Origin of the sequence: Pseudomonas sp. B21-028 (assembly GCF_024749045.1) — a bacterium.
Lineage (GTDB): Bacteria > Pseudomonadota > Gammaproteobacteria > Pseudomonadales > Pseudomonadaceae > Aquipseudomonas.
This window is the reverse complement of the sequence record NZ_CP087184.1, coordinates 57,672-112,458: the sequence shown is the minus strand read 5'-3', so window position 1 is coordinate 112,458 and position 54,787 is coordinate 57,672. Positions and strand designations below refer to the sequence as shown.

General features: G+C 60.5%; 59 protein-coding genes (2 of these 59 only partly in view). 32 read left to right on the top strand and 27 right to left on the bottom strand.

The features are described from left to right. Nucleotides 1–833, top strand: the 3' end of a protein-coding gene (locus LOY35_RS00545; protein WP_258629604.1) for a M3 family metallopeptidase. The gene continues 1,165 nt to the left of window position 1, outside the view; only the last 833 of its 1,998 coding nucleotides appear in the window; the start codon falls outside the window, past its left edge; it ends in the stop codon at nt 831–833. Here LOY35_RS00545 and LOY35_RS00540 read toward each other — a convergent pair. Continuing rightward, nucleotides 814–1,494, bottom strand: a complete 681-nt coding sequence (locus LOY35_RS00540) for a tyrosine-protein phosphatase (RefSeq protein WP_258629602.1) — start codon at nt 1,492–1,494, stop codon at nt 814–816. The genes LOY35_RS00545 and LOY35_RS00540 overlap by 20 nt on opposite strands. 196 nt (nt 1,495–1,690) lie before the next feature. On the opposite strand from LOY35_RS00540, the gene LOY35_RS00535 reads away from it, so the two are divergent. From LOY35_RS00535 to LOY35_RS00520, 4 genes are all read left to right on the top strand, one after another. Then, nucleotides 1,691–2,749 carry a PA0069 family radical SAM protein gene (locus LOY35_RS00535; RefSeq protein WP_258629601.1) on the top strand — a complete coding sequence of 353 codons (1,059 nt, stop codon included), beginning with the start codon at nt 1,691–1,693 and terminating at the stop codon, nt 2,747–2,749. A 195-nt stretch (nt 2,750–2,944) separates the two neighbouring features. Continuing rightward, nucleotides 2,945–3,676, top strand: coding sequence for a carbonic anhydrase (locus LOY35_RS00530; RefSeq protein ID WP_258629600.1), 732 nt, complete (start codon nt 2,945–2,947; stop codon nt 3,674–3,676). A gap of 94 nt (nt 3,677–3,770) precedes the next feature. Continuing rightward, nucleotides 3,771–5,300, top strand: coding sequence for a SulP family inorganic anion transporter (locus tag LOY35_RS00525; protein ID WP_258629598.1), 1,530 nt, complete (start codon nt 3,771–3,773; stop codon nt 5,298–5,300). A 229-nt stretch (nt 5,301–5,529) separates the two neighbouring features. Next, nucleotides 5,530–6,069 (top strand): hypothetical protein, encoded by a 540-nt coding sequence (locus LOY35_RS00520; RefSeq protein ID WP_258629596.1) that lies wholly within the window; start codon nt 5,530–5,532, stop codon nt 6,067–6,069. Nucleotides 6,070–6,211: 142 nt separating this feature from the next. Here LOY35_RS00520 and LOY35_RS00515 read toward each other — a convergent pair whose 3' ends face one another. After that, entirely contained in the window at nt 6,212–6,862 is a 651-nt protein-coding gene (locus LOY35_RS00515) for a hypothetical protein (protein WP_258629594.1), read from the bottom strand. Nucleotides 6,863–7,235: 373 nt separating this feature from the next. Between LOY35_RS00515 and coxB the strand changes: the two genes are divergently transcribed. From coxB to LOY35_RS00495, 4 genes are all read left to right on the top strand, one after another. Then, nucleotides 7,236–8,363: a cytochrome c oxidase subunit II gene (gene coxB, locus LOY35_RS00510; protein ID WP_258629592.1), complete on the top strand. Its 1,128-nt coding sequence runs from the start codon at nt 7,236–7,238 to the stop codon at nt 8,361–8,363. A gap of 82 nt (nt 8,364–8,445) precedes the next feature. Then, nucleotides 8,446–10,038 (top strand): cytochrome c oxidase subunit I, encoded by a 1,593-nt coding sequence (ctaD, locus tag LOY35_RS00505; protein WP_258629591.1) that lies wholly within the window; start codon nt 8,446–8,448, stop codon nt 10,036–10,038. A 117-nt stretch (nt 10,039–10,155) separates the two neighbouring features. Beyond that, nucleotides 10,156–10,707 (top strand): cytochrome c oxidase assembly protein, encoded by a 552-nt coding sequence (locus LOY35_RS00500; protein ID WP_047704029.1) that lies wholly within the window; start codon nt 10,156–10,158, stop codon nt 10,705–10,707. A gap of 24 nt (nt 10,708–10,731) precedes the next feature. After that, nucleotides 10,732–11,619 (top strand): cytochrome c oxidase subunit 3, encoded by an 888-nt coding sequence (locus tag LOY35_RS00495; RefSeq protein ID WP_041020146.1) that lies wholly within the window; start codon nt 10,732–10,734, stop codon nt 11,617–11,619. A gap of 21 nt (nt 11,620–11,640) precedes the next feature. Here the strand turns inward: LOY35_RS00495 and LOY35_RS00490 are convergent, their stop codons facing one another. Continuing rightward, the gene (locus tag LOY35_RS00490; RefSeq protein ID WP_024778455.1) at nt 11,641–11,844 is read right to left on the bottom strand and encodes a twin transmembrane helix small protein; all 204 of its coding nucleotides are present in this window, start codon (nt 11,842–11,844) and stop codon (nt 11,641–11,643) included. A gap of 70 nt (nt 11,845–11,914) precedes the next feature. On the opposite strand from LOY35_RS00490, the gene LOY35_RS00485 reads away from it, so the two are divergent. The 7 genes from LOY35_RS00485 to LOY35_RS00455 all read left to right on the top strand — a co-directional run bounded on the left by LOY35_RS00485 (nt 11,915) and on the right by LOY35_RS00455 (nt 17,371). Further along, complete coding sequence (locus LOY35_RS00485; RefSeq protein WP_258629587.1) at nt 11,915–12,652, top strand: SURF1 family protein; 738 nt, start codon at nt 11,915–11,917, stop codon at nt 12,650–12,652. Continuing rightward, on the top strand, nt 12,618–13,211 hold the full coding sequence (locus tag LOY35_RS00480) for a hypothetical protein (RefSeq protein ID WP_258629585.1): 594 nt from the start codon (nt 12,618–12,620) through the stop codon (nt 13,209–13,211). The genes LOY35_RS00485 and LOY35_RS00480 overlap by 35 nt, the downstream gene beginning before the upstream one ends. A 10-nt stretch (nt 13,212–13,221) precedes the next feature. Continuing rightward, nucleotides 13,222–14,301 (top strand): heme A synthase, encoded by a 1,080-nt coding sequence (locus tag LOY35_RS00475; RefSeq protein ID WP_258629584.1) that lies wholly within the window; start codon nt 13,222–13,224, stop codon nt 14,299–14,301. After that, on the top strand, nt 14,289–15,188 hold the full coding sequence (gene cyoE / locus LOY35_RS00470) for a heme o synthase (RefSeq protein ID WP_258629583.1): 900 nt from the start codon (nt 14,289–14,291) through the stop codon (nt 15,186–15,188). The genes LOY35_RS00475 and cyoE overlap by 13 nt, the downstream gene beginning before the upstream one ends. Next, entirely contained in the window at nt 15,185–15,820 is a 636-nt protein-coding gene (locus tag LOY35_RS00465; protein ID WP_258629581.1) for an SCO family protein, read from the top strand. Before cyoE ends, LOY35_RS00465 begins: the two co-directional genes overlap by 4 nt. 627 nt (nt 15,821–16,447) lie before the next feature. Then, complete coding sequence (locus tag LOY35_RS00460) at nt 16,448–16,810, top strand: DUF6124 family protein (RefSeq protein WP_258629580.1); 363 nt, start codon at nt 16,448–16,450, stop codon at nt 16,808–16,810. A gap of 354 nt (nt 16,811–17,164) precedes the next feature. Then, nucleotides 17,165–17,371: a hypothetical protein gene (locus LOY35_RS00455; RefSeq protein WP_258629579.1), complete on the top strand. Its 207-nt coding sequence runs from the start codon at nt 17,165–17,167 to the stop codon at nt 17,369–17,371. A gap of 96 nt (nt 17,372–17,467) precedes the next feature. On the opposite strand, the gene LOY35_RS00450 is transcribed toward LOY35_RS00455, so the two are convergent. Further along, entirely contained in the window at nt 17,468–18,052 is a 585-nt protein-coding gene (locus tag LOY35_RS00450) for a hypothetical protein (protein WP_258629578.1), read from the bottom strand. A gap of 125 nt (nt 18,053–18,177) precedes the next feature. Then, complete coding sequence (locus tag LOY35_RS00445) at nt 18,178–18,792, bottom strand: alpha/beta fold hydrolase (RefSeq protein WP_258629577.1); 615 nt, start codon at nt 18,790–18,792, stop codon at nt 18,178–18,180. Between the two features lie 147 nt (nt 18,793–18,939). Here LOY35_RS00445 and LOY35_RS00440 point away from each other — a divergent pair, with 147 nt between their 5' ends. From LOY35_RS00440 to LOY35_RS00430, 3 genes are all read left to right on the top strand, one after another. After that, nucleotides 18,940–19,269, top strand: a complete 330-nt coding sequence (locus LOY35_RS00440; protein WP_258629575.1) for a hypothetical protein — start codon at nt 18,940–18,942, stop codon at nt 19,267–19,269. Between the two features lie 322 nt (nt 19,270–19,591). Next, nucleotides 19,592–20,740, top strand: a complete 1,149-nt coding sequence (locus LOY35_RS00435) for an ImmA/IrrE family metallo-endopeptidase (protein WP_258629574.1) — start codon at nt 19,592–19,594, stop codon at nt 20,738–20,740. Nucleotides 20,741–20,840: 100 nt separating this feature from the next. After that, complete coding sequence (locus LOY35_RS00430; RefSeq protein WP_258629571.1) at nt 20,841–21,206, top strand: DUF4411 family protein; 366 nt, start codon at nt 20,841–20,843, stop codon at nt 21,204–21,206. A 63-nt stretch (nt 21,207–21,269) separates the two neighbouring features. On the opposite strand, the gene LOY35_RS00425 is transcribed toward LOY35_RS00430, so the two are convergent. Further along, a complete protein-coding gene (locus LOY35_RS00425) occupies nt 21,270–21,512 on the bottom strand; it encodes a hypothetical protein (protein ID WP_258629570.1) in 243 nt (80 codons plus the stop codon). A 12-nt stretch (nt 21,513–21,524) separates the two neighbouring features. Beyond that, the gene (locus LOY35_RS00420; protein ID WP_258629568.1) at nt 21,525–22,004 is read right to left on the bottom strand and encodes a hypothetical protein; all 480 of its coding nucleotides are present in this window, start codon (nt 22,002–22,004) and stop codon (nt 21,525–21,527) included. A 272-nt stretch (nt 22,005–22,276) separates the two neighbouring features. On the opposite strand from LOY35_RS00420, the gene LOY35_RS00415 reads away from it, so the two are divergent. Both LOY35_RS00415 and LOY35_RS00410 read left to right on the top strand, forming a co-directional pair. Then, entirely contained in the window at nt 22,277–23,242 is a 966-nt protein-coding gene (locus LOY35_RS00415) for an endonuclease/exonuclease/phosphatase family protein (protein WP_258629567.1), read from the top strand. Nucleotides 23,243–23,558: 316 nt separating this feature from the next. Next, nucleotides 23,559–24,002, top strand: a complete 444-nt coding sequence (locus LOY35_RS00410; RefSeq protein ID WP_258633774.1) for an Lrp/AsnC family transcriptional regulator — start codon at nt 23,559–23,561, stop codon at nt 24,000–24,002. Here the strand turns inward: LOY35_RS00410 and LOY35_RS00405 are convergent. From LOY35_RS00405 to LOY35_RS00360, 10 genes are all read right to left on the bottom strand, one after another. Then, nucleotides 23,968–24,639: a phenylalanine--tRNA ligase beta subunit-related protein gene (locus LOY35_RS00405; protein ID WP_258629566.1), complete on the bottom strand. Its 672-nt coding sequence runs from the start codon at nt 24,637–24,639 to the stop codon at nt 23,968–23,970. The two genes, LOY35_RS00410 and LOY35_RS00405, sit on opposite strands and share 35 nt — an antisense overlap. After that, nucleotides 24,632–25,876 carry an ATP-grasp domain-containing protein gene (locus LOY35_RS00400; RefSeq protein WP_258629565.1) on the bottom strand — a complete coding sequence of 415 codons (1,245 nt, stop codon included), beginning with the start codon at nt 25,874–25,876 and terminating at the stop codon, nt 24,632–24,634. Before LOY35_RS00400 ends, LOY35_RS00405 begins: the two co-directional genes overlap by 8 nt. A gap of 11 nt (nt 25,877–25,887) precedes the next feature. Then, nucleotides 25,888–27,060: a hypothetical protein gene (locus LOY35_RS00395; protein ID WP_258629563.1), complete on the bottom strand. Its 1,173-nt coding sequence runs from the start codon at nt 27,058–27,060 to the stop codon at nt 25,888–25,890. Next, nucleotides 27,057–27,398: a Rieske 2Fe-2S domain-containing protein gene (locus LOY35_RS00390; protein ID WP_258629562.1), complete on the bottom strand. Its 342-nt coding sequence runs from the start codon at nt 27,396–27,398 to the stop codon at nt 27,057–27,059. The genes LOY35_RS00395 and LOY35_RS00390 overlap by 4 nt, the downstream gene beginning before the upstream one ends. A 4-nt stretch (nt 27,399–27,402) precedes the next feature. Then, on the bottom strand, nt 27,403–28,767 hold the full coding sequence (locus tag LOY35_RS00385) for an iron-containing redox enzyme family protein (protein WP_258629561.1): 1,365 nt from the start codon (nt 28,765–28,767) through the stop codon (nt 27,403–27,405). 697 nt (nt 28,768–29,464) lie between these two features. Beyond that, complete coding sequence (locus LOY35_RS00380) at nt 29,465–30,274, bottom strand: alpha/beta fold hydrolase (RefSeq protein WP_408981176.1); 810 nt, start codon at nt 30,272–30,274, stop codon at nt 29,465–29,467. 68 nt (nt 30,275–30,342) lie between these two features. Continuing rightward, nucleotides 30,343–31,200 carry an alpha/beta fold hydrolase gene (locus LOY35_RS00375; RefSeq protein WP_258629559.1) on the bottom strand — a complete coding sequence of 286 codons (858 nt, stop codon included), beginning with the start codon at nt 31,198–31,200 and terminating at the stop codon, nt 30,343–30,345. Nucleotides 31,201–31,299: 99 nt separating this feature from the next. Continuing rightward, nucleotides 31,300–31,947 (bottom strand): ferric reductase-like transmembrane domain-containing protein, encoded by a 648-nt coding sequence (locus tag LOY35_RS00370; protein ID WP_258629558.1) that lies wholly within the window; start codon nt 31,945–31,947, stop codon nt 31,300–31,302. Nucleotides 31,948–32,149: 202 nt separating this feature from the next. Then, on the bottom strand, nt 32,150–33,463 hold the full coding sequence (locus LOY35_RS00365; protein ID WP_258629556.1) for an ATP-binding protein: 1,314 nt from the start codon (nt 33,461–33,463) through the stop codon (nt 32,150–32,152). After that, a complete protein-coding gene (locus tag LOY35_RS00360) occupies nt 33,460–34,200 on the bottom strand; it encodes a response regulator (protein WP_041023914.1) in 741 nt (246 codons plus the stop codon). The genes LOY35_RS00365 and LOY35_RS00360 overlap by 4 nt, the downstream gene beginning before the upstream one ends. Nucleotides 34,201–34,486: 286 nt before the next feature. On the opposite strand from LOY35_RS00360, the gene LOY35_RS00355 reads away from it, so the two are divergent. Both LOY35_RS00355 and LOY35_RS00350 read left to right on the top strand, forming a co-directional pair. After that, nucleotides 34,487–34,753, top strand: a complete 267-nt coding sequence (locus LOY35_RS00355; protein WP_258629555.1) for a DUF2790 domain-containing protein — start codon at nt 34,487–34,489, stop codon at nt 34,751–34,753. A gap of 50 nt (nt 34,754–34,803) precedes the next feature. Then, entirely contained in the window at nt 34,804–34,965 is a 162-nt protein-coding gene (locus tag LOY35_RS00350) for a hypothetical protein (protein WP_154673559.1), read from the top strand. A gap of 17 nt (nt 34,966–34,982) precedes the next feature. On the opposite strand, the gene LOY35_RS00345 is transcribed toward LOY35_RS00350, so the two are convergent. From LOY35_RS00345 to def, 5 genes are all read right to left on the bottom strand, one after another. Continuing rightward, nucleotides 34,983–35,294: a tetratricopeptide repeat protein gene (locus tag LOY35_RS00345; protein ID WP_055135677.1), complete on the bottom strand. Its 312-nt coding sequence runs from the start codon at nt 35,292–35,294 to the stop codon at nt 34,983–34,985. A gap of 191 nt (nt 35,295–35,485) precedes the next feature. Next, nucleotides 35,486–36,859, bottom strand: a complete 1,374-nt coding sequence (trkA, locus tag LOY35_RS00340) for a Trk system potassium transporter TrkA (protein WP_258629552.1) — start codon at nt 36,857–36,859, stop codon at nt 35,486–35,488. Nucleotides 36,860–36,883: 24 nt separating this feature from the next. Continuing rightward, the gene (rsmB, locus tag LOY35_RS00335; protein ID WP_258629551.1) at nt 36,884–38,194 is read right to left on the bottom strand and encodes a 16S rRNA (cytosine(967)-C(5))-methyltransferase RsmB; all 1,311 of its coding nucleotides are present in this window, start codon (nt 38,192–38,194) and stop codon (nt 36,884–36,886) included. Further along, on the bottom strand, nt 38,191–39,150 hold the full coding sequence (gene fmt, locus LOY35_RS00330; RefSeq protein ID WP_258629549.1) for a methionyl-tRNA formyltransferase: 960 nt from the start codon (nt 39,148–39,150) through the stop codon (nt 38,191–38,193). The genes rsmB and fmt overlap by 4 nt, the downstream gene beginning before the upstream one ends. A 70-nt stretch (nt 39,151–39,220) precedes the next feature. Next, complete coding sequence (gene def / locus LOY35_RS00325; protein WP_258629548.1) at nt 39,221–39,727, bottom strand: peptide deformylase; 507 nt, start codon at nt 39,725–39,727, stop codon at nt 39,221–39,223. A gap of 155 nt (nt 39,728–39,882) precedes the next feature. On the opposite strand from def, the gene LOY35_RS00320 reads away from it, so the two are divergent. The 3 genes from LOY35_RS00320 (at nt 39,883) to LOY35_RS00310 (ending at nt 42,709) form a co-directional block, all read left to right on the top strand. Further along, on the top strand, nt 39,883–40,908 hold the full coding sequence (locus LOY35_RS00320; protein ID WP_258629546.1) for a LysM peptidoglycan-binding domain-containing protein: 1,026 nt from the start codon (nt 39,883–39,885) through the stop codon (nt 40,906–40,908). Nucleotides 40,909–40,989: 81 nt separating this feature from the next. Further along, complete coding sequence (dprA, locus tag LOY35_RS00315) at nt 40,990–42,090, top strand: DNA-processing protein DprA (protein ID WP_258629544.1); 1,101 nt, start codon at nt 40,990–40,992, stop codon at nt 42,088–42,090. A 61-nt stretch (nt 42,091–42,151) separates the two neighbouring features. Next, nucleotides 42,152–42,709 carry an L-threonylcarbamoyladenylate synthase gene (locus tag LOY35_RS00310; RefSeq protein WP_258629542.1) on the top strand — a complete coding sequence of 186 codons (558 nt, stop codon included), beginning with the start codon at nt 42,152–42,154 and terminating at the stop codon, nt 42,707–42,709. Nucleotides 42,710–43,005: 296 nt separating this feature from the next. Here the strand turns inward: LOY35_RS00310 and LOY35_RS00305 are convergent, their stop codons facing one another. Then, nucleotides 43,006–43,983, bottom strand: coding sequence for an NADPH:quinone reductase (locus tag LOY35_RS00305; RefSeq protein WP_258629541.1), 978 nt, complete (start codon nt 43,981–43,983; stop codon nt 43,006–43,008). 164 nt (nt 43,984–44,147) lie between these two features. Between LOY35_RS00305 and hemF the strand changes: the two genes are divergently transcribed. Further along, complete coding sequence (hemF, locus tag LOY35_RS00300; RefSeq protein ID WP_258629540.1) at nt 44,148–45,062, top strand: oxygen-dependent coproporphyrinogen oxidase; 915 nt, start codon at nt 44,148–44,150, stop codon at nt 45,060–45,062. Between the two features lie 10 nt (nt 45,063–45,072). Next, nucleotides 45,073–45,894 carry a shikimate dehydrogenase gene (aroE, locus tag LOY35_RS00295; protein WP_258629539.1) on the top strand — a complete coding sequence of 274 codons (822 nt, stop codon included), beginning with the start codon at nt 45,073–45,075 and terminating at the stop codon, nt 45,892–45,894. A 162-nt stretch (nt 45,895–46,056) separates the two neighbouring features. Here the strand turns inward: aroE and LOY35_RS00290 are convergent, their stop codons facing one another. From LOY35_RS00290 to betC, 3 genes are all read right to left on the bottom strand, one after another. Then, the gene (locus LOY35_RS00290) at nt 46,057–47,625 is read right to left on the bottom strand and encodes a SulP family inorganic anion transporter (RefSeq protein WP_258629538.1); all 1,569 of its coding nucleotides are present in this window, start codon (nt 47,623–47,625) and stop codon (nt 46,057–46,059) included. Between the two features lie 136 nt (nt 47,626–47,761). Beyond that, nucleotides 47,762–48,682 (bottom strand): choline ABC transporter substrate-binding protein, encoded by a 921-nt coding sequence (gene choX / locus LOY35_RS00285; RefSeq protein WP_258629537.1) that lies wholly within the window; start codon nt 48,680–48,682, stop codon nt 47,762–47,764. 19 nt (nt 48,683–48,701) lie between these two features. Beyond that, nucleotides 48,702–50,216, bottom strand: a complete 1,515-nt coding sequence (gene betC, locus LOY35_RS00280; protein WP_258629536.1) for a choline-sulfatase — start codon at nt 50,214–50,216, stop codon at nt 48,702–48,704. Nucleotides 50,217–50,330: 114 nt separating this feature from the next. Between betC and LOY35_RS00275 the strand changes: the two genes are divergently transcribed. Beyond that, the gene (locus LOY35_RS00275) at nt 50,331–51,281 is read left to right on the top strand and encodes a choline sulfate utilization transcriptional regulator (protein ID WP_258629535.1); all 951 of its coding nucleotides are present in this window, start codon (nt 50,331–50,333) and stop codon (nt 51,279–51,281) included. A gap of 169 nt (nt 51,282–51,450) precedes the next feature. Here LOY35_RS00275 and LOY35_RS00270 read toward each other — a convergent pair whose 3' ends face one another. Further along, on the bottom strand, nt 51,451–52,110 hold the full coding sequence (locus tag LOY35_RS00270) for an NAD(P)-dependent oxidoreductase (RefSeq protein WP_258629533.1): 660 nt from the start codon (nt 52,108–52,110) through the stop codon (nt 51,451–51,453). A 74-nt stretch (nt 52,111–52,184) separates the two neighbouring features. On the opposite strand from LOY35_RS00270, the gene LOY35_RS00265 reads away from it, so the two are divergent. The 3 genes from LOY35_RS00265 to LOY35_RS00255 all read left to right on the top strand — a co-directional run. Next, nucleotides 52,185–52,511: a DOPA 4,5-dioxygenase family protein gene (locus LOY35_RS00265; protein ID WP_258629531.1), complete on the top strand. Its 327-nt coding sequence runs from the start codon at nt 52,185–52,187 to the stop codon at nt 52,509–52,511. Between the two features lie 414 nt (nt 52,512–52,925). Beyond that, complete coding sequence (locus LOY35_RS00260) at nt 52,926–54,233, top strand: CitMHS family transporter (protein ID WP_258629530.1); 1,308 nt, start codon at nt 52,926–52,928, stop codon at nt 54,231–54,233. Nucleotides 54,234–54,309: 76 nt separating this feature from the next. Continuing rightward, nucleotides 54,310–54,787, top strand: partial view of a TerC family protein gene (locus tag LOY35_RS00255; RefSeq protein ID WP_024778426.1) — the 5' portion only. Its footprint extends 290 nt past the window's final position; the window shows 478 of its 768 coding nt (coding positions 1–478); it begins with the start codon at nt 54,310–54,312; the stop codon falls past the right edge of the window.

Sequence of the window (54,787 nt, the reverse complement as noted above, 5' to 3'; positions counted from 1 at the left end):
TGTTCGAAGTCAGCGAGCGGGGCGCGGTCATTGGCTACATTTATTTCGATCCGTTTTCGGATGAAAACCGAGACGGCTTTCCCAATACCACCACCCTGCGAAACCGCCATACCACCGCCGAGGGACGCCCTCGGCATCCCATCGCAACGCTGCATGCCTGGCTGCCACGCAGCGAGGGTCCAGACCCGGTCCTGCTCGATCACCTGCAACTGCGAATCCTTTTCCATGAATTCGGCCATTGCCTGCAGCATGTCCTGACCCGCGCCGACTATCGCGACCTGTCGGGCATCAATAGCCTGTCTCGCGATGCCGCCGAGTTTGCCGGGATACTGCTCGAGCAATGGTGCTTCTCCAGGGAATGCCTGGTGCGGATCTCGAAGCACTACCAGACCGGAGAAAAGATGCCTGACGAGGTCGTCGCTCAACTGTTGGCCTTTGCCCGTACCCAGACCAGTTGGGAAACCGCGACGCTGTTGCGCAGCGCGATATTCGACATGGAGTTACACCGCACCCACGGCGACGGGCGGACCGTCCAGCAGGTATTCGACCAGGCCAGCACACAGGTGGGGCACCTGCCAGTGTCGACGAACGCGCGCTGGCCCAATGGCCTGGACTACCTGGTGACCGGCTATGGGGCGACGCTCTACGCCTACGTCTGGTCGAAGGAGTTGGCCGTGACGGTGTTCCAGCGATTCAAACGCGATGGGGTGTTCAACCCGGCAACCGGTCGTGCGTTGCGTGAAACCGTTTTTGCGCCGGGGGATTCACGACCGTTGTCCGTCTCCATCGCCACCTTCTCAGGCACGCCACCGATCAGCGCTCGGGCGGGGTGAGCTGCGGCTCAAGGTGATGGGCTGTCGTGGTCGAATTGACCCAGCTCTTCAAGGAGCAAAGGGCGAACACGCTGGTGCTGCATTCGCCGTTCGCCAGTGCAAGACGGAGTTTTTCCACATCGGTCTGCATCATGTAACGAATCCCATCCTTGAAGTGATGGCTGTCACCGAAGCCGCCTTCGGTCATTTCGTTCAGCGCGTCCTCTTTGCTCCAGCCCTGCACCACCACCCTGTACATCGCCGCCACCAGCCCGGTGCGATCCGAACCGTGCTTACAGTGCATGAGCACGGGGCCCTTGGCTTCGGCGGCCTGGACGGCACGCAAGGCCCGAAGGATGTCGCTGTCGTCGACATGATTGGTGCGATAGGGCAACCGTACCTGCTCGATGCCGGGGGTGGAGAGCCAGCGCGCATCCGATTCCGGCAGGAAGGTGATGACCGTGCCGATCCTGAGCTTCGTCAGCAGGGGCAAGGCTCCACCATCCGGCAGGGAGCTGCGGTAAAGAGTGGGTGACATCTGGTAGAGGTTGTAATCCTTTTCCACCGGCTGTGCCCACTCAGCGGGCCTCGTCTGTACGACATCAGCAGCCTGGGCGCAGGACCCGGCCAGCCCCATCAGCAAGGCCAGGCAACACAGTGAACGGGAGCGAAGCTTGAGCATGCACGGATGACCGGAAATAAGGGAATTCGAGGTGGAGCAGTCTCGGCCCGTCCCGGTAAAAAACCTGTAACAAGGACGTCAAAGTGTTGTGAATTGTGATCCGCAAATGGCCGCCTCCTGCTCAGGCGCTGAATGGCACTGGTCCAATCCAAAAGCAGGCGATACTGTATACACATACAGCCCCGGAGTATTCCCCATGTCAGTCCCCCTTCCGCCTCGCGGCCGTGGCACCGCTGCCAACCCGCACAACCGCTTCGCCCCAAGTCGTTCGGTGGTCGAAGATGACGGCTGGTACCAGGAAGTACCCCTGACCCAAGGCACCGAAGTGAGCTTCGAAACGGCGAAGACCATCATTACCCGCAACACCTCGCCGGATATTCCTTTCGATCGCTCGATCAATCCTTACCGGGGCTGTGAACACGGCTGTATCTACTGCTATGCAAGGCCCAGCCATGCGTATTGGGACATGTCGCCGGGGCTGGATTTCGAAACCAGGCTGATTGCCAAGAGCAACGCCGCCGACGTGCTGGAGGAGCAACTTTCCAAGCGCGGCTATCAATGCGCGCCGATCAACCTGGGCTCCAACACCGACCCTTACCAACCCATCGAACGCGAACAGCGCATCACCCGTCGGATCCTGGAGGTGCTGCTGCGCTATCGCCATCCGGTGACCATCGTGACCAAGGGCTCGCTGATCCTGCGGGACCTGGACTTGCTCACCGAACTGGCCCGGCAGCGACTGGTGGCGGTGATGATCAGCCTCACCACCCTGGACGATGAGCTCAAGCGTATTCTCGAACCCCGCGCGGCGGCGCCCAAGGCGCGGCTGCGAGCGATCAGGGTGATGCGCGAGGCAGGCATTCCCGTGGGGGTGTTGTGCGCGCCGATGATTCCGATGATCAACGACAGCGAAATCGAAAGCCTGCTGAACGAAGCCCACGCCGCCGGCGCCCAAAGTGCCTCCTACATCATGCTGCGCCTGCCGCTGGAAGTCGCGCCGCTGTTCGAGGAATGGTTGCAGGCCCACTACCCGCAGCGCGCCGCCCATGTGCTGAGTCTGGTCCGCCAGAGCCGTGGCGGCGAGCTGTACGACAGCCAGTTTGGCAAGCGCATGCGCGGCGAAGGCCCCTTTGCCGACCTGCTCGCCCAACGCTTCGCCAAGGCGATCAAGCGCTTGGGGCTCGACCGGCGCGAAGGCTACAATCTCGACTGCGAGGCCTTCTGTCCGCCAGGCCGACAGATGTCGTTGATTTGACTGAAGTTGACCCTGCAGCACAGGCCAGACAGGATCATACCTGCACTTTAGGTCATGCCTGTAATCGTTGTCCTAGAGCCTCCGATTCAGTTTGAGTTAAGTTTCGACCGATACCTTGTTCATCGAGTGACTGACAGGTCGAACCCTTCGATCTGGACGTTTTTTGACCAGCCACTGGCGTTATGAGGATGAATCATGAGTGACAAGGATAAACAGCCGTTGGCTGCGTCGGCTTCAGCCCAACCCGAGGCGGAAAGCGCCGATGCAGCGCTGCAGCATATTGTTGACGGTTTTCTGCATTTCCATCACGAAGTCTTCCCGCAGCAGGAAGAACTCTTCAAGAAACTCGCCACCGCCCAATCGCCCCGGGCGATGTTCATCACCTGCGCCGATTCGCGCATCGTGCCCGAGCTGATCACCCACAGCTCTCCAGGCGACCTGTTCGTGACCCGCAACGTCGGCAACGTCGTTCCGCCTTATGGACAAATGAACGGCGGCGTCTCCACCGCCATCGAATACGCCGTGCTGGCCCTTGGGGTGCAGCACATCATCGTGTGCGGCCATTCCGACTGCGGCGCCATGCGCGCGGTGCTCAATCCCGAGACCCTGGAAAGAATGCCCACGGTCAAAGCCTGGCTGCGCCACGCCGAAGTGGCCAAGACCATGGTCCACGACAACTGCCCGTGCGGCGACGAAAAACAGACCATGCCCATCCTCACCGAAGAAAACGTGATCGCGCAGTTGCAGCATCTGCAAACGCACCCTTCGGTGGCCTCGCGCATGGCCAGCGGCCAGTTGTTCATCCATGGCTGGGTGTACAACATCGAGACCAGCGAGATCAAAGCCTTCGATGCGGAACAGGGTCGTTTCCTGCCGCTCGATGGCAGCCACCCGATCCCGGTCGCGACGCCCAAAGCGCGCTTCTAATCGCTCCTCAATAAATTTTTGCGTGGTCAAGCCCCTGTCTGCTCTTCGAGCGGCCGGGCCTTGCCATGCCTGAAAAATCTTCGGGAGAGTCACCATGCGTGCTGCTCAATTGAAAGCTGTTCTGCCACGGGAGCTGCTGGCTTCGGTGGTTGTGTTTCTGGTGGCGCTGCCCTTGTGCATGGGCATTGCCATTGCGTCCGGCCTACCGCCCGCCAAGGGTCTGATCACCGGTATCGTCGGTGGCCTGATCGTGGGCTTTTTCGCCGGTTCGAAGTTGCAAGTCAGCGGGCCGGCCGCCGGGTTGGCGGTGCTGGTTTTCGAGCTGGTGCGCCAACATGGCGTGGGCATGCTCGGACCGATCCTGCTGCTGGCCGGGTTCCTGCAATTGTTGGCCGGGCGCTTTCGCCTGGGCTGCTGGTTCCGGGTAACCGCACCGGCCGTGGTTTACGGCATGCTGGCGGGTATCGGTGTGCTGATCGTGCTGTCCCAGGTCCACGTGATGCTCGACGCGGCGCCCAAGCCGTCAGGGCTGGATAACCTGACGGCGTTCCCCGGCGCAGTCGCCCAAGCGTTGCCGTCGTTCGGCTGGCAGGCCGGCCTGCTGGGTCTGTCGACGATTGCGGTGATGTGGCTGTGGGAAAAGTTTCGCCCGCATGGCCTGCGCTTCATACCCGGCGCCTTGCTCGGCGTGGGCTTGGCCACCGTTGCCAGCCTCGTGCTGGCTTTGCAGGTCAAGCGTGTCGAGGTGCCGGACAACCTCGCCGAAGCCATCGATTGGCTGCGCCCGGCGGACCTGTTGAACCTGGCCGACCCCACGCTGCTGATCGCGGCATTCGCGGTGGCCTTTATCGCCAGCGCTGAAACCCTGCTGTCAGCGGCCGCCGTGGATCGCATGCACAGCGGCGAACGTGCGGACTTCGACCGGGAACTGTCCGCCCAAGGTATTGGTAACATGCTCTGCGGCCTGCTCGGTGCCTTGCCGATGACCGGGGTGATCGTGCGCAGCTCGGCCAACGTCCAGGCCGGGGCCACCACGCGAATGTCGACGATTTTCCATGGCCTGTGGTTGCTACTCTTTGTCCTGCTGCTCTCCAGCGTGCTGCAAAGCATTCCGGTGGCGAGCCTGGCGGGGGTGCTGGTCTATACCGGTTTCAAACTGGTGGACCTCAAGGCGTTTCGTAGCCTGAGCCGCTATGGCCGGATGCCGATGTTCACCTATGCCGCGACGGCGCTGGCGATCATCTTCACCGACCTGCTGACCGGCGTGCTGATCGGCTTCGGCCTGACCCTGGCGAAACTGGCCTGGAAAGCCTCGCGACTGAAAATCAGCCTGGTCGATCTCCCTCAGGAAGGTGAGATGGAGCTGCGGCTGGTCGGTGCGGCCACCTTCCTCAAGGTACCGGCGCTGACCCAGGTGCTGGGAACCATCCCCCAGGGCGTGACGGTGCATGTACCGCTCAACAACCTGAGCTACATCGACCATTCGTGCCTGGAGTTGTTGGAAGAATGGGGACGGGCGAACGCCAGCAAGGGATCGAAGCTGCTGATCGAATCCCGCGGGCTCAAGCGCCGGTTGGAAGGACGGTTGCGGACAACGGCTGGGGTTGGCGCAGCCTCTGCCTGATATCCCCGATTGATGTGGGAGCGAGCCTGCTCGCGAAGGCGGTGTATCAGACAACATTTTTGTCAGCTGATAGGCCGCTATCGCGAGCAGGCTCGCTCCCACAGGTTTTGTGCTGGCATTTGAAGCGGGTGTACGCACGTACACCTGTCAGCTATGACAGTAGACGCATTCGTTGAGCGAGCTTTAGTTTGTAGAGGAAGTATCTTTCCTATCTCCCATGGAGCATTCCATGAACTATGCACTGGTATACGAGTTCAACGACTCTAATGAAGATGGCGTGTCCGAAGCCTTAATCTCTCGCTATAACAATGGCTACAGGCCTGGGCTCAAGCCCGATGTCGTCGTCACGGCCTATGCCGATTCCAATGGCAGATATGAAACCGCTGAAGGTGTGGATGATGTCGAGGGCGACGACGATATCGACGCCGATGACGCGTCCTACTACACCCTTGCCGCCGACCTGGCCAACGCCATGGTCACGTTGAGTCGCATGGACGAGAGGCGGCTGTACAAGTGCATCATGGTTTCGTTTGGCAGCAATAGCCAAAACGCTGCACTGCCTGACGTCGATATTGGCCTCTACAACAAAGATTCCGACATGACCGCCCCCGATTCAGTCGTGACGGTCACCGGCTACAACAAAGGACTTTACCGAGAGGTCATCAACGCCACCGACGCCGACAGCGATGGCGACACTGACCTGGACGATCACTTGATCTATCGAAAGATCGCGAATTCCTTTGCCTCGATGAGAGATTTCAAGGCTTGAAAGCGGAGGGGCATCCTGACGAACAAATGTGGGAGCGAGCCTGCTCGCGATGGCGGTGTATCAGACAACATTTTAGTCAGCTGATAGACCGCTATCGCGAGCAGGCTCGCTCCCACAGGAGTTTGGTGAGTTCAGCTCTGGATCAAGCCGCCGGCTGATCCAGCTCCAACCCCACGCCCAGGCGCCGCGACATGCACGGCCAGCGCTTCCAGGCCGCACCGGTGTGCGGGCTGCTGAGTTTCTCGCGGTAGGTTTCTACCGACTCCAGGGCAAACGTCTCGTCGTTGAGCATCTCGTCAAAGGCGTGATGCACCACTTCATCGAGCTGATTGGCAAAGGCTTCGCCGATCAACTGGTGGGCAATCAGATTGGCGACCGTCATGTCCAGGGGGATCAATGGCTGGCCGAAATGCTTGATGTACAGGTCGTTGACCTCTTCGACGAATCGATGCGCCAGGTAAGCCTCGTCCAGCAAGCTGTCGAGCCCGACATGACCGGCCATGATCGTCGGCGGCTGGAGGAAATACTGTTCGGCGATTTTCAGCACCGGTTTGATCTGCGGCTCGATGCCCGCCTCCTTGGCGACTTCGTTGGCTGCATCCAGCAGGTCGGGGACTTCATCGATGTAGGCGGCGACAAACCGCGCCAGGACGTCGTTGGCGTTCGTCTCTGGCAATTGGATAGCCCGGTGCAGGTGTGGTAACTGGCCTTCCAACTGACGGGCCAACTGACCAGTCTCGGCCTCGTGTTGTTGGGCTTTTTGGATCTGCTCGCGCAATGCGGCGGTGTTCATGACAACTCCAGGAAAACAAAGGCAATGAAATAGGGAAGACATAACTTAGCTGGCGAATAAACACGCCTAAGACCTATTTGTCATAACTGCTTCTTCCTTGATGCGTCGCTGTTATATCGGTTTGCCATCATCTGGTTTCGCATCCTTCTCCATTCGCGGCCTCCAGCGCAAGTCCCGTCTGTTTCAAACGATTTACGTCATCGCGTTGCGAGGTTGCAGTGGCTGTCTATACTCGGTTCTGAATGGAGTTAGCTGATGAACCCGATGTACGGCAGCAAGGCATGGCGGTTCGAGTTCGTAGTCTGATGTAGCCGCTCTCCTTGCCGCAGGCTTTACGCCTACGGGATAACAAGAACGATAAGGGGAACCCGCAATGACGCGACATCCACATGTTTGGATGGGCCTCCTGTTGTGTTCGATTTTCAGCCAGGCGCAAGCTGCCTGGACTGTGAATATGGCGCCTGGAGCGACACAGATCAGCAATGCAGTATTCGACCTGCACATGACCATTTTCTGGATTTGTGTAGTGATCGGCCTCATCGTCTTCGGCGCCATGTTCTGGTCGATGATGATGCACCGCCGCTCGACCGGCCAGAACGCGGCCCACTTCCACGAAAACACCCGCGTCGAGATCCTCTGGACCATCGTGCCCCTCCTGATCCTGGTGGCCATGGCGATTCCCGCCACCGCGACCCTGATCAAGATGTACGACTCCAGCGAGTCGGACATCGATATCCAGATCACCGGCTACCAATGGAAGTGGCACTACAAATACCTGGGCCAGGACGTCGAGTTCTTCAGCAACCTGGCCACACCCGCCGAACAGATCCATAACCAGAGCGCCAAGGGCGAACACTACCTGCTGGAAGTCGACAAGCCGCTGGTGCTGCCGGTCGACGCCAAGGTGCGCTTCCTGGTGACCTCCGCCGACGTGATCCACTCCTGGTGGGTACCGGCCTTCGCGGTCAAGCGCGACGCCATTCCCGGTTTCGTCAACGAAGCCTGGACCCGGGTGGACAAGCCCGGCCTGTATCGCGGCCAGTGCGCCGAGCTGTGTGGCAAGGACCACGGCTTCATGCCGATCGTGGTCGAGGTCAAGAGCAAGCCCGACTACGAGAAATGGCTGGGCGAACGCAAGGCCGAAGCCGCGCAGCTCAAAGAGTTGACCAGCAAGGAATGGACCCTGGAAGAACTCAAGGAACGTGGCGACAAGATCTACCACACCACCTGCGTGGCCTGTCACCAGGCCGAAGGCCAGGGCCTGCCGCCGATGTTCCCGGCACTCAAGGGCTCGAAGATCGCCACCGGGCCGAAGGCCGATCACCTGAGCATTGTCTTCCACGGCAAACCGGGGACCGCAATGGCCGCGTTCGGCAAGCAATTGTCGGAAGTCGATATCGCCGCCGTCGTGACCTATGAACGTAACGCCTGGGGCAACAACAAGGGCGACATGGTCACGCCGAAAGAAGTGCTGGAACTCAAACAGGCGGAAAGCAAATGAGCCGGCCTGACGTGTGTTCCCGCAACCGGTCGGGGCTCATCGCCCCGCGCCGTCCAGCCCATTCGTTCGAAGGAGACAGGACATGAGTGCTGTGATCGATGACCACGGTCATGCCGGCGCCGACCACGCCCACGGCCCCGCCAAGGGCCTGATGCGCTGGGTACTGACCACCAACCACAAGGATATCGGCACGCTGTACCTGTGGTTCGCCTTCTCCATGTTCCTGTTGGGCGGCTCGTTCGCCATGGTGATCCGCGCCGAGCTGTTCCAGCCCGGCCTGCAGATCGTGGAACCGGCGTTTTTCAACCAGATGACCACCATGCACGGCCTGGTGATGGTCTTCGGCGCGGTGATGCCGGCCTTCGTCGGCCTCGCCAACTGGATGATCCCGTTGATGATCGGCGCGCCGGACATGGCCCTGCCGCGCATGAACAACTTCAGCTTCTGGCTGTTGCCGGCGGCGTTCCTGATGCTCGTGTCGACGTTGTTCACCGCAGGAGGCGGGCCGAACTTCGGCTGGACCTTCTACGCGCCGCTGTCCACCACCTATGCGCCGGAAAGCGTGACGTTCTTCATCTTCGCCATCCACCTGATGGGGATCAGCTCGATCATGGGCGCGATCAACGTGATCGCCACCATTCTCAACCTGCGCGCCCCCGGCATGACGCTGATGAAAATGCCGCTGTTCGTCTGGACCTGGCTGATCACCGCGTTCCTGCTGATCGCGGTGATGCCGGTGCTGGCCGGTTGCGTGACGATGATGCTGATGGACATCCACTTCGGCACCAGCTTCTTCAGTGCCGCCGGCGGCGGTGACCCGGTGCTGTTCCAGCACGTGTTCTGGTTCTTTGGTCACCCCGAGGTGTACATCATGATCCTGCCGGCCTTCGGTGCCGTCAGCTCGATCATCCCGGCGTTCTCGCGCAAGCCGCTGTTCGGCTACACCTCGATGGTCTACGCCACGGCAGCCATTGCGTTCCTGTCGTTCATCGTCTGGGCGCACCACATGTTCGTGGTGGGCATCCCGCTGGTGGGCGAGCTGTTCTTCATGTACGCCACCCTGCTGATCGCCGTGCCCACCGGGGTGAAGGTGTTCAACTGGGCCAGCACCATGTGGCAGGGCTCGCTGACCTTCGAGACACCGATGCTGTTTGCCGTGGCGTTCGTGATCCTGTTCTCCATCGGCGGCTTCTCCGGGCTGATGCTGGCCATCGCCCCGGCGGACTTCCAGTACCAGGACACCTACTTCGTGGTCGCGCACTTCCACTACGTGCTGGTGCCCGGCGCGATCTTCGGGATCTTCGCCTCGGCCTACTACTGGCTGCCGAAATGGACCGGCCACATGTATGACGAAACCCTCGGCAAGCTGCACTTCTGGCTGTCGTTCATCGGGATGAACATGGCGTTCTTCCCGATGCACTTCGTCGGCCTGGCGGGCATGCCCCGGCGGATTCCGGACTACAACCTGCAATTCGCCGACTTCAACATGGTTTCCTCCATCGGCGCGTTCATGTTCGGCACCACGCAGATCTTCTTCCTGTTCATTGTGATCAAGACCATCCGCGGCGGCCCGCCAGCACCGGCCAAGCCGTGGGATGGGGCCGAAGGGTTGGAGTGGAGCGTGCCTTCGCCGGCGCCGTATCACACCTTTACTACGCCGCCGGAAGTGAAATGAACACGGCTGCCCTTGTGGGAGCGAGCCTGCTCGCGATAGGCGCGACTCGGTGTGCCAGATGCACCGCTATCGCGAGCAGGCTCGCTCCCACAGGGGTTGGTGGGGAGGTTGGGAACCATGGCTGATTCCATCTCGATGAAGAAACTGGTCACCCGCCTGATGATCGTGGTGGTGGCGATGTTCGTCTTCGGCTTTGCCCTGGTGCCGATCTACGACGTGATGTGCAAGGCGTTCGGCATCAATGGCAAGACCGCGGGGCAGTACGAGGGCGAGCAGGTGGCCGATGCGTCGCGGCAGGTTCGCGTGCAGTTCCTGTCGACCAATGCGGTGGACATGCCTTGGGACTTCTACCCCAAGGGCGATCAATTGGTGGTGCAACCGGGAGCGGTGAACGAGATGGTCTTCGTGGCCCATAACCCCACCGACCGGCCGATGAGCGCCCAGGCCGTTCCGAGCATCGCGCCGAGCACCGCGGCGGCGTATTTCCACAAGACCGAGTGTTTTTGTTTTACCCAGCAAGTGCTGCAACCCGGTGAACGGATCGAAATGCCCATGCGCTTCATCGTCGACCGGGACATGCCCAAGGATGTGAAGCACCTGACGCTGTCCTACACGCTGTTCGATATCACCGCTCGTCATCCACCGGTGGCTCAAAACACTGAACGATAGCGTGCCCGATAAGGAGAACAATAAATGGCAACTCACGAACACTATTACGTTCCGGCCCAGAGCAAATGGCCGATCATCGCCACGGTGGGGATGTTCGTCACGGTGTATGGCCTGGCGACCTGGTTCAACGACCTGAAGGCCGCTCGACCGGAATCCCACGGTCCGCTGATCTTCTTTGTCGGCGGCCTGCTGGTGGCCTACATGCTGTTCGGCTGGTTCGGCGCGGTGGTCAAGGAAAGCCGCGCCGGGCTGTACAGCCCGCAGCTCGACCGCTCGTTTCGCTGGGGCATGAGCTGGTTCATCTTTTCCGAGGTAATGTTCTTCATCGCCTTCTTCGGTGCGCTGTTCTACGTACGCCACGTGTCGGGACCGGCCCTGGGCGGCGAAGGCACCAAAGGCGTGGCCCATATGCTCTGGCCGAACTTCCAGTTCACCTGGCCCCTGCTGAACAATCCCGACCCGAAACTGTTCCCTGCGCCCAAGGAAGTCATCAGCCCCTGGGGCCTGCCGCTGCTCAACACCGTGTTGCTGGTCAGCTCCAGCGTCACGGTGACCATCGCCCACCATGCCTTGAAAAAAGGCCACCGTGGCGCGCTGAAGCTCTGGCTGGCGATCACCGTGCTACTGGGTTGCGCGTTCCTGGGCTTTCAGGCCGAAGAATACATGCACGCCTACAAGGAACTGGGCCTGACCCTGGGCTCCGGTGTCTACGGCGCGACGTTCTTCATGCTTACCGGTTTCCACGGCGCGCACGTCACCATCGGCACGATCATTTTGTTCGTCATGCTGATGCGGATCATGCGTGGGCACTTCGACAACGAGCATCAGTTCGGCTTCGAGGCGGCGAGCTGGTACTGGCACTTCGTCGATGTGGTGTGGATCGGGTTGTTCATCTTCGTCTACGTGCTCTAGCGCTCTTTATCAGGGCGTTCTTTACCAAGGCGCGTGGGACACCAACTGGCCGCTGAAAAAACCCCAGGCAATCAAGCCGACGGTGACAGCGGCCAGGCTGACCCGAATCGCCAGGGCGATCATCAGGCGATTGGAATCGCTTTCGTCCTTGACCAGAAAAAACAGGCCGCTGAACAGGCTGACAACCGTGGCGATCAGCATCAGGACGATGGCTGCTTTTAGCATCAGGGACACTCCGGGGGGACGCGATGCACGTGAGTATAGCTTTCCCGTTCGACGACTTTCGGACGGCACCATGAAAGGCTTCCGGCCGGGCCTCGTGCCGTCGCTGGTGGTGGCCATTCTGGTACCGGTCATGGTGTGCCTGGGCCTCTGGCAATTGAGCCGGGGCGAACAGAAACGCGTGCTCATGGCGAACTACGCCGAGCGTCGCGTGGCGCCGCCGATGGACAGCGCCGAGCTGCAACAGACGGCGGATCCGGCCTTCCGACCGGTGCTGCTAAATGGTCAGTTCGACGCCGAGCACAGCATCCTGCTGGATAACCGCCAGCACGACGGCAAGGTCGGCGTCGAGTTGCTGCAACCCTTTCTCGATCATCGGACCGGGCTGTGGTTGCTGGTCAATCGCGGCTGGCTGCCGTGGCCGGACCGCCGCACCCCGCCGGTCTTCGACACCCCCGAACAGCCCCTGAGCCTGCAGGCCTGGGTCTACGTTGCACCGGGCACCACGTTCCAGCTCCGCGCCGACCCCACCAGCGCACCGTGGCCTCGACTGGTCACCGCCATCGAGCCGGCCAAGCTCTGGGCCGAGCTGGATCGCAACGGTTTCGCCTACGAATTGCGTCAACAAAGCGGCCCTGGCGCCTACCGCACCGATTGGCCGGTGGTGAGCATGGGGCCGGAAAAACACCTCGGTTATGCCGTTCAGTGGTTCGCCATGGCGGCGGCACTGTTCGGCCTTTTCCTTTATCTCGGATGGCATAACGCAGGGAGACACCATGGGAACCGCCATGAATCCAACCAACACGTCTGAGGCACCCTCCGCGCGCGACCGTCGCAAGGGACGCCTGCAACTGCTGCTGATCGTGCTCGGCGTAATCGGCCCGATGATCCTCGCCACCGGCATGTACAAATTCCAGTTCTGGGTGCCGGACAGCCGCAGCTACCACGGCGAACTGATCGGCACCGGCCAGACCCGCGCCGAGATCGGCGTACAGGCCGACGAGCAACGCTGGCAGATTCTCGTCACGGCACCGAAGGAATGCTCGGTGGACTGCCGGCAACTGGTGTACCTGGCCCGGCAGGTGCAGATCGGCCTCGGTCGCGACGCTTCCCGCGCCAGCCATGCCCTGGCCATCGCCCAACCGCTGGACGCCGAGTACGACGCTCAACTGCAGCGCGAATACCCACAACTGCAACGCTACCCGCTGGACCTGCCGGTCTATCAGAAAGATGTCCAGAACACCGACGGCGCCCAGCTGTGGATCATTGATCCCCACAGCAACCTGGTGCTGCGCTACGACGCGCGGGTCAAGGGCAAGGACCTGCTCAACGACCTGCGGCACCTGCTGAAACTGTCGAACATCGGATGAGGGCATCGACATGGCCAAACCAGGATTTCGCCTTGCGCTGTTTGCCACCCTGCTGGCACTGATCGTCGTATTGCTGGGCGCCTACACCCGCCTGACCCACGCCGGCCTCGGCTGCCCGGACTGGCCCGGTTGCTACGGATTCATCAGCGTGCCCAAGAGCGAAGCCCAATTGGCCCATGCCGAACTGCACTTTCCCGATACCCCGGTGGAAGCCCACAAGGGCTGGAACGAGATGGTCCATCGCTACTTCGCCGGGACCCTGGGCTTGATGATTGTGGTACTGGCAGCCCGGGCCTGGATGAACCGCCGTCATCCCGGCCTGCCGCTGAAGTTGCCGCTGTTCCTGTTGGCCGTGGTCTTCGCCCAGGCAGCGTTCGGCATGTGGACGGTGACGCTCAAGCTCTGGCCGCAAGTGGTCACCGGGCATTTGCTGGGCGGGTTCGCCACATTAAGCCTGCTGTTCCTGCTCACCTTGCGATTGTCCGGGGTGCTGCCGGCGCTGACCGTGCCCAAGCGCCTGCAACACTGGGCCACGGCCGGGCTGCTGTTGGTGATCGGACAGATCGCTCTCGGTGGCTGGGTCAGTTCCAATTACGCTGCGGTGGCCTGTATCGACTTCCCCACCTGTCACGGCCAATGGCTGCCAGCGGCGGACTTCGCCAATGGCTTCCACCTGACTCAACACATCGGCCCGAACTACTTGGGCGGCCAACTCGACAGCGACGCCCGCACCGCCATTCACCTGACCCACCGGATCGGCGCGTTGCTGGTGACGGTGGTGCTGCTGGGCCTGGCCTGGCAATTGAAAACGGTGGGCATGACCCGCTTGGCCGGCCTGGTGCTGGCTGCATTGGCGGCGCAGATCACCCTGGGCATCAGCAACGTGGTGTTCCATTTGCCGCTGCCGGTGGCCGTCGCCCACAACGCCGGGGGCGCGGCGCTGCTGCTGACCCTGGTGCTGGTCAATTATCACGCCCGTACCAGCCTGGTCCGGGTCAAGCATCAAGTCCCGCTGCGCTGGCGGTTCAACCCGCATAAACACGGCGCCAGCCCCATCACAATAAAAGGAGAGATGCCATGGCAACCCTGACCGGTGCACGCCACAGCCAGGCGATCTGGCGCGACTATCTGGAGCTGACCAAGCCGAAAGTGGTGGTGCTGATGCTGATCACCTCGCTGGTCGGCATGTTCCTCGCCACCCGCGCCGGCGTGCCGTGGACAGTGCTGATATTCGGCAACCTGGGGATCGCCCTGTGTGCCGGTGGCGCGGCGGCGGTCAACCACGTGGTGGACCGGCGCATCGACGCCGTGATGGCCCGCACCCACAAACGGCCCTTGGCCGAAGGCCGGGTCTCACCGGCCGCCGCCCTGACCTTCGCCCTGGCTCTGGCGGTAATCGGCCAGGCGCTGCTGCTGGCCTTCACCAACCCGCTGACGGCCTGGCTGACCTTGGCCTCCTTGCTGGGTTATGCGGTGGTCTACACCGGTTTCCTCAAGCGTGCGACGCCGCAGAACATCGTCATCGGCGGCCTGGCCGGCGCCGCGCCGCCGCTGCTGGGTTGGGTCGCCGCCACCGGCCACGTCAGCGCCGAACCGCTGTTGCTGGTGCTGATCATCTTCGCTTGGACCCCGCCGCACTTCTGGGCCCTGGCGATCCATCGCAAGGAGGAATACGCCAAGGCCGACATCCCGATGCTGCCGGTGACCCATGGTGAGCACTACACCAAAATCCACATCCTGCTCTACACCCTGGTGCTGCTGGCGGTGAGCCTGATGCCGTTCGTGATCCAGATGAGCGGGCTGCTCTACCTGGTGTGTGCCCTCGTGCTGGGCGCGCGGTTCCTGCAATGGGCCGTGGTGTTGTACCGTGGCAGTCGGCCGCACGCGGCGATCAACACGTTCAAGTACTCTATCTACTACTTGTTCCTGCTGTTCATCGCCCTGCTTGTAGATCATTACTTACTGTTGAGCCTATGACCCGAACCCAGAAAACCGTCTTCGCCCTCGTGGCCGTGATCGCGTTGATCCTCGGCCTTACCGTCAACAAAGTGCTGTCCGGCAAAGGTGAAGGCGACCCGACGGCACTGATCGACGCCGGCATCATCCTGCGGCCCCAGGCCCGCACCCTGCCGGACGTGAAAATGACCGACCAGGACGGCCAGCCCGTGGCCGTGGACGGCTTGAAAGGCAAATGGAGCCTGCTGTTCTTCGGCTACACCTTCTGCCCTGACATCTGCCCGACCACCCTCGCCCAACTGCGCCAGATCAAAAGCGAGTTGCCGAAAGAGGCTGTGGATAAGTTGCAGATCGTACTGGTCAGCGTCGACCCGAACCGCGACACACCCAAGCAACTCAAGCAATACCTGGGCTACTTCGACCCACAGTTCATAGGCCTCACCGCCGCATCCATCGAAGACCTGCAAAAACTCGCCAACGCCGTGAGCATCCCGTTCATCCCGGCGGACACCAGCAAACCCAACTACACCGTCGACCACAGCGGCAACCTCGCCGTCATCGGCCCGGACGGCCACCAACGTGGGTTCATCCGCGCGCCGTTGAATAATCAGAAGCTGGTGGCGCAGTTGCCGGAGATGCTGAAACGCAAATAGCCCCTCCAGGGGCACGCCGCTCAGCTAAGCCATGCCGATTCCTTGTGGCGAGGGGATTTATCCCCGCTGGGCTGCGCGCAGCCCCCCAAAAGACTAAATGCGATCTACATGACACAACGCAGTGGCTGGGTTCAGGGCGAAGGACCTCCTACCACCGCTCCCACACCAGGTGGTGGTGAACACACAGTACCTGCAACAACCCCCAATCCCTGTGGGAGCGAGCCTGCTCGCGATGAAATCGACGCGGTTCCAGACCCAAACAAGTCTCCCGCATCGCCGGTAAACCCCGCGCCTACAGCCCCCACCTACCCCCCTCCGCCAAGCCACGCATCCTTGCGCCTTTGCCTACAACTACGCCAGAATCCGCCCGCTTGTGCGCCTTGTTCCGGGGTTCTATTGTTTCCTTGCCACTGCCCATCAGTGGTCGGGTTTAGTAGCCCGGTAATAGCAACGGTTGCATGAGTCTCATCAGTCAGGCATCGCCTGCACTCGATGGTGGCTGTGCGCATGGCGCCCTCGGGCGCGCCGGTTTCCGTTGCCTCTGCCGGTCTACTAACTTGCGCACAGCTGCCTCCATTCGTTTAGTAGCGAGATGGTTGCGGCCTACTAATCAGAGGTAACGCAACGATGTTCAAAATAACCCCGAATCCGCCAGAAGCAGATTCCACTTCCCCCTACGTCGACGGCATCAACGCCAAGAAGCTCGACGAAGCTGCCACGCGTGCGCTGGATTTTTATCTGAAACCGAAACCGACGAAGGCGGAAGAGGAACCCAAACCAGGGCAGATATTTACGGTTGTGAAAGACCTTGATGATGAATGCTTGCTTGCCAACCTCACGGAAACTCTGGCTTCGGCTGATGCCATGGTTAGTGACCTCGCATTCGAACTGGACGGCTCACGGCGTCATGTGGCGCTGGGGATTCAGCAGTTGATTGAGTTGAGTTCGTTGCTGGCGAATCGGGTGTTGGATAACGTCGACCCACGCTAACCGCAACGCCCCTGTGGCGAAGGGACAAGCTCCTTCGCCACCGTACGGCAGTGCCTTGTTCGTACCTAACTTCTTGCATATAAAGAGTCCATCACATCAACCACCTTCGTATGACATTAAGTTATCGACGTTCCCCTTTAGCACTGCTGTTTATTACCGTCAGCCGGTGACGAAGGAAGGTTTTGAACAGTCCCGACCGCTCATCGGCACTGTCATCTCTGACAGGTAGACATAAGCTTGTATTTAACCTTGAATAAGATTCATGACATAGGGAGTTCTTGTCATGCTCGCCTTTTCATGGATGGAGAGTTGTACTTAAAGGATACTCACAACCAAACTCACGAGGGGCTCAAAATGGCCACCGATATGAGAGTGATAATTAAAGATCCGTATGACGAAATTATTGACGATGCCGCCTTCATTCCTTGGATGCTTCCAAGCCCTGGTGATGGTTTCCAAGGAAATTGGGAGAACAAAGTATATAGGGTCAAAGAAAGAACGTACATGTACAACGAATCAGGTGTCGGCTCTTATATTATTATTCAGCTTGAAAATAAGTAGCCGCGTGCTGATTAAGCTCAAAACAAAGACAGAGAGAAGAGGGGGGGCAGATTTATTTCAGGAATAAATCCGCGCCCTCTTCTCTCTGTGCAACTATCAAAAATTTTCAAGACTAACCTTAATACCAGCCTGTTGAGCCAGCGCTATGACTTCCTCCACCCTTTCAGCCGCAACAATAAAACCATCGTAATTATCACTCCCGGAGTCCAAGTGAAGATAACGCTTGCCGGACAGAGCCAGCCATTGATCGAACTCCGTGAGTACCTCTGGCATTGTTGAGGTGCCGTTGGGTGTGTACACGTAGGGTTCTTTCAATCCACTTGCGCTAACCAGATAGGGAGCCAGGTGCTCAAAGGAATCGAAGCCCTTCCAGTCCACGCTCATCAGCGCGAGTTGTTGAAGTTTTTGCCCTTTGGAATCATCCAGAAGTCCCTCCGTGAGGGCGCTGCCGGCATCGTCTCCCATCGCGTATCGACGCATGACGCGCCTGACCAGTCTGGCGCTTTCTTTCTCCGGGATCATGGCTACCAGCGCTTGGGTGAAAGATCGGAGTGCTGCTTCCTCTTCTGGATCCGAAGGGTCAGATCGCAGTTCTTTCATGATCGCCGATGCGCTGAGGTCGGTCTCCTCGGGTGGAGGCATGGTAAAGCGTCCACCAAACAATCGATCCAAAATGCCCATACCGCTCCTTGGAAACTGGGAAGTATTTTTACTCTGTTGGCAGGTTGCTGCCTTCTTTTGGCTTGTTTTGCAGTGGAGTCTATTCGCTTCGGGGGGTGCTTGTAATAGCAACAACGAATATCCGCTCACCCACAGGCCAGGTGCCTCTCGACCAACCTCGCCACCCCATCTGCATGCGTGACACCCAAGCTGTGATCAGCACCAGGGAAAACGTGTAGCTCCGCACGGGGCAAAAGCTTGGCTAGGCGCTGGCCGACACGAACGGGGCTGATCGGATCCGCATCGCCCCAGAGGAGCAACACTGGCATACGCAACTCAGCCAACCGCAGCGTGAGGTCGGTGCGGTCGTCGAGAAACCACCTCGGCAGCGTCGGGTTGGTGGCAGCAAAGTCCGGGCGCCAGTTCTGTGCGTCCAGATCAGACATATCCACCCCGCCAGAGGTGACGGTCAGTATCAGGTGAGTGACCAGCTCGGGGCGTTCAAGCGCTGCAAGCACAGCGACGATACCGCCCATGGATTGCGCAACCAGCGCTGTGGGTCGGTCGATCTCGGCCAGGACGCGAGTCGCCAGATCTTCCATACCGGTTGTGCCAGGTGCGGGAGGCGTGTTTCCAAAGCCGGGCCAGCCGATATGAACCTGCTGCGCCGGATGGGTCAGGCGCTCGGCAACCGGATGCCAAAACTGGGTGTTACCAGAGGCACCGGGGAGGAATAGGAGTTTGGTGGGGGATGCGGGCACGGATTCGGTCCTTGAAGGTGAGATTGAAAGAGTCGGTGATCCATCAGCAGGGGAACCACTCGCAGCCCCATAGCGGACATCCGAACAGCTAGGCCGTATGATTTGTTTCACTGCCGATAAGAACAGACATTGCAGTCGAGAGAAAAGATGAGCGGCGAATTTAGCTACGTCTGGTTATTGCCACTGCTTGAAAAGCCTTTCGACGTGGCGGCGCTCGATTTGCCTGACGCGGTAAGGACCTTGAGGAAAAAATACACGCTACCTAGCGAGATAGCGTTGCAACCATTGGTGGTCACAGCACTGGCTTCACATTCGGAGCACTGGGCAGGACTGGCGCTCCGATGGTTGGAAGAGGGCTTTCCCCTGGATTTGGAACTGAGCCAACTCTTGGCTCATTGCGCCGAGAATCGGGGGCTGCCTCAATCTTATCGTCACAGAGCACGTAAGCTTGCCTGCCTAGCGGGAAATGGCAGCTGAGCTAGAAAGCAGAGACGGCCTTTTAATAGCATTCGCATGCTTGCTCCTGCTTCCCCACCTTCTGTGGGCCAAGCCAGGATCTGACCACCGCACCTCCAAGCCACATACCCTTGCGCCTTTGCCTACAACCGCACCAGAATCCGCCGGCTTTTCAGCCCTGCCCTTGAGCTCTATCGTTCCCTCACCACTGGCCGAGCCGGTATCGATGACACTCCGGCATGCTAGCTCCCCGGGAAAGTCATAGGCCCGACCGCATCAAGCTTTCGGCAGCTAGCTTTGGTGGCTCATGTTCACCGGTACACACCGTCTATATACTCAAATCATGGAACGTATCCAATCAATCAATCTCGCGCGGATAGACTGGTGTTGTACCGATCACGGTATGACGCGGGACGAGCTCGCCCGTGAGATCGATATAGCACCTGCCAGCTTTGAAAAAGTGATGGCCGGCGAGACGGGACTGACCTTCAACCAGTTGCGTAAGCTGGCGGCCTTTTTCGGGCGAGGCACCTTATTTTTCATGGAGCCAGGGCCGGTCAATGAGGCAAAGGTGCACTCGCCGCAGTTCCGCACCTTGAGCAATCAGAAACCGGAGCTTTCGCACCGCCTGAAGTTGCTGGTTGAGCGAGTGGAGCACCATCGCACTGTGTACCTTGCACTACGTGAGGAGCTTGATCCGACGGAGGTCGTGCGTTTCTCGCCGCCCGACCTGGCAGGCCTGAGCATCCCCGATGCGGCCAGCCGTGTGCGTGAGTGGCTAGGCCTGGCGAGCCGCAACAATTTTGACAGTTATCGTAAGGCCATCGAAGCGCGCGGCCTGTTGGTCTTCCGCAGCAATGGCTACAACGGTAAATGGCAGATTGCCAAAGAAAACCCGATTCTCGGTTTTTCGCTCTACGATTCTGAATGCCCGGTAATCGTCGTCAAAAAGCAAGATGCAGATACCCGCCAAAGCTTCACGTTGATGCATGAGTTGGGGCACCTACTTATCCATCGTGCAAGCTCGATTGACGATGAAGAGGATTTGTATTCGACGGAGGATGAAGAGCAAGAAGCGAACGCCTTCGCCGGCCATCTATTGGTCCCAGATCGGTTTCTGTTGAGCATTCATGATAATGAGCGCCCTGTTGAGGCGGCCGAGTTTGATGGCTGGCTGGAACCACAACGCAGGGCGTGGGGTGTGAGCGGCGAGATGATTCTACGGCGTCTGATGGATGCCGGACGTTTGCCAAGCGAAGCCTATGCCGCATACCGGCGGTGGAGCACGCAACGAGTAATGCCTGAAAAAGAGGGTGGCAGCCGAGAGCACCGCAATCGCGAACCCCGGCACATTTTTGGCGATGGTTACGTGCGCACAGTGCTGGAGGCCATGAACGCTCGTCGTATTACTCTCGCCAAGGCAAGCAGCTATCTAGACAACCTTAAGATCTCGGACCTGCACAAGCTGGAACGCTTCTATGCAGGTGTTTGATGCCTCATCCATGCTTTACGCATGGGATAACTACCCTATCGCGCAGTTTCCGGGTCTTTGGGCATGGATGGCGGATCGAGTGATGTGAGGGGTGATTCGGATGTCCGAGGTTGCCGCCGAAGAGGTTGGGCACAAAGCACCGGAGTGCGTGACTTGGCTGAAGGATGCAGGTCTGCAAAAGATGCCCGTGATCGAGGCGATCCTGTTGGAAGCCTTTCGTATCAAAGGATTGCTCGAGATCGAAGAGGACAAATACGGTGCTGGGGTCGATGAAAACGATTTATACATCATTGCCACCGCGAAGCTACATGGCTGCGAGTTAGTCACGGATGAGGCGTTTCAGCCTTCTGCGAACAAGCAAAAGCGCAATTGGAAGATTCCTGCTGTTTGCAACATGGAAAGCGTGCAAACCCCTTGGATCAACTTCCTCGACTACATCAAGCGATCACAAGCGGTTTTCGGGTGATGACTTCAGTGATTGGGAATGGGCGCTTTATTATGATTTTTACTGATATCCATCTTCTTTCCTTCAGCAATCCTCTTCAAACCGCCGCCGCTTCATGAACAATCCCATCCCAATCGCCACGGCAAAAACCGCCCACAACCCCAGATCAAACCCCAACAAGCGGCTCTGGCCTGCCACAACGGAACCAACCCCACCCGTCGCCACCAACGCCACTCCCAGCCACTTGCGCAGCAGATACGGCTTGAGAAACCGATCGAGCAGAAAGGACACCACCAAGGCAATGACCACCTGAGTAATTACGGACATATAGGTCTCCAGTCAGGTCTTGATGATTAACGTCGAGAGGGTGCGTTGCGGGCCGATACCGCCGTTGACCTGTGCCTCGATGCTGACCAGTACGTCGCCCGCATGGTAGGTGGGTAGGATTCCATTGACATACGTGCGCACACCGGCTCCTACGGGTACAACCATGTAAGAGGGGGCCACGACCTTGGTGGCGGCAGCAAAGGCACTGGCAGCAAGGTTGGCGATCGTGGTGCGTTGGGCATTGAGAACATCGCCCTGTTGCCGGGTCAACGGCTTGGAGATCCCGATCATCATCACACAAGGTAGGTTCTTGGCCTGCATCTTGTCGTACACCTCGACGACCTTGCTGTTGACCTCATAGTGGGCGCTTTTCGCCTCGCCAAAATGCAGTTCGCGCAGGCGTCCGCGTTCGCTGTCGGTGAGGGTGATCTGCGAGACATTGAAGACGATCCCGTGATTGCCCATGTATTGGAAAGTCCCTTCGAACTTCATCGCTCGTATCCTTTCGAGGTAAAGGTGGCGATTCTCTACAACGAGCGCATTGGATTCAAATCATTTCACGTTATTGGGAACACGGATGTGCCAGTGACAGGTCTTGTGCGTTGGATATTGATCGATGATCTGACTGAAGCCGACGATGAATGCCCTTCAGCCAAGCAGTCAACACTCTGCGCCGACAGAGCGGCACTGCTACGCTCAAAGAGCGGCTAAAAGCAGTGCCGTCCCCTGGACTCCCACTGCCACCGCGCTCGGAATGCTCCCCCATGAAACCACTGTATTTAGCCTTATTGCTTACCTGCCTCTCACACCCTGCCCTGGCTGAAACCCTCACCTTCGCAACATGGAACCTGGAGTGGCAGCGGTCGACTCCGCTCAGCCAGCGCGAGTTCGAGGAGTGCACCCAAATAAAGGTCGCCGATCGTGAGCGACTGGAAGAAACACACCCCTACCGGTGGGAATGCAAATCGCCGGCGCAGATAGCGGACCTGAAGAACGTAGCGGCAAAGCTGAATGCTGATGTGATTGCCGTGCAGGAAGTCGAGAGCACTGAGGCGCTGCAGCAGATCTGGCCGAAGGATCAGTACGATTTCTATGTGAACATGCAAAGCCCCTGGATACAGCGCACGGGATTTGTTGTCCGCAAATCCAGCAGGCTTGAGGTCGGGAGGCTCAGCGATGTTCGCCCGCTTGGAGAGGCCTTCAAGAGTCATGCTCGCCATGGTGCGGAGTTGCCTGTGACGATCAAGGGCATGACCCTCAAGTTTTTATCCGTACACCTCAAAAGTGGCTGTTTTGACCAAGCATTGAACAGCGGGTATGCGACCGAGCGCGATAAAGCTAACGGAGTCGTCACCTGCGACGTTCTTAGGAGGCAAGCACCAGCTCTGGAAGCCTGGCTCGATAAGGCAGTCCAGTCCGGCGCTTCCGCAATGATTATTGGCGATTTCAATCGTCGATTTGACGCTGCGGTTGAACACGAAACGGCACCTGACGTGAGTCTTTTCGCCGGGCTTTCAGATGGCGAGCCGGCCGCCGCCAGGTTGTTTCGTCCAACCGAAGGTTATGAGGCCCTGCCCGAATGCCGGGGCGGAGGCTCTAAATGGTTGATTGATCATGCGTTAATGACCAGCGAGTTGAGAAAGCACTATGTGGCCGGGTCGTTATCGGAGCTTCCTGTACCGATGAAGGGCTCTGATCATTGTCCGATTGTTTTCAGGATGAAGTTTTAAGCAATGCGGAGTCGGTGAGGGGGTGAGGTGGAGGGGTGATTGGGGCTGCTCGGCGAGGAGGCCTTTGCTTACCCGCATGATGATGCCCGATCCAGTACTTTTAATCCTGTACGCGGCCAGCTATAAAGCCATTGCGTTGTCCAAGGTGACACAAGATATTTCGCTGACCACCCATCAGCTATGCAGCTTGATACAGGCTTTATAACCAGCCGGGCTTGGAAATAGGGATATTTGCACCGTTGGGAGGGGACATGGTTCCGGAACTGACGGTGGGGACTCTTATGAAGAACGAAACCACACGGAAACATAAGTGAGCATGATGCCAGACCTCGACAGCACCGACTTAAAGATCCTCGAAATCCTCACTTCGGACGCACGTACCAGTATTTCGGACATTGCTCGCCGAGTGCACAAGTCCCGAACTGCCGTTGAAGCGCGGGTCGCCCGGATGGAGGCACAGGGCCCCATCCTTGGATATACCACGCGCCTCGCCGCGACAACGAATGAAGCACCTTGCCACACCGCGTTCATGCAGTTCACCCACACCCGGCCAAACTTGTGCGCTCAGGTGTGGGACTACATCAAAGACAAGCCTGGCGTGATCGAAGCTTTCTCACTGTTCGGCGACGTTGATTTGCTCGTGCGCTACGACCATACCCACATCAGCAACGTGATTGAGTTCAAGGAAAGCGCTCTGGCTACCGGGCTGGTGAAAAGCGTGACCATTATGCCGGTATTGCGGCATTGGCAGGAGCAGTAACCGGCACCTCCCAAACGCGTATCTGTGGGCAAGTGGCTCTAATAAGCTGTATCGCAAGACTCAACAGGTCGTCGCTGAAGGATGCATCGACCTGGTGATGCCCAAGCGATACCAGCAACACCGCCTTCGTCTCTTCGCTGATGCGGAACGGCTCGGCATCCACGTCCTTTCCACCGATACAGGCCATCAGGTCATCCCCGGTGCCGTACACGATGCTGCCTGCCGCCACGGGCCGCGAGCGGCTTTGAAACAGCGGTATGATACGGTCGCCCGGCCGAGCCAAGCGGACCTCCAGGCAAGCGGGCTTCTCGCTCAAGCCATGGCCACCGAGACTGGCGCCAAACGTGAGCGCGGCCAGGTTGTAGGCGTCGACCACGTTATTGATGCACAGCACGCCCTTTTCCAGGCAGCGCTCCATCAATTTGAGGTTGGCCGGTCGGGTGTCCATGAAGCCCAATGCTTGCAGCTGCTCCTGATAGCCTTGCACGGCCGGCGTAGCGATAAAGCTGGCGAACTCGGCGCGCAGTTGATCGATACGCGCCGCCAAGGCTTGTTCATGTACCCGGCTCGGCGTGACCTCTATGCCCTCAAGGTACACCGCTCGGGCCTGTTGGATATTCAATGCCGATTCAATCATGGAAGCACGACTCCAGAATCAGTCGTACGCGAGCTTCGGCCTGGTCGAGCTCGGCCTGGTCACTTGCGGCCAGCCAGACGATGCCAGGGCAGGTGGCCAGGTCTCGGGTCAGTGGCAACCGCTGGTCCGCGTCCATGAAACGTTTGAAACCCTGGAAAGCCCCAACGGCGTGCAGCTGTTGCAGCGTTTGCTCGCCGACTTCAAGGCGGGCGCCCTCTCGCTGGGTGATCAGGAATACGATCCGGCCCGGTTGCCGCAGGCGGCTGCTGGCTGGGTATGCAACCGGCTCATGGATATACGTGGAAATCGCCATCGACAGCAAGTCCGGTTCGTAGCACTGTTTGAAAAGGCTGGGCGCCACGCCACCGTGCAGCCGTGCACCGGCCTCGATCATGACCGGCCCTGCGGGGCTGTCGATCAACTCCATGTGCAGTGGCCCGAAGCGTACATCCAAGGCCGAGGCACAGGCCCTGGCGTAGGCCACCAACGCGCTGGACCCAGCGTCGGTGGGGTCCAGGACCTCAAGGCCTTCGTACACGAAACGTGAACCGTTGTGCTCGGCCTTACGGTAGCGGCACAGGCTCGACACGTGGATACCTTGGGCTGACACCACCATATCGACTACATACTCAGGACCTGATACGAACTCCTGAATCAGGTAGCGCCCCTTGGGCTCCCCCAAAGCGTTGCTACCAAGCCAGTCCAGCCTCGCCAGTGCCTGTTCGAGGCCCCTCCGTCCTTGAACCAGTTCCACGCCATCAGTCATAAACGAATTGACCGGTTTGAGCACGAACTCGCCCTGCTCAGGAAACTGTCTCAATGCGGCTTGTGCATCCTCCGGCGAGCTGACCTCGACGCTGGGGATATGCCGTAAGCCGGCATTGGCAATTGCGTGCTGCATGGCATCTTTGTCTCGCCGCCATGCCGACGTTTCCGGGGTATTGCCGGAAACGCCGAAATACTGCGCCAGTTGATCAGTCACCCGAACGCCGAGCTCACTGCCCGCCACGACCGCACAAACTTGTAGAGGGTCGATCAACGCAACGATCTCCGTCGCGGCGATCAGTTCGGCCTGCTCGAAACCTTCGCCCGTGAACGACTTGATGAAACGCTCGGGAACCGTGGGCGCTGAAAGGACGGCATGGCAGCGGTAGCCTTTGGCCTTGAACAGCGGTGCGTAGAGGGCCCCAGTCGAGAAGGGGTCAACTATCAGAATCACGTCTTTTTCATGCTTCATAAAATTTTCTCTTAGCGCACCATGACAGCACGTGGAGTATTCAGCCTGGTCATGACGACCGTCAGCATCAACAACACACCAACGCCTACGAACACATAAGGCGCGGCCGTGCGGCCAAACGCGTAGTCACTGACCAGGAAGCCCACGCACAGTGGGGCCGCCGACTGGAATACGATGAAATAAAAAGAACTGGTCGCGGCCAGGCTATTGGCCTGTTCAGGTGTGGTTGCCAGCTCGATCAAGTGTTGGCGTATGGATATGCGCAGGGTGTTGATGCTGAATCCCACCAGCACGCATACACCAATGGACAGCAACGGCAGCGGGCTGAACGCGAGTACATAATCTGCCGCAACCAGCAGCCCCGCGAACAGCAGCGTGTTGAGCCTTGGCAAGGGCAGGATCGCCGCAGCGAAGGCGCCCAACCCGGCTACGCCGCTGGCCAGGCCGAACTCGGCGGAACTCCAGCCGTTCAATCCCTGATACACAAGCGGAACCATGGTATTGAATGAGCCGATATGGAAACCGATCATGCCCAGCACCAGGCACAGCAGGACCACGCCACTACCCGCCGATACTGCCGCCGGGGCAGCACCGTTCTGACGGTTGGCCGAAGCCGACGGTTGCCCCGCATTGACCCCGGCCACGGAGACGAAGGCAATGACGATAAGCGACAAAGCGCCCATCCCGTAGACCAGGGTCGGCAGCGAGGCCTTGTCCAGGATCAATCCGCCCAGGAACGAGCCTGAAAAAGCCCCTAGCTGAAATGCGGTCTGCATCCAGCGTGCGGAGCGCCCGCTATCGATCAAGCCAGCCAGCACCTGCTTGGTATTGGCCGCTTCATACGCGCTGGTAGTGATGTAGTTGAGAATGCCCACCAGCAGCGCCGTCAAGATAAAGCCATTCAAGGTTTCCAGCAGGCCACTTGCCGCGATCAGCGCCAGCACTGCATAGACAGCGGTGCGCACTAGCACCACGCCGCGTACCGTGAGGCGCGTGCTGTCCAGCGCGGGAAACACCCTGCGCAAGGTGAACGGGACAAAGGCACTCAGGCCAAGCAGCACACCCAGCAGCAACGGCGAGGAAGTGCCCCGAAGCGCCGCCCAGATCAGACCAATCAACAGCGCCATGTCGGTCAAGGCAGATACCGACACCACGGCATAGAAGCTAATTACATGGCGATTCATGAACACATATCCTCACGTTGTGCCGCAATGATGCCCGGCAGGTATTCTTTCCAGAGAACCGTGTCTTCGTTAGGCACCACCAGGTGGATAGTGGTCCCGGTTCTGACCAGCGGCAGCCCCTTGGTATCGAGGCGTGACACGTGATACGCATTGTCATGCCATGGGCAAACCAATTTGGCCCGGCACTTCGAAGCGCTACCCAGATGGAGCGGCCCGCCCCGATGTGGGCATTGGCTGGGAATCAACGCATACTTGCCGTTCACATCTGTGGCGAAGTATTCAATTTTGCCCGCGCGTATGCGGTTGAATACGTCCTTATTAACGCTCAAGGTCTTCATTGGCTCACTCCAGACCGGTCACAGCGTAACGACTGGTGGCGGACAGCACTTTGGTGCCATGCAACATCCCCTTGGGAATGACGATGCTTTCGCCGGCCTTGAGCAAGATGGATTTCGCCGGCGAAGCCACCAGTTCGATCAACCCCGTCTGGACCGAAAACAGCTCCGCCACTGGATGCGAGTGCGGAACCGAAATTTCGTTTTGCGATTCCTCGAACGTGGCATCGACATGCGCCTCCGACATGCCAGAAAACTGCTCGCGGGCCAAGGCAACATACTTGGGCAAGTTGTCTTGCCATTCGATATTTCGAAACAGATCTTCATCCGCGACGTCTTGCAACAAACGGAACTCTTCGAAACCACGCAGGATTTCAGGAATGATCTGCACCCCGTATTGTTTGATCATCGGGATGACCAGTTTCTCCAGGGCCATGCGGCCGTGGTGAACGTCGATGTGGTTGTGCTCATCGAAATAGAGGGTATCGATGTCGTCACCAAAGCCCGCTTTAATGGCCTGAGCCTGAGACCGGGTCACGAACGCAAGGCTTGCCTCGGTGTAATACATGGCCCCGAGGTAACGGAAGAATTTGGTGTGATCGTGGGATACATAATGGAAGTAATTGATCAGGGAGATCGAGGACGCCGTATAGAACTGCCAATACGTGTGAAGGCTCGGATCGAGGTCACAGGCCGTCATCAGGCGTTCGAATATCGTACTGTGCTTCTTCTCGTGCACGCCGTAGCCGTACTCATCCAGATAGATCTTGAACAGTTCGCTGGTGAATGGCCCGAAGTTTCCTAATACATTGCGGCCCATGGCGGAGGCTTCGCTCAAGAAGTCTCCGGCGCACTGGATCAGGTAATAGCGAGCCGCTTCCTTAGGATCGCAAGCGCTCTGGATGCTGCTGAGCAAGCCGGAGGGCGCATCGCGCACCTTCTCCAGTACCCCGCTCGTGTACGCCAGAAAGCTCTCGAGATCCCAGCTGCCTGATAATGAAATCTCATCGTCCAGCCAGCCGAAGACATGCTGCTCCAGCAGCGGACGAAGCAGTTCCAATGCCTTACGCAATTCGGCGTTGTAGAAGCCGTTGAAATGCTCGAAATTCAATGGCTTTTCAATCGGCAGAAACACCATGTCCTGCTCGTAGCGGTTCATCAGCAAACGTTGGGCTGCAAGATAACTGGGCTGGCTGAGCTGCCCTTTGGGCAAGCGCTTCTTCAACTGATCCAGTTTCAGGTCTTGTGGCCGAGTCGGGCGGTGGTAGGGGTCGTTCATGAAGAACGAAGCGGGCTGGCCTAACAGGGGATGTTTCCGCACGACATCGAGTGCATTTTCCAGCAGGGCATCATCCATGTGTATCGCGAGCATTTCCATACATCCTTATTTAGCTGGCTGAAACTACGGCTATTGTCTACACATAGCCAGCGAGTTAAATAGGCAAATTCAGAGTTTCATTAGTTAAAACGGCGTAAGCCTTAGTGAATTTCACTACGACGGCGACCGCTGGCAGCAGGTAGACTTATCCACGCCCGAGCGCCATTGCGTGGAGCTGGGTGCTCGGATAGTTTGGCGGGCACTGCGAACTCACGTGCAGATCAAATAAAAAGGATAGTTCAGGAAATAACTCTGCATGAAAAGGATGAGGAATATCCAGAAGTTCTATCTCGATCAAGTCGGGCATAAGTTTCCCGAGCGATCCAAATACCAACGCCAGTAAATGGGTAATCAAACCCGCTTCGGTTTGAACAGAAAGTGCCAGAGCCCATTGATCGAGGCGATTCGCGTGGCACTCCACAGGGGATTGTGATTTGGTCTTTAACTGAGCAGTTTTTTTGGGCCACTCCGCAATAACAAACCCAGCGTCCTGCGCCTAAAGCCGATCAGTTAAGCCACAAACCTGTGGGAGCAAAGCTTGCTCGCGATTGCGGTAAGTCAGTCAGTAACAATGTTGACTGATCTGTCGCTATCGCGAGCAAGCTTTGCTCCCACAGGGTTTGTGCCGTTTGATCCTTAACTGACTGGCATCAGCGTCCTGCGCCGGGCCTTTTTAGTCAGTACGCGATCATCATTTGGAACTGGCCTGCGCCGCTTCAACGATCAGGTCTGCAACTTTCTCCGGATTGGACGTCATCACCACGTGGGAGGCGCCTGGGACGGTGACGGTCTTTTTCGAGCCTGCACGGTCGGCCATGAACTTCAGGGCAGCTTCGGGGATGTTCTTGTCCGCCGAACCGTAGATGAACCAGGACGGCAGTTTTTTCCAGGCCGGGTCGCCGGAGGCTTCCTTCAAGGCCGCCTCGCTGATGGGCCGTTGGGTGGCGGCCATCAGTGCGGACTCGGCGGCTGGAACGTCGGCGGCGAACTGTTGGCCGAATTTGTCCTGCTGGATGTAGAGGTCCTTATTGCCGTCGTCCAGCGGCACCGGTGCGGCCAAGGTCGGCCCGAGTGTGCCGCCAGGGTAGCGACCGGACAGTTCGATGGCGGTTTCGCCTTTGTCCGGGGCGAAGGCTGCGACGTAGACCAAGGCCTTGACCCGCGGGTTGTCATGCACGGCGTTGGTGATCACCGCTCCGCCGTAGGAGTGGCCCACGAGGATCACCGGGCCGGCGGTGTGTTCGACGATGTCGGCGACATAGTCGGCGTCCTGCTTCACGCCGCGCAGCGGGTTGGCCGCTGCCACCACCGGGTAGCCCTGGTTCAGCAGCCGGGTGGCAACACCATTCCAGCTGGACGATTCGGCGAAGGCACCATGCACCAGCACGACGGTGGGCTTGGCGGCGTCGGGTTGTGCGGCGGCTGTGCTCTGAAGAGAGGTCAGCGCCATTGCTGCGGTGATGGTGGCGGCCAAGAGCGATTTGATATTGAGCATGATCATTCCTTTTCATTTATGGGTAGGCGATGCTCATGTGCGGCCCTGGGCGGCACATGAGCGGGGCGATGGGTTTACTGGCCCAGGAAGGCCAACAGGTCCTGATTCAGACGGTCCTTGTGGGTGTCGGTCAGGCCGTGGGGCGCCCCCGGGTAGACGATCAGCTCGGCGTTGCGCACCAGCTCGGCGGCGGCATGGGCGGAGGCTTCAATCGGGACGATCTGGTCGTCGTCGCCGTGCACGATCAGCGTCGGCACGTCGAACTTGGCCAGGTCGGCGCGGAAATCCGTTGCCGAGAACGCCGCGATGCAGTCGTAGGTGTTTTTGTGGCCCGCTTGCATGCCCTGCACCCAGAACGAATCAACCAACCCTTGGGAGACTTTTGCTCCGTCGCGGTTGAAACCGAAGAACGGGCCCGAGGCGATGTCGCGATACAGCTGCGAGCGGTTGTCCAGCGAGGCCTGGCGCAGGCCGTCGAACACCTCGATCGGCAGGCCGCCTGGGTAATCTTCAGTCTTGAGCATCATCGGCGGCACGGCGCTGATCAATGCGGCCTTCTTCACCCGAGCGGTACCGTGGCGGCCGATGTAGCGGGTGATTTCGCCGCCACCGGTGGAGAAGCCCACCAGGGTGATGTCGTTGAGATCCAGGGCGTTGATCACAGCGGCCAGGTCATCGGCGTAGTGATCCATGTCGTTGCCTTCCCACGGCTGGCTGGAGCGGCCATGACCGCGGCGGTCGTGGGCGATCACCCGGTAGCCTTGGTCAGCCAGGAACAGCATCTGTGATTCCCAGCTATCCGAATTCAGCGGCCAGCCATGGCTGAAGGTGACGACTTGTCCATCCTTCGGGCCCCAGTCCTTGTAGTAGAGCTGTACGCCGTCCTGGGTGGTGATATAGCTGCCGTTCTGGGTAGGGGTGCTGGTGCTCATTTTTTGCTTCCTTGTTTTAGGCAGTCGGGATGACTGCTTCTGAGAAATGTATTGAAGAAATATGTCGCGTCTGAGAAGGCCACTTCGCTTGCTACGAAATCAGGAGGCCACTGCTGCCCGGCGTATCGAGGCCTGCCTGGCTTGGCTGCGTTTGTTGGCGATGGCCAGCTTGCCGACCAGTCGGATCGCCACGGCGGCGCAGGTGATGCCGAAGGGCAGCACGTACCAGTCGCTCATCGGGATGCGTTTGAAGTTGGAGAGGGCGAATACGGCGGCGATGACCCACATACCGGTAACGTGCAACGCCTTCCACGCCTTGGGCCCCAGCAGCCGGGCAGGTGCTTTGAATGAGGTCAGCGCCATCAGCAGGATGAAGGTGTAGGCGGTCCCGCCTGGAATGTTGTTTGCCACGGTGCGGCTTGGCCAGAACTCGGTGTTGAGCTGCCCGTAGGCGTAGATCAACACGGCGTGCACCAAGTGCGAGAAGGCAAAGGCGAGGCCGATGAAGCGCCGTTCGCGAACCAGTGCCTTGGAAAGCGGCGAAGGCACCAGTACGGCGAAGGCCGATGCGGTGAATGCGATCAGGAACAATGCGAAGGAGGAACGGGCGGTGGCACGGATGGCGCTGCGCAGTCCCTCGACCAGGTCGGGTTGGACAGCGATTGCCGTGATGCTCATCGCCACCACCAGGGCTGCGACCAGGCCGAACAGCTGCCAGCCCTGGGGGCGGTAGGATGGGTTATTCATGGCAAGATCTCCTGTCGTGAGGTTCGCCATTCAGGGAGGCCGATGGCGATTCGATGGGGAGAATTCTTGCAAGGGGATGTATACCGCCTATGTTCGACAACCGGCGGTTATACGTTCTTTTGAGTACGCGAATGCGCTAGATACAATGGCTTACAAATGCACGTCCACGCATCCGGCCGACAGCGGGACGTGCAAGCATGGTCTACCGATTGAGGCCGAAGTCGAGGGTCACGCAAAGACCGCCGCCGTCGCGGTTGCGCACGCTCAGTGACCCACCAATAGCGACAGTCAACTGCTGGGCGATGGCCAGGCCCAGGCCGGTGCCGCCGGTGCTGCGGTTGCGTGAGCTTTCCACCCGATAGAACGGCTTGACCACCTCGGCCAGGACCTCCTCGGGAATGCCCGGGCCTCGGTCGAGCACACTGATCGAAACGCCCGTGCTCGCGTCGCCGCTGATCTCCACTTCGGCGGTCCCGGCGTACTTCAGCGCGTTATCCACCAGATTCACCAGGATCCGACGCAGCGCATGGGGCCGTGTCTCAATGACCGCGCCGTTATTGCCGCGCAGGCTGACCTCCCGGCCGGTGTCCTGGTAGTCGCACACCAGGCTATCGAGAAAGGAGTCCAGGCTGATGCGGCAACTGGCCTCGGTCGCACCATGGACGCTGCGCGCATAGGCAACACCTTCGCGCACCAAGTGCTCGATTTCGTTCAGGTCGTTGCCCAGTTTGTCTTTCTCCAGCGAGTCGTCCATGAACTCGGCGCGCAGCTTCATGCGCGTGATGGGCGTCTGCAAGTCATGGGAAATGGCTGCCAGTAACTGCATGCGCTCCTTCAGGTAAGCGGCGATCCGCGCCTGCATGCTGTTGAAGGCCCGGGCGGCGTACGCCACTTCCCGTGGGCCGCTTTCATCCAGCTGCACCGGGTGTGCGTTCGGGTCGAGGTTCTCCACGGCCTCGGCCAGGCGGCTGAGCGGGCGTATCGCGATCCGTACGGCCAGCCAGGTGCAGCCGATCAGCAACACCAGCTGACCGAACAGCACAAAGGGCAACCAGGGCGACAACGGCCTGACCGAGGGGCGCACGTCGATGGTGACCGGGCTGCCGTCAGCCAGTCGCACCTGGGCCTGGAAATGCTGCTGCGGCCCCGGGATCTGGACGAAGGTCAGGTCATAGTTGCTGCCAAGCGAGACCTGAAGTGATTGCGCCGCTGTTGCCGCGAGATCGTTCGAGGCCAGTGGAATGCCAGGATCATGTTCGCGCAGCAGGTAGTCATAGTTGCGCCGCTGCAGACGCTTGGTCCATGCCAGGCGCTCGTCGGCGGGCAAACGGTCAAGGATGGCGATGGAGGTCGCCGTGTCGTGTTCGAAGTTGCCCAACATGGCGGTCTTGGTGCTTTGGTAGCGTTCGTAGTACTGGGCTGCGAACGTCAGGGACTGAGCGAGTATCAGACCGACCAGAAACACCAGCCACAACCGCGAGGCCAGCGTGCGCGGCCATTGCAACGCGAGCTTCATGCCTGCTCCTCAAGCATCTCGACGGCGAAGGTAAAGACGTAGCCTTCATTGCGCACCGTCTTCAAGTAGAGCGGTTCCCGTGCGTCATCCAGCAAACGCTGGCGCACGCGGCTGACCAGCAGGTCGATGGAACGGTCGAAGATGTCCGCGTCACGGCCCTGGGTCAGGTTGAGCAACTGGTCGCGGCTCAGCACCCGCTGGGGATGGTCGAGGAATACCCGCAGCAGCCTGTACTCGGCGCCGCTCAGCGAGACGAGGGTGTCGTCTTCATCGAGCAGATGGCGAGCGGTGGTGTCGAGGCGCCACCGGCCGAACTTGAGCAGGCGGCCGCTTTCGGTGACGACGAAGTTGGGCGGCAGCATGCGGGTGCGCCGCAGCACGGCGTTGATACGCGCGAGCAGCTCCCGGGCGGCGAAGGGCTTGGCCAGGTAGTCGTCGGCGCCCATTTCCAGGCCGATGATGCGGTCGGTCTCGTCGCTGCGAGCCGTCAGCATCAGCACGGGGGTCGCCTTATGCTTGCCGGCGCGCAGTTCGCGGCACAGCAGCAGCCCGTCATCCCCCGGCATCATGATGTCGAGCACGATCAGGTCCACCTGGTTGGTTTCGAGAAAGGCCCGCATCTGCCGACCATCCGCGACTACGGTGGTGCGCAGACCGTTCTTCTTCAGGTAATTGCCGACCAGCTCCCTGATCTCGCGATCATCATCCACGATCAATACGTGATCGACATGTTCCATGCCCTGCTCTCCGAAATACGCGCATCGAGTGCGCAGTGTGGCGATGCCCGGTTGCCGGTTGGCAAGGCAGCGCAGCTCTGCTTTTACAGCCCGGGATCAAGCCAGAGCCGAGCCAGAACAGCAGCGATTGTATCGCTCTGTATCGCAACCCACCTCAGATACGTAACGCATCCAACCGAGGTATTTCTCGACACAGCCGAGATACCTCACCGGCCTTTAATGAGCCCCATCGAGACAACATGAATCGCCTCGATGAAACCATCGAACTCATTGAAGGAAAACGACCATGAAACTGAAAACCATCGCTACCGCTTGCCTGATCACTGTCCTGAGCGCCGCCGCATTACCCGCCCTGGCCCAGGACAAAGCCGCCAGCGAAACCTACACCTACGGCACCCATCTGGACATCAAGCGAGTGGTCTCGCTGACCGAGGACGGCGGCCAGACCTGCGGCTTGGTGAATGCGCAGATCAACTACCTCGATTCGATGGGTGAGCAGCGGTCCCTGATGTACCTCAAGCAGGCAGACACCTGCAACAACGAAGGGAGCTGAGCTTCACGGCACTCATTACAGCCGCAATCATCGTGCAAACAGGAGTCAATATGAAGAAACTCAAGACCTACCTGACCGCTTTTGCCCTCGCATTGGGCGGCATGGCTGCCCACGCCAATGCCGCCGGTGAGCACAACCGGGGCAACAGCGGCCTCTGCTACCAGCTCACACCGCTGAAGAAAACGCCCTCGCCGCGGGCGGTTGGCCTTTGAAGGCGTTGTGGGATGTATCAGGAATGGCGGTCCAGTTTCTTGAGAAACACCGTCATTTCCTTTTCGGCCTGTTTGTCGCCATGGGCACGGGCGGCTTCCAGGCCTTGTTCCCAGGCACGACGCGCGGCCGGTAGGTCGCCCTGGCCCTGGTGGGCCTTGCCCAACAGTTTCCAGGCGGCCGAATATTTGGGGTCGAGCTCGACGCAGCGTTGCAGGTGTTCGGCGGCGCGGGGGAATTCGTTGAGATCGAGATAGCCCTTGCCCAGGCCGAAGCGCAGCAGGGGGTTGTCCACACCCTTGGCGAGCATTTTTTCCAGGGATTCGAGCATGGGACCTGTCCTTTTTGGCTGTTCCAGTGGCTGATTTGTTGAATGTCAGATAGCTATCGCGGGCAAGCCTTGCTCCCACAGGCCTGCTTCCACAGTCTGATCCCACTGTAGTCATGTTGCATGGGACGTCATCCACTGTGGGAGCAAGGCTTGCCCGCGATGAGGCCCCATCTATCACTGCACATCCAGGGTCAGAAGAAGCTCAACCCCACATGGAACAGCTTCTCGACGTCGCGAATGTGCTTCTTGTCCACCAGGAACAGGATCACATGGTCGCCGGCCTGGATCACGGTGTCGTCATGGGCGATCAGCACTTCTTCGTCGCGGATGATCGCGCCGATGGTGGTGCCCGGCGGCAGGCCGATGTCGCGGATGGCGCGGCCGATCACTTTGCTGGACTTGGCGTCGCCATGGGCAATCGCCTCGATGGCTTCGGCCGCGCCACGGCGCAGGGAGTGCACGCTGACGATGTCGCCGCGACGCACGTGGGCCAGCAAGGTGCCGATGGTTGCCAGTTGCGGGCTGATGGCGATGTCGATGTCGCCGCCCTGGATCAGGTCGACGTAGGCCGGGTTGTTGATGATGGTCATCACCTTCCTCGCCCCCAGGCGCTTGGCCAGCAGCGATGACATGATGTTGGCTTCGTCGTCGTTGGTCAGGGCCAGGAAGATGTCGGCGTCGGCGATGTTTTCCTCCAGCAGCAGGTCGCGATCCGAAGCACTGCCCTGCAGCACCACGGTACTGTCGAGGTTGTCCGAGAGATAGCGGCAGCGGGCCGGGCTCATCTCGATGATCTTCACCTGGTAGCGGCTTTCGATGGCTTCGGCCAGGCGCTCGCCGATCTGCCCGCCGCCGGCGATGACGATGCGCTTGTAGTTCTCGTCGAGACGGCGCATTTCGCTCATCACCGCACGAATATTCACCTTGGCGGCGATGAAGAATACCTCGTCGTCGGCCTCGATCACCGTATCGCCCTGGGGCAGAATCGGCCGGTCGCGACGGAAAATCGCCGCGACCCGCATCTCTACATTCGGCATGTGCTCGCGCAACTGACGCAGTTGCTGCCCCACCAACGGCCCGCCGTAGTAGGCCTTGACCGCCACCAGTTGCGCCTTGCCCCCGGCAAAGTCGATCACCTGCAAAGCGCCTGGGTGCTCGATCAAGCGCTTGATGTAGTTGGTCACTACCTGCTCGGGGCTGATCAGCACATCCACCGGGATCGCTTCGTTGTCGAACAGGTCGGCGCGGGTCAGGTAGGCCGCTTCCCGCACCCGGGCGATCTTGGTCGGGGTGTGGAACAGGGTGTGGGCCACCTGGCAGGCGACCATGTTGGTTTCGTCGCTGTTGGTGACGGCCACCAGCATGTCGGCATCGTCCGCGCCGGCCTGGCGCAGCACGGTCGGCAGGGAACCACGTCCTTGCACGGTGCGGATGTCGAGACGATCACCGAGGTCGCGCAGGCGTTCGCCGTCAGTGTCGACCACGGTGATGTCGTTGGCCTCGCTGGCCAGATGCTCCGCCAGCGAACCGCCGACCTGTCCTGCACCCAGGATGATGATTTTCATCCGTTCACTCCTATCGAATCGGTCTTAACCGCGTGCGGCGGCGATCTTGATCAGCTTGGCGTAGTAGAACCCGTCGTGCCCGCCCTCCTGGGCCAGCAACTGGCGACCATGGGGCTGCTTCAGGCCGGCCTGGGTGGCGATGTCCAGTTCCCGCGCGCCGGGGGTGCGGGCGAGGAAGGCTTCGATCACCTCAGTGTTCTCGGTCGGCAAGGTCGAGCAGGTGGCATAGAGCAGGATGCCGCCCACGTCGAGGGTCTGCCACAGAGCGTCGAGCAGCTCGCCCTGCAGCAGCGCCAATGCGGCGATGTCGTCCGGTTGGCGGGTGAGCTTGATGTCCGGGTGACGGCGGATCACGCCGGTGGCCGAGCACGGCGCGTCCAGCAGGATGCGCTGGAACGGCTTGCCGTCCCACCAGGCTGCGGTGTCGCGACCGTCGGCGGCGATCAGCTCGGCATCCAGGCCCAGGCGCTCGAGGTTTTCCTTCACCCGCACCAGGCGTTTGGCCTCCAGATCCACCGCCACCACGCCGGCCAGCTTCGGCTCGGCTTCGAGGATGTGGCAGGTCTTGCCCCCCGGTGCGCAGCAGGCGTCCAGTACCCGTTGCCCAGGCGCCAGCTCCAGCAGGTCGGCGGCCAGTTGCGCGGCTTCGTCCTGGACGCTGATCCAGCCGTCGGCGAAGCCCGGCAGAGCGCGCACATCGCCCGGGGTTTCCAGCAGGATGCCGTCGCGGCTGTACACGCATGGCCGGGCCGGGATACCGGCCTCGCCCAGCAAGGCCAGATAGGCATCGCGGGTATGGTGGCGACGGTTGACCCGCAGGATCATCGGCGGATGGGCATTGTTGGCCGTACAGATGGCTTCCCATTGCTCGGGCCAGAACGCCTTCAAAGCCTTCTGCAACCAGCGCGGGTGAGCAGTGCGCACCACCGGGTCATGCTCCAGCTCGGCCAGCAGGCTTTCGCTTTCCCGTTGGGCGCGGCGCAACACGGCGTTGAGCAAAGCCTTGGCCCAGGGTTTTTTCAGTTTGTCGGCGCAGCCCACGGTTTCGCCGATGGCGGCGTGGGCAGGCACGCGGGTGTAGAGCAGTTGGTAAAGCCCCACCAGCAGCAGCGCTTCGACGTCGGCATCGGCGGCCTTGAACGGCTTCTGCAACAACTTGGCCGCCAGGGCCGACAGCCGTGGCTGCCAGCGAGCGGTGCCGAACGCCAGGTCCTGGGTGAAACCGCGATCACGGTCCTCGACCTTGTCCAATTGGGTCGGCAAGGAACTGTTGAGCGACGCTTTGCCGCTGAGCACGGCGGCAAGCGCCTTGGCGGCGGCCAGACGCGGGTTCATGAAGCCTCCACCGCTTGGCCGAGGATGCTGCCGACGGCGAATTTCTCACGCCGGCTGTTGAACAAGTCGCTGAAGTTCAGCGCCTTGCCGCCGGGCAGTTGCAGACGGGTCAGGCACAGCGCCTGTTCGCCACAGGCCACGACAAGACCGTCCTTGCTGGCTTCGAGGATCTGCCCAGCAGCGCCCTTCCCTTCGGCGCACTTGGCGGCCAGTACCTTCACCGCTTCGCCGTTCAAGGTGCTGTGGCAGATCGGCCACGGGTTGAAGGCGCGCACCAGTCGCTCCAGTTCGACCGCCGGACGGCGCCAGTCGATACGGGCCTCGTCCTTGTTCAATTTGTGCGCGTAGGTGGCGAGGCGGTCATCCTGCACTTCGCCCTCCAGCGTGCCGGCGGCCAGGCCGGCAATCGCCTCAACCACGGCCGGCGGGCCGAGCAGCGCGAGGCGGTCGTGCAGGCTGCCGCCGGTGTCTTCGGCGCTGATGGGGGTGGCGACCTTGAGCAGCATCGGCCCGGTGTCCAGGCCTGCCTCCATGCGCATCACGGTCACGCCGCTCTCGGCATCGCCCGCTTCGACGGCGCGCTGGATCGGCGCCGCACCGCGCCAGCGCGGCAGCAGCGAGGCGTGACTGTTGATGCAACCCAGGCGCGGGATGTCCAGCACCACTTGGGGCAGGATCAGGCCGTAGGCGACCACCACCATCAGGTCCGGTTTCAGCGCGGCCAGTTCGGCCTGGGCTTGCCCATCGCGCAGGGTCGGCGGCTGCAACACCTGCAAACCGTTTTCCAGGGCCAGTTGCTTGACCGGGCTGGGCATCAGTTTTTGCCCACGGCCGGCCGGCCGGTCCGGCTGGGTGTAGACCGCGATGATTTCATGGGGGCTGGCCAGCAGGGCCTTGAGGTGTTCGGCGGCAAACTCGGGAGTGCCGGCAAAGACGATGCGCAGTGGCTCAGTCATGGAAGCTCTCAATTAACAGCAGTCGCATAAAGAAAAAAGGCTTGCCGCAGCAAGCCTTTGAAAGGAGGCATCAAGCATTCTGGCGATGGATCTTTTCCAGTTTCTTCTTGATCCGGTCACGCTTGAGGGTCGACAGGTAATCCACGAACAACTTGCCGTTGAGGTGGTCACACTCATGCTGGATGCACACCGCCAGCAATCCTTCGGCGATCAGCTCGTAAGGCTGGCCGTCACGGTCCAAAGCGTTGATTCGGACCTTCTGTGGACGGTCGACGTTCTCGTAGAAACCCGGTACCGAGAGACAGCCTTCCTGGTATTGCTCCATCTCGTCGGTGAGGGTTTCGAACTCGGGGTTGATGAACACCCGTGGCTCGCTGCGGTCTTCGGAGAGGTCCATGACGACGATACGCTTGTGCACGTTGACCTGGGTCGCGGCGAGGCCGATGCCGGGCGCTTCATACATTGTTTCAAACATGTCATCGACCAACTGACGCACTTCGTCGTCCACTACGGCCACCGGTTTGGCGATCGTGCGCAGGCGCGGGTCCGGAAATTCGAGAATGTTCAAAATGGCCATAAGCTTGATAAATGCACGTGTGAGGTAAAGTCGGGTGGCTGGCCTGGCGTGTCTTGGGATGCAGGCTACCGTTGTAAAACGTTGCTCTCGATACGGAGCGAGCCACTGGGGCTCTGGCGTTTTACGCGAACGCACATGATAAAGGGATTCACCGCATGAGGAAATCACTACTCGCCCTGCTGCTCCTGGCCTCGGCCGGTATCGCGCACGGGCAAGTGCAACTTCGGGAAGGATTCCCGCAGCAATACACCGTGGTCGCTGGCGACACACTGTGGGACATTTCCGGCAAATACCTGCGCGAGCCGTGGAAATGGCCCGAACTCTGGCAGGCCAACCCGCAGATCGAGAATCCGAACCTGATTTACCCTGGTGATACCCTGTCACTGGTCTACGTCAATGGCCAGCCGCGGCTGACCCTCAACCGTGGCGCCTCCCGGGGCACCATCAAACTGTCGCCGCGTATCCGCAGCTCGCCGGTGGCCGAGGCCATCCCGAGCATCCCGCTGCAAGCCATCAACAGCTTCCTGCTGAGCAACCGCATCGTCGACACGACCGAGGATTTCAACAAGGCGCCCTACGTCGTCGCCGGCAATGCCGAACGGGTGCTCAGCGGTGCCGGGGACCAGATCTTCGCCCGCGGGGCATTCGCCACAGACCAGTCGGCCTACGGCATCTTCCGACAAGGCAAGGTCTACACCGATCCGCAGACCAAGGAGCTACTGGGCATCAACGCCGATGACATCGGCAGCGCCGAGGTCGTGACCGCCGAGGGCGACGTCACCACCCTCACCCTGCAACGCACCACCCAGGAAGTACGTCTCGGCGACCGGCTGTTCAGCGGCGAAGAACGCTCGATCAACTCGACGTTCATGCCCGGCGCGCCGAAAACGGACATCAACGGGCTGATCCTCGACGTGCCACGGGGCGTGACCCAGATCGGCGCGCTGGATGTGGTCACCCTGAACAAGGGTCGCCGCGACGGGCTGGCCGAGGGCAACGTGCTGGCGGTGATGAAAACCGGTGAAACCGTGCGCGACCGCGTCACCGGCGAACCGGTGAAGATCCCCGACGAACGGGCCGGCCTGCTGATGGTGTTCCGTACCTACGACAAGCTCAGCTACGGCCTGGTGCTATACGCCTCGCGCTCGTTGGCGGTGCTCGACAAGGTGCGCAATCCATAACGGGTCTCACAACTTACCAACAGAGTTATCCACAGCTTGTTCCCGTTCGAACGGGACATATGACGATCAAGGATTGATCACATGACATTGCTTGAACGCCCTTCGGTTTCCCCCGCGGAACTGGAGGCCCGCCTGCGCCTGCACCGCTTGCCGGAGCTGGGACCCAAACGTTTCATGACCCTGATGGAAGCCTTCGGCTCGGCCTCAAAAGCCATCAGCGCGCCGGCCAGCGCATGGCGGGCACTGGGGTTGCCCGCGGCGAGCGTCGAAGCCCGGCGCAACCCGGATGTGCGCGACGGCGCCGCCCACGCATTGGCCTGGCTGGAGGGTTCGGGCCAGCATTTGCTGATGTGGGACCAGCCAGACTACCCGGCGCTGCTGGCGCAGATCAGCGACCCGCCACCGCTATTATTCGCCGCTGGTGACCCTACCATCCTGGAAAAACCGCAGTTGGCGATGGTGGGCAGTCGCCGCGCCTCGCGTCCGGGAATGGACACGGCCGCGGCGTTTTCCCGCTGTCTGGCCAGCGCCGGTTTTGTCATCACCAGCGGCCTGGCCCTGGGCATCGACGCGGCGGCTCATCAAGCGGCGCTGGATGTCGGCGGGCTAACCATCGGGGTGCTGGGCACCGGCCTGGAAAATTTTTATCCACAGCGCAATCGGCGCTTGGCGGACGCCATGATTGCTCAGGGCAGCGCGGTGCTCTCGGAGTTTCCGTTGGACGCGCCGCCCCACGCCAGCAACTTTCCGCGCCGCAACCGGATCATCAGCGGCTTGTCCCTTGGCGTCCTGGTGGTTGAAGCCAGTGTCGCCAGCGGCTCGCTGATCACGGCGCGCCTGGCGGCGGAACAGGGGCGCGAGGTATACGCCATTCCGGGATCGATCCATCACCCCGGTGCCCGGGGTTGTCATCAATTGATCCGCGACGGTGCGGCCCTGGTGGAAACCGTCGAGCATATCCTCGAAGCCTTGCGTGGTTGGCAGCGACTGCCGTTGGCCCCGGAGCCGACGCCTGTCACCCATCCGCTGTTGCGCCTGCTCCATGCCGCGCCGCTCACCAGCGAGGCGTTGGCCGAGGCCAGTGGCTGGGGATTGCCCAAAGTGCTGGCGGCGCTGACCGAACTGGAAATGGAGGGGCGCGCCACGTGTGACAACGGCCGCTGGTTTGCGCGCACGCGCTAGGTTTTATGGGGAAGATCGGTAAACTGCGCACAGCCTTATCTTGTGTTGCGGAGAATCTTTCATGGTCAACAGTTGGCGTGTGCAACAAGCCGCGCGAGAAATTCGCGCCGGGGCGGTGATTGCCTACCCAACCGAAGCGGTCTGGGGCCTGGGTTGCGATCCATGGAACGAGGAGGCGGTGGAGCGCCTGCTGGCGATCAAATCGCGGTTGCCCGACAAGGGGTTGATCCTGGTGGCGGACAACATTCACCAGTTCGACTTCCTGTTCGAAGATTTCCCCGACATCTGGATGGATCGCATGGCCAGCACCTGGCCGGGGCCCAACACCTGGCTGGTACCGCACCAGAACCTGCTGCCGGAATGGATCACCGGGGTGCACGACACGGTGGCGCTGCGGGTCAGCGATCACCCCACCGTGCGCGACTTGTGTTCGCTGGTCGGGCCACTGGTGTCCACCTCGGCCAACCCCCAGGGCCGCCCGGCAGCGCGCACGCGGATTCGCGTCGAGCAGTATTTTCGCGGGCAGATCGACCTGGTGCTCGGCGGCAACCTGGGTGGGCGCAAGAACCCCAGCGTGATTCGCGACCTGGCCACCGGAAAAGTAGTTCGACCGGACTGAGCCCGGTCGCAGCCTCCGGATTCAATACCTATCCCCTGTGGGAGCGAGCCTGCTCGCGATAGCGTCGGGTCAGACGAACGGGTGTTGTCTGATACACCGCCATCGCGAGCAGGCTCGCTCCCACAGGGTTTGTGTTGCCACAGACCCTATGCACACCACAGTTCAGATGTGGGAGCGGGCTTGCTCGCGAATGCGTCGGGTCAGCCAATATCGATGTTGCTGACCCACCGCTTTCGCGAGCAAGCCCGCTCCCACAGAGGTTTTGTGTTGCCACAGAACTTATGCACACCACCATTTCAAGGCAGCAGAATGGTCGACCCCGTTGTGCGCCGCGCCGACAATTCGGCCTGGGCCTTGGCCGCTTCCGCCAATGGATAACGCTGATTGATGTCCACCGTGAGCTTGCCGCTGCTGATCATGCCGAACAGTTCATCGGCCATGCGTTGCAGGTTTTCGGCGTTGTTGGCGTAAGTCGCCAGGGTCGGGCGGGTCACGTACAGCGAGCCTTTCGCTGACAGAATTCCCAGGTTCACCCCGTCCACCGCACCCGAGGCATTGCCGAAGCTCACCAGCAGGCCACGGGGCGCGACGCAATCGAGCGAGGTCAACCAGGTGTCCTTGCCGACCCCGTCGTACACCACCGGTACTTTTTTACCGTCCGTCAACTCCAGCACCCGCTGTGCGACGTTTTCCTTGCTGTAATCGATGGTTTCCCAAGCGCCATGGGCTTTGGCGATGGCCGCTTTTTCCGCAGAGCTCACCGTACCGATCAGCTTCACGCCCAAGGCCTTGGCCCATTGGCAGGCCAGGGAACCCACGCCACCGGCAGCGGCATGGAACAGAATGGTTTCGCCACCCTTGAGCTCATAGGTCTGGCGCAGCAGGTATTGCACCGTCAGGCCCTTGAGCATGACGCCGGCAGCCTGCTCGAAACTGATGGACTCAGGCAGGTGCACCAGGTTGGCCTCGGGCAACACATGCGCGTCGCTATAGGCGCCCAGCGGACCGCTGCCATAGGCCACCCGATCGCCCACCTTGAACCGGGTGACGCCCGAGCCAACCGCCTCGACCACACCCGCCCCTTCGGCGCCCAGGCCCGAAGGCAGGGCCGGCGGTGGGTAAAGGCCACTGCGGTAATAGGTGTCGATGAAATTCAGGCCGATGGCCCGGTTGCTCACGCGCACCTGCTGAGGGCCCGGTTCGGCAGGTTGATAATCCACGTACTCAAGCACTTCGGGGCCGCCGTGGGAACTGAACTGGATACGTTTGGCCATCTTCACTCTCTCCTTGTCGCAGGACTTTTCACCAAGCCTCCCATCGGACTCCTAAGCTTGACCTTCGTCAACTGTGGCGTGGGCAAGTGCGGTGGTATCCTGTGCGCCCATTGGCCACCGGCCCGCTGTACGCCGCGTAGCCCAGTCCTGATCAAGGGGGTGTCATGACCACTCGTACCGAGGCCGTGAAAGCCTATCTGCTCGACCTGCAAGACCGCATCTGCGCTGCACTGGAAGCCGAGGACGGCGGCACTCGCTTCGTCGAAGACGCCTGGACCCGACCTGCCGGCGGTGGCGGTCGCACCCGGGTGCTGGAGAACGGTACGGTCGTTGAAAAGGGTGGCGTCAACTTTTCCCACGTCTTTGGCAGCGGTCTCCCACCGTCGGCCAGTGCCCATCGGCCGGAACTGGCCGGACGCGGTTTCGAAGCCCTGGGCGTGTCGCTGGTTATCCATCCGCACAATCCCCACGTTCCAACTTCCCACGCCAACGTGCGCTTTTTCATCGCGGAAAAGGAAGGCGAAGAACCGGTCTGGTGGTTCGGTGGCGGCTTCGACCTGACGCCGTACTACGGCGTCGCCGAAGACTGCGTGCATTGGCACCGCGTGGCCGAGCAGGCCTGTGCGCCGTTTGGCCCGGAGGTGTATCCGCGCTACAAGGCCTGGTGCGACAGCTATTTCCACCTCAAGCATCGAAATGAACCCCGGGGTATCGGCGGCCTGTTTTTCGATGACCTGAACGAGTGGGGGTTCGACACCTGCTTCGCCTTCATCCGTGCGATCGGCGATGCCTACATCGAGGCCTACCTGCCTATCGTGCGCCGGCGCAAACACGCGCCGTTCACTGCCAAGCAACGGGAGTTCCAGGAGTTCCGCCGTGGACGCTACGTGGAATTCAACCTGGTCTACGACCGTGGCACCCTGTTCGGGCTGCAATCGGGTGGACGGACCGAGTCGATCCTGATGTCCTTGCCGCCGCAGGTGCGCTGGGGCTACGACTGGAAAGCCGAGCCAGGCAGCGAAGAAGCGCGCCTGACCGAGTATTTCCTGCAGGATCGCGACTGGCTGGCGAAGGCCTGACCCTATGACCATGGACCGCTACGTTGTAATGGGTAACCCCATCGGCCACAGTAAGTCGCCGTTGATCCATCGCCTGTTTGCCGAACAGACCGGGCAGACACTGGACTACAGCACCCTTTTGGCCCCGCTGGATGATTTCGCCGGTTGCGCGCGGGATTTTTTCCGCGAGGGACGTGGGGCGAATGTCACCGTGCCGTTCAAGGAAGACGCTTTCCGACTGGCTGACAGCCTGACCGAACGGGCGCAGCGGGCCGGGGCAGTCAATACCTTGAGCAAGTTGGCCGATGGCCATCTGTTGGGCGACAACACCGACGGTGCCGGGCTGGTGCGGGACCTGACCGTCAATGCCGGCTTCAGCCTCAAGGGCAAACGCATTCTGGTGCTGGGGGCCGGAGGCGCGGTGCGCGGCGCCCTGGAGCCGTTGCTGGCCGAGGCACCGGCCTCGGTGATCATCGCCAACCGCACGGTGGAAAAAGCCGAGTTGCTGGCCGAGTTGTTCGCCGACCTGGGCCCGGTCTCGGCCAGCGGTTTCGATTGGCTGCGCGAGCCCGTGGATCTGATCATCAACGCCACGTCCGCGAGCCTGTCAGGGGACGTACCGCCAATTGCTGGCAGCCTGATCGAGCCCGGCAAGACCGTTTGTTACGACATGATGTACGGCAAGGAGCCGACTTCGTTCTGCCGCTGGGCCCGCGAACAGGGCGCCGCGGTGGCGATGGACGGCCTGGGCATGCTGGCGGAACAGGCGGGCGAAGCGTTCTACCTGTGGCGCGGCGTGCGCCCGGACACCGCGCCGGTACTGGCCGAGTTGCGTCGCCAACTGGCGCTCTGACCCTGTTTGAACTGGACTGTGGCGAGGGGATTTAGCGAGACGTCGCACCGCCCCGCTGGGCTGCGCAGCGGCCCCCTCTTTTTTGGGACTGCTGCGCAGTCCAGCGGGGCGGTGCGACGTCTGGCTAAATCCCCTCGCCACAGAGGAGCTCTGTGCTGCTCTTCAATCCTCAAAGTGAATCGGGCATCTCTCCGGCCCTTCAAGCTTCTTCAACTCCTCCACCACATGGGGCCTGGCCCTGCGCAAGGTCAGGCTGCGCCCCTGGGCACCCAGGCGGCGGGCTTCCTGGTGGAGCATTTCCACCCCGGAATAGTCGATGAAGTTGATCTGCTGGGCATCGATCACCACCCGTTGCCCTTGCAGGCGTTGCAGGCGCACCTGCAGATAATGACTGGCACCGAAGAAGATCGAACCACCGACCCGCAGGACATCCGCCTCGCCTTCGTGGGAATGCTGCACCCGCGGCTGTGATGTGCGCTTGAGGTAGAAAAACAGCGACGCCAGCACACCGGCGTAGATGGCGGTTTGCAGCTCCAGCAGCAACGTGGCCAGGCAGGTCAGGCTCATCACCACGAATTCGGCCCGGCTCACGCGGTACAGCGCCCGGATACCACGGTGGTCCACCAGCCCCCAGGCGATCAGCAGAATGCTGCCGGCCATCGCCGGAATCGGGATGTGCGAGATCAGTTTCGCACCGGCGACCGCAAACAAGGCCACCCACAAGGCCGAGAACACCCCGGCCAGGGGCGAACAGGCCCCCGCGTCATAGCTGAGGCCGGAACGGGTAAAGGAACCGGCCGACAAGGAGCCGGAGAAAAATCCGCCCACGATGTTGGAAAGCCCCTGCGCCCTGACCTCTTGGTTGGCGTCGAGCAATTGCCCGGAGCGCACCGACAACGAGCGGGCAATGGACAGACTGGTGACCAGCCCGAGCATGCCCACCGCCACGGCGCCGGGGAGCAGGCGCAGGATCAGGTCCAGGTCCAGTGGCAGCGCGGTGAACGGCGGCAGGCGCCCGGCAAAGGCGCTGACCAGCGCCACATGCCCGAACATGGCCGGCCACAACCAGACCACCAGGCTGCTGATGACCAGGGTTATCAACAGGCTCGGCCAGCGCGGCAGCAGCCGCTTGAGTAGAACCCCCAGGGCCAGCGTCCCCAAGCCCAACAGCAACGAAGGCTTATCCACAGCCCCGAGGTGACTGAGCAACATCAGCACGCCCTTCAAGGCCGTGGCCTCGTTCGGCAGATCGAGCCCCATCAGGTTCGGCAACTGCCCCAGTGCGATCACCACCGCCGCGCCCAGGGTGAAGCCGAGCACCACCGAGTGCGAGACGAAGTTCACCAGCGCGCCGAAACGTAACAGGCCCAACAACCATTGGAAAATGCCCGCCAGTACCGTCAGCAGCAGGATCAAGGTGATGTAGTCCTGGGTCGCGGGCACGGCCAAGGGACTGACGCTGGCGTATAGGACAATGGAGATCGCCGCCGTAGGACCGCAGATCAAATGCCATGACGAACCCCACAGACAGGCGATCAACACCGGCACAATCGCCGCGTACAAGCCGTACTCAGGCGGCAAACCGGCGATCAGGGCGTAGGCAATGGACTGCGGCAACGCCAGGATCGCGCCGCTCAAACCCACGATCAGGTCACGGCCGACACTGGCCCGGGTCTGTCGGGGCAGCCAGCTCAGGAAAGGGAACAGTGAATGGCGGGTGGGGATTGCCATGGGGCCTCAAAGATGGGGGTTGCGGACAAGAGTATCAGGACCAGGCACCGTTCTCCCTGTGGCGAGGGGATTTATCCCCTCGCCACAAAAGTGCTCCGGATCACCTTTTGAGGGCTTATCCGGAGCACGCGGGTCATCAGAGCTTGGCCTTCACCGCCGCCAACGCTTCCTGACCATCCACCGTCTTCACGCCATCCAGCCACTTGTCCAACACCGCCGGGTTGGCCTTGATCCAGGCCTTGGCCGCCTCGGCATTGCTGAGCTTCTTGTTCGCTACGTCGGCCATGATGCTGTTTTCCATTTCCTGGGTGAAGCTCAGGTTGGTCAACAGCTTGCCCACGTTCGGGCAGGCCTGGGCATAACCTTTGCGGGTCAGGGTATAGACGCTGCCCGTATCGCCGAAATATTTCTCGCCGCCCTTGAGGTAGCGCATTTTCAGTTGCACGTTCATCGGGTGTGGCGTCCAGCCAAGGAAGGTCACGAACTTCTGTTTCTTCACCGCCCGGGACACTTCCGCCAGCATCGCCTGCTCACTGGACTCCACCAGTTTCCAGTCGCCCATGCCGAAATCGTTGGTCTTGATGATTTCCTTCAGGGAGAGGTTCGCCGGCGCGCCGGAACCGATGCCGTAGATTTTCTTATCGAATTTGTCGGCGAATTTGTTCAGGTCGTTAAAGTTATGCACACCGGCGTCCCAGACGTAGTCCGGGACGGCCAGGGTGAACTCGGTGCCGTCCAGGTTCTTGGCCAATTGGGTGACATCCCCGTTCGCCACGAATTTGTCATAGAACCCCTGCTGTGCCGGCATCCAGTTGCCCAGGAACACATCGACCTGGCCTTCCTTGAGACCGCCGAACGTAATGGGCACCGCAAGCGTGTCGACCTTGGGTTTGTAGCCCATGCCCTCCAACAGGAAACCGGTGATGGCATTGGTCGCCGCGATATCGCTCCAACCCGGGTCAGCCATCTTGACCGTCTCGCAGCTCTGCTCGGCCCACGCCGAGGCACTGCTCAACGCCAACAGCCCAGCGGCCAGTACTGTGGATAACTTTTGCATGTGCTTCCCCTTACGTTCGTTATTGGTTTTGGCAGGGTTGTGGATAACGGGCCTTGCGCTCCAGATCGTCGAGGTCGATGTGGTTGCGCATGTATTGCTGACTGGCATCCACCAGCGGCTGGTGATCCCAGCTCTTGAGTTTGCCCAGGGTCAGCGCCTGGGCGACGAAACGACGGCGTCGCTGGCTGGCGAGCACCTGTCGATGAATGGTCGGGATGTCCCATTTGGCCCTGGCTTCGGCGAGAAACTCGACGAACAGGGCGTGATGCTCCGGTGACTGGCTGAGATCTTCCAATTCCTTGGGGTCGTTACGGACATCGAACAGCAGGCACGGATCGTCTTCGCTATAGATGAATTTCCATTGGCCGCGGCGGATCATCATCAACGGGCTGATGGTGCCCTCAGCCATGTATTCGCCGAAGACCTCGTCGTGCCCGCCCTGCCCTTGCAGATGCGGCACCAGCGAACGGCCGTCCAACGGCAAACCAGGCTCCAGCGTGCCGCCGGCCAGTTCCACCAGGGTGGGCAGCAAGTCGGCGGTGGACACCGCCGCGCTGACCCGGCCGCTGGCGAACTGACCCGGAGCGCTGATCAACAGCGGCACCCGTGCGGACATCTCGAACCAGTGCATTTTGTACCAGAGCCCTTTTTCACCGAGCATGTCTCCATGATCGCCGGAGAACACAATGATCGTGTCCTCCATCAAACCGGTGTCCTCAAGGGTCTGCAGCAGCTTGCCCACATTGCTGTCGATGTAGCTGCAAGCACCGAAATAGGCTCGGCGGGCATCGCGAATCTTATCCACAGGCAGCGGCTTGTCCCACAGATCATAGACCTTCAACAGGCGCTGGGAGTGTGGGTCGAGTTCGGTTTGCGCCGGCGTCTGCGGCAACGGGATGTCGTTGTCGTCATACAAATCCCAGAAAGCCTTGGGAATCGTGTACGGGTCGTGTGGGTGAGTCATCGACACGGTCAGGCAGAACGGTTGGTCGCCGTCCTCACGGATGTGGTCGAACAGGTACTGCTGCGCCTTGAACACCACTTCTTCATCGAAATCCAACTGGTTGGTACGCACGCAAGGCCCGGCCTGGAGCACCGACGACATGTTGTGATACCAGCTCGGCCGCACGTCCGGCTCATCCCAGTTCACGGCCCAGCCGTAGTCGGCCGGGTAAATGTCACTGGTCAGGCGCTCTTCATAGCCGTGCAACTGGTCCGGCCCGCAGAAGTGCATCTTGCCGGAGAGCGCCGTGCGGTAGCCGAGGCGCCGCAGGTAATGGGCGTACGTCGGGACGTCGGCCGGAAAATCCGCGGCGTTGTCATAGGCGCCGATCTTGCTGGGCAACTGGCCGCTCACCAGGGTAAAGCGCGACGGCGCACACAGCGGGCTGTTGCAATACGCGGCGTCGAACACCACGCCCTGGTCGGCCAGGCGCGACAGATTCGGCAGCTTGATCGGCGAAGGACCGTAGATCGGCAACATTGGCGCGGCCATCTGATCGGCCATGATGAAAAGAATGTTCTTGCGCTTCATGTAATCGCGGCATTCCATAGTGAACGGTTATGCGAAATTGCTGCGATTGAGCATGTCCCCCCAACCTATTGGGGTAAAGCCCATGCAGGATAATGACTAGGATAAGCACAGCTTATGTATGACGCCTTGGGTGACCTGTCTCTGGATCTGTTTCGTGCCTTCGAAGCAGCGGCCAGGCAACGAAGCTTTACGGCCGCGGCGATCGAGCTGGGCACCACGCAACCGGCCATCAGCCAGCAGATCAAACGCCTGGAGGAACAGCTCGGCACGCGGTTGTTCGATCGCATTTACCGCGGCATCGAATTGACCGAGGCTGGGACGACACTCTTCGAACAGGTCCAGGCCGGATTGCAGAATATCGACGCAGGATTGAGTGCGATCACTGCGCAACATCAGCATGAGGTGTTGCAGGTCGCCACCGATTTCGCTTTCGCCGCCTACTGGTTAATGCCGCGATTACATCGTTTTCACGCTGCCAACCCCCAGGTGGACGTCAGCCTGGTGACCAGTGAGCGCAACCACAACATGTTGCGCTCCGATATCGACGTTGCCGTGTTGTTCGGCGACGGTCGCTTCAAACAGGGTGAAAGTCGCTGGCTGTTCAGCGAAGAGGTCTTTCCGGTGTGCAGCCCGTTGCTGCTCAAGGAACGTCCCCTGCCCTTGTCCGCCCAGGCCTTGTCGGAATTTCCGCTCTTGCACCTGCGCGGCGGCAACGGCAGTCACTGGTTCGACTGGAATGGCGTGTTCCGCGAGCTGGGCATCACCTCGCCACCGGCGCCCGGGCAACTGCGTTTCGACAACTACACCTTGCTTATCCAGGCGGCAATTGGCGGCCAGGGAGTTGCCATCGGCTGGCGCCACCTTGTGGATAACTTGTTGGCCCAGGGCCTGCTGTGTCGTCCAATCGCTGAGACGGTGCTGTCGCGCCTGGGGTATTACGTGGTCCTGCCCCAGCGTAAACGGCGGGGGGCATTGATCAGGCAGTTCGTGGACTGGCTGATGGAAGAACAGGCCAACAGCGGCGAGTCGCTCACGGGGTTGCCGTTGCCGTCCATCGCTGTTTGAGATTTGCGAGTGAAGGCACTTCCATAGCCAAAGAAAAACTACTGTGGCGAGGGGATTTATCCCCGCGGGGCGCGAAACAGCCCTGCTTTTTTGGGGCGGCTTCGCAGCCCAGCGGGGATTAAATCCCCTCGCCACAACAGCAATCCTCACCACAGGTTTCGCACGGTCGTCAGGTAGCGGCTACGAAGCTGACATGCTCGCCCACATGCAGGTTCAAGCGCAGCTCATCGGCAATGCCGACCGCCACCCGGTTGAGCCGCTCCAGGGATTCGGCCATGCCCGGTTCCAGGCTGGTACTGACTTGGGTGAAATGCTCGATGCTCAACCCGGCAACAGCATAAGGCGAGTTGACGAGGGTCCATTGCACTGTGCTGTTGCGCAGGGCATCGAGGATTTCTTCGGCGGCATGACGCTGCAAGTCGTCTTCGCCCTCCTCCTCGTCGAGCACGGCGAAATCGCCCACCAGAAACAACCGGGGAATGTTCACCGCCTGCATGCCGGCGATCAACGCATCCACCGCCAGGACCTGCTCCACCGGGCCCGGAATCAGCGTGCGCTCCACGTGCTCGCTGTTCATCGGCAGCCCTGGCGCGTTCAGCAGACAGATCACCGCATCGGCACCGGCCACGCTTTGCTTGACCCGCTCGGGATCATAGAGGTCCCCGGTCTTGGTCCGCAGGCCCGGACGCGGCGCCAGGGCCGTGAGATCATCGAGGACGGCAATGACTTCGTGCTGGCGTCGCAGCATTTCAGCCATCAACGCACTGCCGAGGCTGCTCATGGCACCATAGAGCACCAGTTTGATCACCGGGGTTTCGGCGTTTTTCATGGCTGTTTTTCCCTTTTTTACCGCGTATAAGCCTCTGACCTGCGGGAAACGGCGAGGGTTCGCAAGGAGTGACAATGCAACGGATCAAGGGCTACCACGCTCATGTTTACTTCGATGCCAGCAGCATCGACCAGGCGCGGGCATTGTGCGAGGAAGCGTCGCGCCTGTTCCCGCTGAAGATGGGCCGTGTCCACGAGCGCCCGGTCGGGCCCCATCCGGACTGGAGCTGCCAGCTGTCGTTCGATCCGCAGTACATCGGCGTGGTGCTGCCGTGGCTGGCGCTCTATCGCAAAGGGCTGGTGATCTTTCTGCACCCGAACACCGGCGATGAACTGGCAGACCATACCGACCATGCGATCTGGATGGGGGCGATGCGGCCGTTGGATCTTTCGGTGTTCTAAACCCGACTGTCCTTCAGAACAGAACACCGGTGGCGAGGGGATTTATCCCCGCTCGAGTGCGAAGCGCTCGCCCTCGAAATGTGTCGCGGCACAGAGTCGGGGGGTCGCTGCGCAACCCCAGCGGGGATAAATCCCCTCGCCACAGGAAATATCGCGACACCGCATCCGGTTGTCTTGCGAAAGCTGACTGAAAGCTTGCGCGATTAGGATCACCTCACTACCGGCAAAAGACCGGTGGCCAGAAACGGATTTCCACGATCCGCTTGGCCTTTTTAACAACAACAATGGTGATTCTGATGTCCGCTGCTACCCGTCCCGCTGCATCCACTCCATCCGTCCGTCCCGCACCTCACGTTCTGCGCTGACCTGTCCGGTTCGCCTTAACCTCGCCGTGCCACGCCTGGAGTATTTCCCATGCTGACTTTCCTTGGCTTCGCCATGGTCATCACGTTCATGTTCCTGATCATGACCAAGCGCCTGTCCGCGCTGATCGCCCTGATCATCATCCCGATCCTGTTCGCCCTGTTCGGTGGCTTTGCGCCGAAGATCGGCCCGATGATGCTCGAAGGCATCACCAAGCTCGCCCCGACCGGGGTGATGCTGATGTTCGCGATCCTCTATTTCGCCCTGATGATCGACTCCGGCCTGTTCGACCCGGCCGTGCGCAAGATCCTCAAACTGGTCAAGGGCGACCCACTGAAAGTTTCGGTCGGTACCGCCGTTCTGGCGCTCGTCGTTTCCCTCGATGGTGACGGCGCGACCACTTACATGATCTGCGTGGCCGCGATGCTGCCGCTCTACAGCCGCATCGGCATGAGCCCTCGGATCATGGCCGGCCTGATCATCCTCGCCGGGGGCGTGATGAACATGACCCCCTGGGGCGGCCCGACGGCCCGTGCGGCCAGTGCGCTGCATGTGGATCCGTCCGACATCTTCGTGCCGATGATCCCGGCAATGGCGTTCGGCGTGTTGGCGATCCTGGCGATTGCCTACATGTACGGTAAGCGTGAGCGTGCACGCCTGGGTGAATTGCACCTGGCCCACGATGAAATCGACCACAGCGAAATCAGCGTGTCCCAGTTCCCCGACGCCCGCCGTCCAAAGCTGATCTGGTTCAACGGCGCCCTGACTCTGGTCCTGATGTGCACCCTGATCGCCGGCCTGTTGCCGCTGCCGGTGCTGTTCATGGTGGCCTTCAGTATCGCGATGATCGTCAACTATCCATGCCTGCAACAGCAGAAAGATCGCGTTGCGGCGCACGCCGGCAGCGTATTGGCGGTGGTCGGGCTGATTTTCGCGGCGGGTATCTTCACCGGCATCCTGTCCGGTACCGGCATGGTCGACGCCATGTCCAAGAGCCTGCTGGCGGTGATCCCCGATTTCCTCGGCCCGTACCTGGCAGTGATTACCGCGCTGGCGAGCATGCCCTTTACGTTCTTCATGTCTAACGACGCATTTTATTACGGGGTGTTACCGGTTCTCGCCGAAGCCGCCAGTCATTACGGCATCACTGCGGTGGAAATGGCCCGTGCCTCGATCGTCGGCCAGCCCGTCCACCTGTTGAGCCCGCTGGTTCCGTCCACCTACCTGCTGGTGGCGCTGGCCGGGATCGAGTTCGGCGATCACCAGCGTTTCACCCTGAAGTGGGCAGTGCTGGTTTGCCTGTGCATAATGGTCGCCGCCTTGCTGATGGGGATCTTTCCGCTGTTCAGCACTCTATAAAAGCAATATCCGCGGCGTCGCCGCTTTGGTGAATCCGAAGCGCGGCGCGGCCTAACACTCGTTCAAAGGAACTCACATGGAATGGCTGACCAACCCGGAAATCTGGGTTGCCTTCTTTACCCTGACCGCCCTGGAAATCGTCCTGGGCATCGATAACATCATCATGATCTCGATCCTGGTCAGCCGCATGCCCAAGCACATGCAGGCGCGCACCCGGATCTTCGGTCTGGCCCTGGCCATGATCACGCGGATCCTGTTGCTGCTGTCCATCACCTGGGTCATGCGCCTGACCGCCGATTTGTTCGAAGTGTTCGGCCAAGGCATCTCCGGTCGCGACCTGATCCTGTTCTTTGGTGGTCTGTTCCTGCTGTGGAAAAGCTCTCAGGAGATGTACCACGCGCTGGAAGGCGACGACGAAAGCGACGATCAACCTTCGGGCAAGGGTGGCAACTTCCTCTACACCATCATCCAGATCGCGATCATCGACATCGTGTTCTCCCTGGACTCGGTCATCACCGCCGTCGGCATGGTCTCCCATGTGCCGGTGATGGTGG

What these genes read in the sequence shown, in the direction of transcription:
- LOY35_RS00540 (WP_258629602.1), bottom strand. Translation starts at nt 1,494, where the DNA reads ATGCTCAAGCTTCGCTCCCGTTCACTGTGTTGCCTGGCCTTGCTGATG.
- LOY35_RS00535 (WP_258629601.1), top strand. Translation starts at nt 1,691, where the DNA reads ATGTCAGTCCCCCTTCCGCCTCGCGGCCGTGGCACCGCTGCCAACCCG.
- LOY35_RS00530 (WP_258629600.1), top strand. Translation starts at nt 2,945, where the DNA reads ATGAGTGACAAGGATAAACAGCCGTTGGCTGCGTCGGCTTCAGCCCAA.
- LOY35_RS00525 (WP_258629598.1), top strand. Translation starts at nt 3,771, where the DNA reads ATGCGTGCTGCTCAATTGAAAGCTGTTCTGCCACGGGAGCTGCTGGCT.
- LOY35_RS00520 (WP_258629596.1), top strand. Translation starts at nt 5,530, where the DNA reads ATGAACTATGCACTGGTATACGAGTTCAACGACTCTAATGAAGATGGC.
- LOY35_RS00515 (WP_258629594.1), bottom strand. Translation starts at nt 6,862, where the DNA reads ATGAACACCGCCGCATTGCGCGAGCAGATCCAAAAAGCCCAACAACAC.
- coxB (WP_258629592.1), top strand. Translation starts at nt 7,236, where the DNA reads ATGACGCGACATCCACATGTTTGGATGGGCCTCCTGTTGTGTTCGATT.
- ctaD (WP_258629591.1), top strand. Translation starts at nt 8,446, where the DNA reads ATGAGTGCTGTGATCGATGACCACGGTCATGCCGGCGCCGACCACGCC.
- LOY35_RS00500 (WP_047704029.1), top strand. Translation starts at nt 10,156, where the DNA reads ATGGCTGATTCCATCTCGATGAAGAAACTGGTCACCCGCCTGATGATC.
- LOY35_RS00495 (WP_041020146.1), top strand. Translation starts at nt 10,732, where the DNA reads ATGGCAACTCACGAACACTATTACGTTCCGGCCCAGAGCAAATGGCCG.
- LOY35_RS00490 (WP_024778455.1), bottom strand. Translation starts at nt 11,844, where the DNA reads ATGCTAAAAGCAGCCATCGTCCTGATGCTGATCGCCACGGTTGTCAGC.
- LOY35_RS00485 (WP_258629587.1), top strand. Translation starts at nt 11,915, where the DNA reads ATGAAAGGCTTCCGGCCGGGCCTCGTGCCGTCGCTGGTGGTGGCCATT.
- LOY35_RS00480 (WP_258629585.1), top strand. Translation starts at nt 12,618, where the DNA reads ATGGGAACCGCCATGAATCCAACCAACACGTCTGAGGCACCCTCCGCG.
- LOY35_RS00475 (WP_258629584.1), top strand. Translation starts at nt 13,222, where the DNA reads ATGGCCAAACCAGGATTTCGCCTTGCGCTGTTTGCCACCCTGCTGGCA.
- cyoE (WP_258629583.1), top strand. Translation starts at nt 14,289, where the DNA reads ATGGCAACCCTGACCGGTGCACGCCACAGCCAGGCGATCTGGCGCGAC.
- LOY35_RS00465 (WP_258629581.1), top strand. Translation starts at nt 15,185, where the DNA reads ATGACCCGAACCCAGAAAACCGTCTTCGCCCTCGTGGCCGTGATCGCG.
- LOY35_RS00460 (WP_258629580.1), top strand. Translation starts at nt 16,448, where the DNA reads ATGTTCAAAATAACCCCGAATCCGCCAGAAGCAGATTCCACTTCCCCC.
- LOY35_RS00455 (WP_258629579.1), top strand. Translation starts at nt 17,165, where the DNA reads ATGGCCACCGATATGAGAGTGATAATTAAAGATCCGTATGACGAAATT.
- LOY35_RS00450 (WP_258629578.1), bottom strand. Translation starts at nt 18,052, where the DNA reads ATGGGCATTTTGGATCGATTGTTTGGTGGACGCTTTACCATGCCTCCA.
- LOY35_RS00440 (WP_258629575.1), top strand. Translation starts at nt 18,940, where the DNA reads ATGAGCGGCGAATTTAGCTACGTCTGGTTATTGCCACTGCTTGAAAAG.
- LOY35_RS00435 (WP_258629574.1), top strand. Translation starts at nt 19,592, where the DNA reads ATGGAACGTATCCAATCAATCAATCTCGCGCGGATAGACTGGTGTTGT.
- LOY35_RS00430 (WP_258629571.1), top strand. Translation starts at nt 20,841, where the DNA reads ATGTCCGAGGTTGCCGCCGAAGAGGTTGGGCACAAAGCACCGGAGTGC.
- LOY35_RS00425 (WP_258629570.1), bottom strand. Translation starts at nt 21,512, where the DNA reads ATGTCCGTAATTACTCAGGTGGTCATTGCCTTGGTGGTGTCCTTTCTG.
- LOY35_RS00420 (WP_258629568.1), bottom strand. Translation starts at nt 22,004, where the DNA reads ATGAAGTTCGAAGGGACTTTCCAATACATGGGCAATCACGGGATCGTC.
- LOY35_RS00415 (WP_258629567.1), top strand. Translation starts at nt 22,277, where the DNA reads ATGAAACCACTGTATTTAGCCTTATTGCTTACCTGCCTCTCACACCCT.
- LOY35_RS00410 (WP_258633774.1), top strand. Translation starts at nt 23,559, where the DNA reads ATGATGCCAGACCTCGACAGCACCGACTTAAAGATCCTCGAAATCCTC.
- LOY35_RS00405 (WP_258629566.1), bottom strand. Translation starts at nt 24,639, where the DNA reads ATGATTGAATCGGCATTGAATATCCAACAGGCCCGAGCGGTGTACCTT.
- LOY35_RS00400 (WP_258629565.1), bottom strand. Translation starts at nt 25,876, where the DNA reads ATGAAGCATGAAAAAGACGTGATTCTGATAGTTGACCCCTTCTCGACT.
- LOY35_RS00395 (WP_258629563.1), bottom strand. Translation starts at nt 27,060, where the DNA reads ATGAATCGCCATGTAATTAGCTTCTATGCCGTGGTGTCGGTATCTGCC.
- LOY35_RS00390 (WP_258629562.1), bottom strand. Translation starts at nt 27,398, where the DNA reads ATGAAGACCTTGAGCGTTAATAAGGACGTATTCAACCGCATACGCGCG.
- LOY35_RS00385 (WP_258629561.1), bottom strand. Translation starts at nt 28,767, where the DNA reads ATGCTCGCGATACACATGGATGATGCCCTGCTGGAAAATGCACTCGAT.
- LOY35_RS00380 (WP_408981176.1), bottom strand. Translation starts at nt 30,274, where the DNA reads ATGATCATGCTCAATATCAAATCGCTCTTGGCCGCCACCATCACCGCA.
- LOY35_RS00375 (WP_258629559.1), bottom strand. Translation starts at nt 31,200, where the DNA reads ATGAGCACCAGCACCCCTACCCAGAACGGCAGCTATATCACCACCCAG.
- LOY35_RS00370 (WP_258629558.1), bottom strand. Translation starts at nt 31,947, where the DNA reads ATGAATAACCCATCCTACCGCCCCCAGGGCTGGCAGCTGTTCGGCCTG.
- LOY35_RS00365 (WP_258629556.1), bottom strand. Translation starts at nt 33,463, where the DNA reads ATGAAGCTCGCGTTGCAATGGCCGCGCACGCTGGCCTCGCGGTTGTGG.
- LOY35_RS00360 (WP_041023914.1), bottom strand. Translation starts at nt 34,200, where the DNA reads ATGGAACATGTCGATCACGTATTGATCGTGGATGATGATCGCGAGATC.
- LOY35_RS00355 (WP_258629555.1), top strand. Translation starts at nt 34,487, where the DNA reads ATGAAACTGAAAACCATCGCTACCGCTTGCCTGATCACTGTCCTGAGC.
- LOY35_RS00350 (WP_154673559.1), top strand. Translation starts at nt 34,804, where the DNA reads ATGAAGAAACTCAAGACCTACCTGACCGCTTTTGCCCTCGCATTGGGC.
- LOY35_RS00345 (WP_055135677.1), bottom strand. Translation starts at nt 35,294, where the DNA reads ATGCTCGAATCCCTGGAAAAAATGCTCGCCAAGGGTGTGGACAACCCC.
- trkA (WP_258629552.1), bottom strand. Translation starts at nt 36,859, where the DNA reads ATGAAAATCATCATCCTGGGTGCAGGACAGGTCGGCGGTTCGCTGGCG.
- rsmB (WP_258629551.1), bottom strand. Translation starts at nt 38,194, where the DNA reads ATGAACCCGCGTCTGGCCGCCGCCAAGGCGCTTGCCGCCGTGCTCAGC.
- fmt (WP_258629549.1), bottom strand. Translation starts at nt 39,150, where the DNA reads ATGACTGAGCCACTGCGCATCGTCTTTGCCGGCACTCCCGAGTTTGCC.
- def (WP_258629548.1), bottom strand. Translation starts at nt 39,727, where the DNA reads ATGGCCATTTTGAACATTCTCGAATTTCCGGACCCGCGCCTGCGCACG.
- LOY35_RS00320 (WP_258629546.1), top strand. Translation starts at nt 39,883, where the DNA reads ATGAGGAAATCACTACTCGCCCTGCTGCTCCTGGCCTCGGCCGGTATC.
- dprA (WP_258629544.1), top strand. Translation starts at nt 40,990, where the DNA reads ATGACATTGCTTGAACGCCCTTCGGTTTCCCCCGCGGAACTGGAGGCC.
- LOY35_RS00310 (WP_258629542.1), top strand. Translation starts at nt 42,152, where the DNA reads ATGGTCAACAGTTGGCGTGTGCAACAAGCCGCGCGAGAAATTCGCGCC.
- LOY35_RS00305 (WP_258629541.1), bottom strand. Translation starts at nt 43,983, where the DNA reads ATGGCCAAACGTATCCAGTTCAGTTCCCACGGCGGCCCCGAAGTGCTT.
- hemF (WP_258629540.1), top strand. Translation starts at nt 44,148, where the DNA reads ATGACCACTCGTACCGAGGCCGTGAAAGCCTATCTGCTCGACCTGCAA.
- aroE (WP_258629539.1), top strand. Translation starts at nt 45,073, where the DNA reads ATGGACCGCTACGTTGTAATGGGTAACCCCATCGGCCACAGTAAGTCG.
- LOY35_RS00290 (WP_258629538.1), bottom strand. Translation starts at nt 47,625, where the DNA reads ATGGCAATCCCCACCCGCCATTCACTGTTCCCTTTCCTGAGCTGGCTG.
- choX (WP_258629537.1), bottom strand. Translation starts at nt 48,682, where the DNA reads ATGCAAAAGTTATCCACAGTACTGGCCGCTGGGCTGTTGGCGTTGAGC.
- betC (WP_258629536.1), bottom strand. Translation starts at nt 50,216, where the DNA reads ATGAAGCGCAAGAACATTCTTTTCATCATGGCCGATCAGATGGCCGCG.
- LOY35_RS00275 (WP_258629535.1), top strand. Translation starts at nt 50,331, where the DNA reads ATGTATGACGCCTTGGGTGACCTGTCTCTGGATCTGTTTCGTGCCTTC.
- LOY35_RS00270 (WP_258629533.1), bottom strand. Translation starts at nt 52,110, where the DNA reads ATGAAAAACGCCGAAACCCCGGTGATCAAACTGGTGCTCTATGGTGCC.
- LOY35_RS00265 (WP_258629531.1), top strand. Translation starts at nt 52,185, where the DNA reads ATGCAACGGATCAAGGGCTACCACGCTCATGTTTACTTCGATGCCAGC.
- LOY35_RS00260 (WP_258629530.1), top strand. Translation starts at nt 52,926, where the DNA reads ATGCTGACTTTCCTTGGCTTCGCCATGGTCATCACGTTCATGTTCCTG.